Origin of the sequence: Cedecea neteri NBRC 105707 = ATCC 33855 (assembly GCF_001571265.1) — a bacterium.
Classification (GTDB): domain Bacteria; phylum Pseudomonadota; class Gammaproteobacteria; order Enterobacterales; family Enterobacteriaceae; genus Cedecea; species Cedecea neteri.
Genome location: NZ_BCTL01000040.1, coordinates 1 through 56,827 on the forward strand (window position 1 = coordinate 1; position 56,827 = coordinate 56,827).

A 56,827-nucleotide genomic window follows, 5' to 3' on the forward strand; every position below is an offset into this window, starting at 1 on the left:
TGGCAAGCTGAGCGCCGCCATGAACTTCCAGATTGGGGCCAGCACCGGGGAAGGCATGACGGTTAACCTGGCCACACAGCTGACCGGTGTTACCGGGGCGAGCGGTATGGGAGGGATTACGGCGGCTATCACTGACCTGGAGAGTACGCCGGATGCGACTAACTCGAAGGCCCTGATGACCTCGCTGGAAGATGGTCTGAAAGCGGTGGGTGAAATGCGTTCAGGGCTGGGCGCCAACATCAATCGTCTGGGCCACACGGCGGCGAACCTGGCAAACATGAAAGACAACACCGAGCTGGCGCTGGGTAACATTCAGGATGCGGACTTCGCGAGCGAAGCCTCTTCCATGACGCGTAACCAGATGCTGGCGCAGACCAGTATGTCGATGCTGAAGCAGTCCAACAGCATGTCCGGCATGGTGATGTCCCTGCTGGGCTAAGACACCGCGCGCTGAGACGACAAAAACACCGCTTTCGGGCGGTGTTTTTGTATCTGAAGGCCGCACACGGGTTTCCCCTTGAGCGGAAATCCTTTTTCCTCATATCAATCAATGCATTGATTTTATTAATTTAAAATGTTGGCACGTTACTTGCTAAGTAATGCCATATCACGTCTGGTTAGCCCTACGTGCCCGTATTTCTGGAGATAAAAAATGTCTGATTTGACCAGCCTGGATCCTCAAACGCTTGCCACGCAGCTTGCAGGGTATGACATTGCCGCTATGCAGACGGCGTTGAAAAAACAGACCAGCTCTCTGGCGGCTCAAAAAGCGGCATTGACGGCACTTCGCACGGCGTTGAGCGACTTTCGAAGCGCGTTAACCGGATTGAATAAAACCGACAGCGGGATGCTGCAAAACGTGGCCACGACGAATGTTGAAGGCGTGGCGAACGTGACGGCAGGAAGCGGGGCGCAAAAAGGCTCCTACAACCTGTTTGTTGAGCAATTGGCCTCCGCACACCAAATTGCGTTCGATGATATGACCGACGAGTCGATCAAGAACGCGACCGGTACGATGACCATCACCATTAACGGCAAGTCGATGGACGTTGAGATGGATGGCCTGGAGTCGATGTCTGACCTGACCAAAAAGATCAATAGCAATACCGATAAAGACGCGCCGGGCGTGACGGCGTCGCTGATTCGTACCGACGGCAAAGTCAGCCTGATGCTGAGCAGCGATGAGAGTGGGGCAGACAATATCGTTGAGCTGGATACCAGCCAGATGGACGGGGCCAGCGCGCAAAAATTCGCCGTATCAGAGACGATTTCCACGGCGCAAAATGCGAAATTCAGGCTCGGTGAAAACACCAAAACCTATGAAAGCAGCTCAAATACGCTCGATAAACTTATCGATGGCGTCACCATTGAGCTGACGAAGGCGCAAAAAGACGGCGATGACCCGCTGCGCATTAATATCGGCGTAGACAATACCGCAACCAAAGAGCAGATGCAGAGCTTTGTGGATGCGTTTAATTCGCTGAAAACCGAACTCGGCAAGCTCACCAACAGCGGCAGCGACGGGAAAGATCGCGGCGCCTTTGCCGGTGATGCCGGTATTGCCTCGCTGGAAAGGGATCTGAACAACCTGCTGCGCCAGACCTTTGGCGACAAAAATATGACTGACTACGGTATTACCGCCAGCCGGGACGGCACGTTAACTATCGATAGCACCAAGCTTGACAAGGCATTGCAGGACGATCCCCACGGCCTGAACGACCTGTTCAACGGCAATAACGGGTTGATGAAAAGCATGGATAAGTCGCTGGACAAATACCTCAATACCTCTAACGGTCTACTAAAAGGGCGCCAGGAAACGCTGGACCGCCAGCAAACGGAAATCGACACCAAAACGGACAAGATTCAGACGCGATTTGACACCTCATATAACCGTTATCTGAAACAGTTCACCCAGCTGCAATCCATTATGACGCAGATGAATAACACCATGAGTATGTTTGGCCTGGCCTAAGGGAGAGTCAGTTATGTATGGAAATGAACCGGAGGCCCTCGGCCAGTATCAGCAGTCCGATCTGGCCATTCAGGCCGCGGCGGCGAGCCCGCATCAGCTGGTACTGATGTTGTTTAACGGCCTGATGGATGAGTTGGTTCGTGCCAAGAGCCATATTGCCGCTCGCCGCTACGAGCGCAAGGTACAGAGCATTAATAAGTGTATCGATATTCTTAACGCGCTCACCAGCGCGCTGGATTATGACAAAGGGGGCGATTTAGCGCTAAGCCTTGCCAACCTTTATGACTATTGCGTGTACCGCCTGTATGACGCGAGCCATAAACTTTCCGTTGAGTATGTTGATGAGGTGGAAAAGATCCTCGGCAACCTGCAGGACGGCTGGCAAAAAATGGGCCAGCAGCATGAATGATATTCAGGTCATTCACTTTTTGACGCGCGCGCTGGACGTGGCGGCAGAAAACGAAAATTGGGCTCAGGTGCAGGAAGTGGACAAGCAAATTGCTTCACTGCTCACCTCTCTGGCAGGTAATCCCCTTAGTGATGAGAAACGCGTGGCTCTGGAGGCACTGCGGCGTATGCACCGCAAAGTGAATGACAAGTGCCGCCTGAAAAGCGAAGAGCTGGAGCGAAAAATGGCGCTACAGCGGCGTAATCAGGAAGGCATTGCGGCCTATGCGGCCTTTATGGATGAAGGGGATATTCGATGATGACGATGGCCTCTTCACCCCTGGGGTTGCTGAATACCTCAGGGTCTTTGCCGGACTTACAGAATATCGTCGCGCCGCAGAGCATCACGACTGCCGCCCCGGAGTTACAGCTCGCGGCATCCGCCCTGCAACCCTTTACGCTTTCGATGCTGAGCGTGATGCCAACCGGGTCAAATGATGACGCGGGGCTGGACGCCGTCGGGCCGACTCTCCTCGGACCAGAAGAAGACGGAGGCACAGAGGTAAATGCCGAAGCGCCAGTGATGCTTCTTCAGCAAATTCTGGATGGCCTGTTGGCGAGCTACACCCCATCTTTCACGCCGGCAGCTCCAGTCGCCAACACGATCGTTGACGCGGGCAGGCTGGTTCCGGGAGGTGAGGTTCTGATTTCGCCCGCAGGCTTGCCCGGCGTGAGTTTGCCAGCTCATGGGCAACCCCCAGCGTTGGCTGATGCCGGGGCGTTACTGCCTGTGCAGCAGATGACGGCAAAAGAGGGGGAATTTACAGCGTCTTTAACCGGGATGAATGCCGGTGAAAACAGGGTGATTTCAACCGTGCAGCCTGAGAGTGTTGGGCCTGAAACCAAATCGTTCCCGGCAACCCTCAAGCTGGATCCTGAATCTTCCCGCTGGACTCAACAGCTGCAATCCGCGCTTGGCGAGCGTTTACAGGTACAGGTTAAGGATCAGATCCAGCACGCCACTATTCGCCTCGACCCGCCGGAGATGGGCAAGATAGACATTGCCGTGCAGATCGAAAATGGCCGTGTGCAGGTCACCATTAATGCAAGCCAGGGGGAGGTTTACCGCGCGCTTCAACAGGTCAGTAACGACTTACGTCAGAGCCTGACCGAGCAGAATTTTGTGCAGGTAAATGTCCAGGTTTCCTCTCAGAACGGACAACGCGATGGCCAGCAGCAATCGGCGCCGCAGAAGCAGCCCGAGGATGTTATGGCTGCCGTGAGCATTGAGACGGACGCGAGCGTGCGTCGTGAAGATGCCTCCGTTCTACTGACCGTTTAAACACAGAAGATTATGACAATAAAAACTTTTTCTCTGGGGCTGTTAATTGCCCTTATTGCGGCCGCATTAGCGGCGGTATTGACAATAGTGGGTACTCACATGCTGAGCAAGGATGAGGGGGACAGCGGCATGCTGACCTCGCTGTTCAGTGCCTCGGGTGAGCAGCGCGTTGAGTTTGTCGAAATAAAAAATGTCGTTATCACCCTACAAAGCACCAGCAGTAAAGAGCGTTATCTGCTGCTTGAGCTGGCCCTGGCGACGAGTGACCCTCATAGCGTGCAGATGATTAATGACATGTCCCCGGCGGTACGTGGCGCCACGGTAAGTCTGCTCTCCGGCAAGCAGTACGACGCGGTGCGTGCTATGAGCGTTTCTGAGCTGAAGGCAGAGCTAATGAAGGCCTACCGTGAGCGCTTCAGGACCCTCAACAGCACCGTACCGTTTCAGGATGTGATCATCAGCAAGCTGGTCTTTCAGTAAGTCACCACGGCGGTACAGGAAATGATGGATTTTATTGCTGACGATACGCTGACGCCTGCGGAAGAGTCACGTTATGTGAATGCTTACTTACCGCTGGTGCATCGGGTTGTGAAGCAGCTTTCTTATCAGGCAAGCAGCGTCATGGACAAAGAAGACATGGAGCAGATAGCCCTGATGGGGTTGCTCAGTTCTTTGCGTCGTTATGGTCATCCTGATGAGCAATTTGGGGCTTATGCCGTGCACCGTATTCGGGGGGCCGTGCTGGATGAGTTACGCCAGCTTGACTGGCGTCCACGTCGCCTACGACAAAAGACCCATAAATTGAATGATGCCATCCGCGAGGTTGCCCGCGAACTTGGCCGCCCGCCTAACTTTTCTGACCTTGCCGGGCGGCTGGATATCACCGCCGAAGAGTATCAGGAATATTTGCTGCTGGACTGCGCGAAGTCGATGGACAGCCTGGATGAGTTGCTCAGCAGTGAAACGCATTCAGTGCCATTGAATGGCAGAAATTTAGAAGAAGAAGTGATGGTGAGCCGCACGCTAAAAACCGCGCTGGCAAGCCTTGATGAACGTGAGCAAATGATTTTGACGCTTTATTACCAGCATGAAATGAGCCTGAAAGAGATAGCCCTGGTGCTGGGGCTGACGGAGGCACGAATCTGTCAGCTGAATAAAAAAATAGCGCAAAAAATTGAGCAGTTTTTTTAGCCGTTTTTGAGAAGTGGAAACTCATGCAGAAATTATTAGGTTTAGTGATTATTTTCGCCTGTGTTGTCGGCGGTTTTCTTATGTCCGGTGGACGGTTGGCATCGTTTTGGCAGCCTGGTGAAATCATTATCATTTTAGGCGCCGGTTTTGGGGCATTAGTACTGGCCAATCCCAAACCAGTACTGGCCGAAATGTATCGTCAGTTCCGCGGCGTGATGCGTAAAAATGAGCATACCGATGAATACCAGCGCCAACTGCTGATGCTGTTGTTTGAGCTGCTGGAGCTGGTGCAGGACGGCGGCCTGAAGGTGCTGGACGAGTATATTGAAGTGCCGGAAAGCAGCCCGCTGTTTCAAAAATACCCGCTGATCCTTAGCGATAAAGCGCTGATTACCTTTATCTCGGATAACTTCCGCCTGATGGCGATGGGTAAAATTAACGAACACGAGCTTGAAGGCATTCTCGAACAGGAGTTGGTGGCGATGGAGTCAGATTTACTGCTGCCATCCCGCTCGCTACAGCGTATCGCCGAGGCTATGCCTGGTTTCGGTATTTGTGCCGCGGTGCTCGGGATTATCATCACCATGCAGTCCATTGATGGTTCCATTGCCGTGATCGGCGTGAAAGTGGCGGCCGCGCTGGTGGGTACTTTTCTTGGCGTCTTCTTCTGTTACTGCTTGATGGACCCGATGGCAAACGCCATGGAACAGCGAACCAAAAAGCTGATGGCGGTGCTCGAGTGCGTGCGAACCGTGTTGGTGAATCACGTTGCCGGTAAGCCCACGCTGCTGGCGGTTGATGCTGGACGCAAAATGCTGCCGATGGACTCCAAGCCGACCTTTGCCACGCTCGACGGCTGGGTAAACCAGATGACGGGTGAAGCGTAATGCGCGGCACAGCAAAGGGGCATACCACCATTATCAAACGCTCCTCGCGTAAAGGCCACGACGCGGTTCATGGCGGGGCGTGGAAGGTTGCGTTTGCCGACTTTACGCTCGCCATGATGGCGCTGTTTATGGTGCTTTGGATTATGGGGGCAGTCACCGAAGAAGAGCGTAAAGAGATTGTCTCGTTGCTTAACAGCGACTCGCTGTTTGACGGTCTGTCCGCGGTGCCAGTGACCCAGCCAAACGGCTCCGGGGGTAGCGTGACCATCCTGGCTGGGAAACCAAAGTCGGATGATGCCGGGCGTGATATTCAGCAGGATGTCGCTGCGCTGCAGGCGTTGACCAACACGGCAAACCAGGGGGAAAGTCTGGCAGACGTGAATCGCCGCTCAGAGCAGGAAATCGAAGATTTGGCCCGAGTGATCATGAAGATCACTTCTGCCTATGACGCGCAGTCTAATCTGCAAATCGAAATTGTGCCGCAGGGGCTGCGTATTCTGGTGCAGGATGACCAAAAACGAGAAATGTTCCAGCGCAGCAGCGCTATTCTGACGCCCTTTTTTAACCGTCTGTTGACGGAGTTTGCTACGGCGCTGAACTCCATCGATAACAAAATCATTATTACCGGGCACACCGATTCCACGCGCTTTCGCGATCAGGAGCTTTACAACAACTGGAACCTGTCCGGTGAGCGTGCCATGCAGGCGCGTAAAGCGCTGACGAAGGGCGGGCTGGATAACGGGAAGGTACTTCAGGTTAGCGGGATGGCTGACCAGATGTTGCTCGATCCTGAACATCCGCTCAGTTCGGCTAACCGCCGCATTGAAATTATGGTTTTGACCCATTCCGCAAGCGCTTCGCTGTATCAGTTCTTTGGTCAGCACGGCGAAAAAGTGCTTAAGCCGCTGTCCGAGAGCGTCGCGCAACAGTCGCCCCCGACTCGCTAAATTTTCAGGTATTTGATTTGCTGATTTCTATTTCCACCTCAATTGTCTCCACTTTGCCGCCTGCGTCCGAACTCTCCCGGCGTATGGCGGGATTTTTTTTTCTGCTGCTATTCGTTCTGTTTTCGTCACAGGCCTGGGCTTTACCCGCTAAAAAGTCTAAAGCAGGTGTCAAGCGCACGCAGGTCGCGCAGCTGCAGAGCAAAGAAGCCCGTGAACGGATGAAAAATCGCGCAAGACTGCTCGCCAGCGCCAGGCAGCGTCTTGCCGGTGTCCCGCCCACGCCTGAACAGAAAAAACGCCAGACTGCTGAAAAATTGGCCGTTCGAGCCATGAACCGTGAGCAGTTGGCCATGCACACTCGCTGGCGTCCTGGGATGATAGGGGGATCAGAAAGTTTGTGGCCGTTGGCGACCGAAGCGCTTATGGCTGAGATGGTAAACCCCCGCGTTGAAGCTACTCTTCACAAAGTCATAGCGCGGCTTAAGCAGCAGTTGGGCAAGCCCTATGTCTGGGGCGGACAAACGCCGGAACAAGGCTTCGACTGCAGCGGGTTAATCTACTACGCCTATAATAAGCTGCTCAGCCAAAAGCTCCCGCGTACCGCCAACGGTATGTTCCAGGATCGGCGATTAAAGCGAATCAGTCAGCACCAGCTTCAGCGCGGCGATCTGGTATTTTTTAGTATCAAAAGCCAGGATCGCGCCGATCACGTCGGGGTTTATTTAGGGGAAGGACAGTTTATCGAGGCGCCCAGAACCGGGCTGAACATCCGGATCAGCCAGTTGACGGATAATTACTGGCAGGATCATTATCTTGGCGCGAAACGTATTTTGACCGAGGAGGCGATTCTGTAAGGTAATCCCTCACCTTAGCCCTCTCCCAAAGGAGAGGGAATAACCCGCGCTCGTCATCCTATGTTTTCTCCCTTGCCCCTTCGGGGAAAGAGACCGCAGCAGCGAATCGAATTAACGGTGAAGCTCACCGGCGGCTTCAGGCTGGTAGTGCAAAGCCAGCACTTCAAGATGAGTCTGGCTGCCGTTTGGCAACGTCCAGTTGATACTATCGCCAACCCGCAGGCCCAGCAGCGCGGCTCCCACCGGGGCCATAACGGACAGCTGGCTGTCGCTGTCGGTCAGGTTTGCCGGGTAGACCAGCGTGCGAACGTGGACTTCCTGGGTGCTTAAATCGCGGAATTCTACGCGGCTGTTCATGGACACCACATCCGGCGGCATCTTCTCCGGGCTGCACATCTGCGCGCGATCCAGTTCGGCGTTGAGCGCCTCTGCCACCGGGGCTTTGGCGTACTGCGGCTGTTCCAGCAGGCGGTCAAGGCGTTCGGCGTCTAGTTCGTTAATGATGATGGCAGGTCTGGACATAGTTCTCTCCGTGTAAAAAAGCAGGGCACTCATGTGCTGAAATCGTACAAAGAAAAACCCCCACCGAAACCGGCGAGGGTTGTTCACGTAGGATCGATGATACTGAGCTTAGCCCGGAGTTGAAAGCGAGATAAGTCACATTTTGACTTCCCCTGAGCCGCTTACAGAATCACGCTCCCCAGCGCCGCCAGCAGGAAGGCGATGGTGCCGATCAGCGTTTCCATCACCGTCCAGGTTTTCAGCGTCGTTTTTTCATCCATTTCCAGGAAACGCCCCACCAGCCAGAAGCCTGAGTCATTCACGTGGGACAGTACGGTTGCCCCGCCAGCTATAGCGATGACGATAAAGCACAGATCAAACTGGCTCAGACCGGTGGTAGCTTCGACCATTGGCGATACCAGCGCGGCGGTGGTCGTCAGGGCGACGGTTGCAGACCCCTGAGCGACACGAAGCGCGGTCGAGATAACAAAGGCGGCAACGATAACCGGCATGCCGGTGTCTGAGAGCACGCCGGCCAGCGCATCGCCGATGCCGCTCGCACGCAGTACGCCGCCGAACATGCCGCCCGCGCCGGTCACGAGGATAATGCCGCAAATCGGACCCAGCGCGCCGTCACAAACCTTTTCAAGGTGCTGGCGGCTGTGCTTGCCGCTGAAGACCATCAGGGCAAAAAAGACGGTGATGAGGAGGGCAATAGGCGTTTTGCCCAGCATGCGTAAGAAGTTCACCAGCGTATTGTCGGCGCTGACCCAGCCGAGAACCGTGGCGGTATTTAGGCCGGTATCGAGGAAAATCAGCACCAGCGGCAGCAGTAGAATCGTCATGACCATAGCGAACGAAGGGGGTTGGTGATTCTCATCCACTTCGACCTTACCGAGGAAAGAGCTCGGCAGAGGGATGTCGAATTTTTTTCCGGCATACAGCCCGAAGAGATAAGCCCCGATGTACCAGGTCGGGATGGCGATAATCAGCCCCACCACAACCAGCAGGCCGATGTTGGCACCCAGCAGTTCGCTGGCGGCAACCGGGCCTGGATGTGGCGGCAGAAGCGCATGCATCACCGCGAAAGCACCGGCTGCAGGGAGGGCATATTTCAGGGTTGAACCGCCGAATTGCTTTGCCACGCTGAAAATAATCGGCAGCATGACCACCAGGCCTGCGTCGAAGAAGATTGGGAAACCGAACAGCAGGGACGCGACGCCGAGTGCGAAGGGCGCCCGGTGCGAACCGAACGTGCCCACCAGGGTGTCCGCCAGCACCTTCGCCCCGCCGGAAATCTCCAGCAGGCGGCCGATCATAGCCCCAAGCCCAACCAGTAAGGCGACTCCCGCCAGCGTACTGCCGAAGCCGCCCAGAATCGTTGGCACAATTTTATCGAAGGGCACGCCGGTGACGAGCGCGACAATAACGCTGACCAGGGTCAGCGCCAGGAAAGCATGTACGCGAAAGCGCATGATCAAAACGAGCAGGAGCACGACGGAACAGGCGGCAATACCCAACAGGCTTCCTGCGCCTAAACTTGTTGTTATTTCAGTCATTTTATTTCCCCAGTGGCAAATTCTAAGATGAATACACCGAAAGATTATTATTGGGTGATGTTGATACCGGTAACATGATATCGGTAACATTGGGGCGGCTGTAAACGAACTCTGTCATGTTCGTTTACATTTTGGGATGAAGTTCAAACAATCAAAATAATCAGCGCGAAAAGTGAACGCGGGAATTGTTTGGCCAGAAAAAATCTGACACGCACCGGTATCAGGTTTGGCTCGCAGGCAAAGGATGTAGGGGGAGCATTTTCCCGAGAGGATATTCAGTTGTCGGGCAGAAAGTAGAACGACTGTGTTTTTATTATGTTTTTCTGGCAGTAATACTTTGTGGGTAATCTATTTCAACGGGGCGGAAAATTCTTGTGTTTATTTTCACGCTAGCTAAAATCCACGCCCGTTGAATATCAGTAGGAAATGCAGTTTCTTTGTGTTTTTTAATCTATTTCATTGATATTTTGGTATTAATTTCATCATGGATGGTTCTATGTTTAAAGCGGTTTTTTTCTCTACGGCGTTACTGCTAACCGGCTGTACGGCCTCAGATTTTATCAGTGCGACGGGTGAAATTTTAAATGCCAAAGACTCGCATGATAAAAATATGAGAAATGAAAAAATTAAGGCTGCTAATAAAGCCGCAGGTTATTAATTCAGGCTGTCAGTTCGGTAATATCGTTGCAGAAGAGATGTATTTTCGAATTATCGAACGAGCGGGCCGCCGATTTATTCGCTGGCCCGCCTGATTTTAACGAACATTGTGATCCGCTATCGGTAGCAGCAGCTCTTTGAGGATCTCGTAGCGCTGCTGCGGCGATAGCCAGATAAATCCCAGCAGTTTTTGCTGGCTGCCTTCACGCTCGAACTGTACCTTCAACTGCAATAAATACCGTTTTGTTCTGTTCATGGTGACCTCCAGTTTCCTTACCTGAAGGCTATAACCAAAAAACCGGAACAAATAGTGATGCGATTAATTTTTGACTTCAGTATTTATTTCATCAGTAGCCAACGGCGTCCAGGCGGAAGCTCTTCCCACAGTTTCCTGGATGTTTTTGCGGGGCAAAGGACGCCGTTTGCAGCGGTTGGTTAATCCTATCTGCCAGCAGGGAGATCTGCATCTCCGTGAGGTAGCTGGGGTTGCCGTCGCAGGTGAGTTTGATGGCGTCCACTGCGTCGCTGCCCCAGGTTTGCTTCACGGCTTTGTTAAACGCTTTACGTGTCACAACCTGGCCGTAGTTCTGGGCCAGGAACTGGCCAAAGGCGCTCTGCTTCACTTCCCCGTTAAGCCGTACCATCGTGCCGAAGTAATCGTCTGGGTTAAAACCAAAGCAAACGCCATGTTTGGCGTACTCGTAGCGTTCCAGGCAGGATTGCCCCCCTGCGCCGGGCATCACGCCCGCCAGCTTTGAGGCCATTTCAACGGAAAGCCCGGTGTCCGGTGCGGCGCATTTGTTTGAGGCTCTCGCTTCGGCCATATTCGGCACCGGGCGAGTGGCGCAGCCGTAGCGCATCCAGCGTTTTTCATCGACGCCGCGGGAGGAGACGGATTTCGGCAAACCTGGCCAGAGGCCGTGGACGGTCAGAAAGGCGCTTTTATCCGCCTGTTCCTGTTGATTTTTGCACTCAGCGGGTTCGTTGCGATTGCGGTCGTGCATGCTCTGACAGAAACCGGTTTGCCAGGATAACGCTAGCACGTAGCGATCAAAATCCCCGTACTGGCTGGGCTGTAGGGCGTCGGCAAACGCTACAGGGCTGAGGAAAAGCGGGGTGCAAAGCAGTAAATATCGCGGTGTGAAATTCATCGTTATTCTCTTATCTGTCCTGGAGGCGGGCTTATTATAGGCATAAAAAAAGCGCCTGATGCAGGCGCTTGAAACGTTGATGACTGCCTGTTAGTGAACGATCGCGGCTGCAGGAACCAGTATTTCCGTGGCGATTATCACCACGATAAGGCCGACGGCTACCGGAACAGAGGTACGCTTAACGACTTCGAATGGGGATATTTTTGCCATCCCCGCGACGGCTACCACCACCCCGGAAACCGGGGAAATGGTGCGCCCAAGGTTGGAGGCCTGCAGCATCGGAATTGTCAGGTAAGCCGGGTTAATACCCGAGGAGTGCGCCAGTTTCGGGATCATTTCGACGAAGGCATAGAACGGTGCGTTGCCGGAGCCGGTGGTCATGGCCGCCAGCATGGTCAGCACCACCAGCACCAGCATCAAAATAATGCTCGCCGAGCCAAACGAGGTGGCAATGGAGATCAGGCTTTGAATAAAGCCGATGGTGCTCAGCCCCTGGGCAAAGACACCGGCGGCAACCAGCAGCATCACCACGTTGGCGAACGCGTCCGCCATGCCTCGGTAGCACACTTCCATCCCGGAGAAAACGTGCTGGGTATTGAAGCTGCGGAAAAACTCAATCAGGGCGGCAATCAGGATACATATCACCAGGATGGTAATGATATGCAGCTGCGGGCCCCATTTACCGTCAAAAATCAGCACGCCAACGATCGGCGTGAACGGCAGAATGGCGTAGAAAGAGGGCGCGGTGGTCTGAATTTCAGTCACGTCCAGCATTTCGTGGTTGATGTGCTCTTTTTTATCGAGATAGCGCTGCCAGAAGAAGTGCGCAATCGCCATGCTGATGATGGCGGCAATGGAGATAGGAATCGTTGTTTTAAAGGCAAAATCGACCAGCGACATTTCTGAGGCCTGCGCCGCCAGCACCACGTCCCCGGAGGTTGGGGCCAGAATAATGGCCGCCGGAGAGGCACAGATGGCCGCCGCAGCGCCACGACTGATGCCGACGTTGACCATGACCGGGAACAGCGTTGCCATTAACAGTACGCCAAGGCCGGTTGCGGACGAGACCGCTAGCGACATCAGGCAGGCAACGAAGTAGGCGGCAATCATCAGTAAATAAGGGGAATTGATGAACTTCAGGGGCTTAGACGCCAGTTTGACCACCACATCATTGGCGCCGATGTGGGTCATGTAGGCGGCAAAACCGCAGAGCATCATGATCATCATGCCGAGGTCGCCGCCGCGGCTCATCAGCAGGATTTTGACGTATTCAAAAATGTCCGTGGCGGTGTAGCCGGTACTTTCTGCGCTGGCGGGCAATACTTTATGCCCCATCAGCGCGCTGACGATAAGTAATAATAACCCGCCGACGAACAGCACGCCGGTGGCTGAGTAGCCTTTGATGATGTAGCGGGCAACGCCCACAATCACCACTACCCCAATAATAAGTTCCAGAATGGTAAGCATGATATCCCCTGATGCGTTAAGGCGCTCTTCGGCGTCCTTACGCTGGCGCTAAAAGTGGTTTTCTCTCAGAAAATTAAAATAGTGATTTTTTACAGTCGGCTGTAAAGGGCTAAGAATTTGCCTCAGAACCCGTTTGGAGTTTCTGATGAGCATCAATTTTCGTTGCAACGGATCAACTTTAGGCAAAGCTTTTGTTAGCTGCATTACGTTTTCGACGTGGCTGATAAAAAATAAGGCATAAAAATTGTGCGGATTTTGGCGGTAAAAACAACGATTTGTTATGTAAAAACAATGATTGATTTACCTAGTTGTTAACGAGTGGATTTTTCGTAAAGCAGTTAAAAAAAACTTTTAAACGCGACAGGCTGCCGCCTATACTGCCGATCTCTCTTATGTCGGGGTTTTTATGCTGCACACCTCCCTCTGGTCGACAAGCCGCTGGCGCTTTATCAGGAAGCATCTTTTGATGCTGCTGTTGGCGTTGGGCTGGTTTTTTGTCAACAGTCAGGTGGCGATAGCCTCTTACGATTGCCCGGTTGATATGACCGCTGGCCCAATGGCAGCCCCGCATAGCGACACCATGCAGATGTCTGACAAGGCGATGCAGGCGAAACTCAGTAACCCGCTGTGTGAAAAACACTGCGTGCCTGACGTTATGCAAAAAGACAACGGGCACAGCTCGCTGCTGGCGTTACCGGTTGCAGATACCCTCGCGCTGGTCGCTCCTCAGTGTTCAGAGACCGTTGAATCCGCCCCTTATGTTACCCCTCCCGCAACAGGACCGCCGGCAACCATTCGTTTTTGCCGCTTTAGAGAATAACTCCAGCACCGTCAATGCATTGGGGCTTTGCCCATTCCCTTTTTGACTGTGTTTTGGAGATAAATCATGTTTAACGCTATTCGTTCTGCTGCGGCCTGTGCGCTGCTTGTTGTTGCCACTTTTCCTGCTTTTTCCGCTGAAACTTCCCACGATATGTCCTCTATGAAGGGGATGTCTGACATGCCTGGTATGGCGATGTCTTCTGAGGCTTCGCCTTCTGCTCAGGTTTATAAAACCGAGGGCGTAGTGAAGAAAATCACCGCTGATACCGTGTCTATTGCCCATCACCCCGTCGCCGGGCTTGGCTGGCCAGCCATGACGATGACGTTCGCTTTGCCGAAGGACGGTTCACTGCCTGCGTTAGCGGTGGGAGAGAAGATTGCTTTCTCATTCGCCCAGCATGCAGCCGGGTACCAGTTGGTTTCCGCCACCCCGCTTAAATAACCGAGGTTGCCATGAAACGACACACCCTGAGCCTCTGGCTCAGCGGGGTGCTGTTGACTGCGTCTGTCTCCGCCGCTCAGGCGGCGGAGCTCAGCCTGCAACAGACTCTGCTGGCCGCCGAGCACTATTCTGCGGCGTTGTCCGCCAACCGGAACCAGAGCGATGCCCTAAACGCGATGGCCGACTCCGCCCGGCAGTTGCCCGATCCAAAGCTGAAGTTTGGCATCGAAAACGTGCCGGTGCAGGGCAGTAACAACCATCGTTTTAGCCGTGATGGCATGACCATGCAGCGCATCGGCATCATGCAGGACTACGTCAGCGAGGAAAAACGCGACCGTAAGGCGGATACCATTCTTGCTCAATCGGCCAGCAGCCAGGCGAAAGCTGAGGTGATTCGCGCCAATCTGCAACGTGATACCGCCCAGGCATGGCTGGATCTCGCCCTGTCTGAGCGGGTGCTTACCGCTGCCCGCAAGCTGGTAAACGAAACCGAGCGGCAGATTGGCGTTCAGAAAGCGACCGTGGCCAGCGGCAGCTCGCCCGCCTCCGGCGTAGTGGATATCCGCATGACGCTGCTCACCATGCAGGACAAAGTCACGCTTGCCGAGCGTGATGTCACGTTGGCCCAGACGCGACTGCTGCAACTGACCGGCCAGACGGTAGATAGCGTGGTGGGTTCATTGCCCCGCTACCAGCGGTTACCGGCCGATCCAGCCGTGCTTGAAGAAGGTGTGATGCAGCACCCGGAAGTGGTTGAGGCTGCCCGCGAAGCCGATGTGGCTCGCGCAAAGTCGGCGCAGTCTGCCGTGGCCGCTAAACCTGATGTTGGCATTGAAGTTTATTACGGCCGCCGTGCTGAGGGTTATGACGATATGGCGGGCGTAATGTTTACCGTCGATCTTCCGCTATTTAAGCCTCAGCGCCAGGACAAAGACTACTCTGCGGATGTTTCCCGGGCGATGGAAGCGAACGATCAGTTAGCGCTCGCTCGCCGGGAGCGTATCGCGCTGGTTCACTCGTTGGTGGCGAATTATCAGGCTGCACAAAGCGTCTGGCAGCGCCAGCAGGAGCAGGCTTTACCGCTTCAGCGCCAGCGTCTGTCGCTGCTGGAATCGCAGTACCGCGCCGGGCAGTCCTCTCTGACTGAACTGTTGGCCGCTCGGCGGGATCTTCTGGACACCGAACTGACCGCCAGCAGCGCGGAAAAAGCCGTGGCCACCAACTGGGCGGCGATCCGCTACCTTACGCCTCAGGATGTTAACTGATGAAAAAAACACTCACTTTTTCCCTGCTGGCGGTGGCGGTTGTTGCCGCGCTGGCCGCGGGATATTACGCCGGGAAGCAGCAAACCTCTCAGCAACATACCGACACTCAGTCCCAACAGGAAAGCGGCCGCAAAGTGCTTTATTGGTACGATCCTATGGTGCCGGGCCAGCGGTTCGATAAGCCGGGGAAATCGCCTTTTATGGATATGGCACTGGTTCCGCGCTATGCCGATGAAGTGGCCAACGATGGCGGCGTGACGGTCAGCAGCCGCCAGCAGCAAAACCTGGGCATTAAGACGGCCGCCGTTGAGCGTAAGGCCCTGAGCGTACCGTTTGCCGCTTTTGCCACCGTAACGCTGGACGAACGCAGCGTCCAGATCATTCCGGCCAGCGCTAACGGCATTGTGGAAACGCTGTACGTCAAAGCCCCGCAGCAGTATGTGAAAGCCGGAGAACCGCTGGCACAGCTTTGGTTCCCGGAATGGACCGCCGCGCAACAGGAGTTTCTGGCGGTACGCAAGCTGGGTGACAGCGCTTTAACCGCCGCGGCGAGAGAGCGGCTGCAGCTGCAGTTTATGCCTGCGGAAGTGATTCGCCAGGTTGAACGCAGCGGCAAGCCGCAAACCCGTGTGACCGTTCGCGCAAAGCTTGCCGGGTATGTGAATAAACTGGAAGCACGGGAAGGACAGCAGGTGACCGCGAATGCCCCGCTGTTCGAAGTGGCAAGCCTTGATTCCGTCTGGATTGTGGTGGATTACCCGCAGTCGCAGGCTCAGGCATTGCAGCCGGGAAGCCAGATTGTGGCCACCGCCGACAGCTGGCCTGGGGAGGTGTTTCGCGGGCGGGTAAGCGAACTGCTGCCGAACCTCGAAACCACCACCCGCACGCTGAAGGCGCGCATTGTGCTGGATAATCCGCAAATGAAGCTCAAGCCCGGCATGTACCTTAGCGTGCATCTGGCAAATCAGCAGCCTCGCGCTGCCGTTCTCGCCGTGCCGGAGGAGTCGCTGATTGAAACCGGGAGCCAAAGTCGCGTGCTGGTGGCCGAAGAGGGTGGCCATTTCCGCCCGGTGAACGTGGTACCTGGCATCAGCGACAAAGGCTGGGTGGAAATTCTTTCCGGGCTGAATGAGGGTGAGAAAGTGGTCACTTCCGGCCAGTTCCTTATTGACTCAGAGGCGAGCCTGCGCAGCGCTTTGCCTGAACAGGAAGGGCAGCCTAAAGCTCAGTCAACGGCAAAAACCTACGATGGCGAAGGCGTGGTCAAAGCGGTCAGCGCGGAGGCCATTACTATTGCTCATCACCCCATCCCCGCCCTGAACTGGGGGGCGATGGTGATGCCGTTTGCGCTTAAATCGCCGACTAACCTGAAACCCGGGGATTCGGTGATGTTCAGCTTTACGATGGATGACGAACAGGGGGCCGTGATTACCCACCTGATGCCGACGGCGGAGGCACACAAATGATTGCCGCCGTTATTCGCTGGTCGCTTAAAAATCGTCTACTGGTGGTGCTGGCCGCCATCATTATGGCGGCGTGGGGGCTTTGGTCGCTGCAGAGAGCGCCGCTGGATGCGCTGCCGGATCTCTCCGACGTGCAGGTGATTGTGCGGGTCAGCTATCCGGGTAAAGCGCCGCAAATCGTTGAGGACCAGGTCACGTATCCGCTGACCACCACCATGCTGTCCGTCCCGGGCGCTAAAACGGTGCGTGGTTTCTCTATGTTTGGCGATTCCTATGTCTACATTCTGTTCGACGACGGGACCGATCCATACTGGGCGCGTTCCAGGGTGCTCGAATACCTGAGCCAGGTACAATCTCAGCTACCGCCAGAAGCCAAAGCCTCGCTGGGGCCGGATGCTACCGGAGTTGGCTGGGTATATGAATATGCGCTGGTGGACAGAACCGGGAAGCATAGCCTGGCCGATCTGCGGGCTCTTCAGGACTGGACGCTGAAGTTTGAGCTGAAAACCGTGCCTAATGTCTCCGAAGTGGCAAGCGTCGGCGGCATGGTGCGTCAGTATCAGATTGTGCTCGATCCGGAGCGCATGAAAGCGCTGAATATTACCCATGAGCAGATCATTAACGCGGTAAAAAGCGCCAATCAGGAAGGCGGCGGCTCGGTGCTTGAAATGGGAGAGGCCGAGTATATGGTTCGCACCTCCGGCTATCTCAAAAATCTGGATGACTTCAAACAGGTTGTGATCGCCAGCCGCGAGGGCGTGCCGGTGCTGCTTTCTGATGTGGCTTCCGTGAGGCTTGGGCCGGAAATTCGTCGGGGCGTGGCGGAGTTTAACGGCGAGGGTGAAGTTGCCGGCGGCATTATCGTGATGCGCTATGGTAAAAATGCGCTTGAAACCATCAATGCGGTAAAAGAAAAGCTGGCGCAGCTGCAGAAGAGCCTGCCCGCTGGCGTTGAAATTGTGCCGGTTTACGACCGCTCACATCTGATTGAAAACGCGATAGAAACGCTCTCCCATAAGCTGCTGGAAGAGTTTATCGTTGTGGCCATTATTTGTTCGTTGTTCTTGTTCCACTTCCGCTCTGCACTGGTGGCGATAATTACCTTGCCGCTGGGGATTTTGGGCGCGTTTATCGTCATGCATTACCAGGGAGTGAATGCCAATATCATGTCGCTGGGCGGGATTGCGATTGCCATTGGCGCGATGGTCGATGCGGCGATAGTGATGATTGAAAACATGCACAAAGTCCTCGAGCAGTGGCGGCACGAACATCCAGGAGAGCAGCCGCGCGGCGAGGATTACTGGCAAATATCCCAGCAGGCCGCCGTCGAAGTGGGGCCGGCGCTGTTCTGTAGCCTGCTGATCATTACCCTGTCGTTTATCCCTGTGTTCTCTCTTGAGGCGCAGGAGGGGAGGATGTTTTCTCCGCTGGCTTTTACCAAGACCTATTCTATGGCGGTGGCGGCAGGGCTGGGGATAACGCTGGTGCCGGTACTGATGGGCTGGTTTATTCGCGGCAAAATCCCCGATGAAAAAGCCAATCCGATTAACCGTTGGCTGATTGCGGCCTATGAACCGGTTTTGGAAAAGGTGCTCGACCGGCCGAAGACAACGCTTGCGATAGCCGGCGTGCTGCTGGTGGCCACGCTTTGGCCGCTGAGCAAACTGGGCAGTGAGTTTATGCCACCGCTGGATGAGGGGGATTTACTGTATATGCCTTCCACGCTGCCGGGGATTTCGACGCGCGAGGCTGGGCGATTGCTGCAGCAGACCGATCGTCTGATTAAGACTGTTCCGGAAGTTGAAACCGTTTTTGGTAAAGCCGGACGTGCCGAAACGGCCACCGATCCTGCGCCGTTAACCATGATTGAAACTACCATTCGCTTTAAGCCGCGTGACCAGTGGCGTCCTGGAATGACGATGGACAAGCTGGTGAATGAGCTGGACAACGTGGTGAAGGTGCCGGGCATTGCCAACGTGTGGGTGCCGCCTATTCGTAACCGCCTGGACATGCTGGCTACCGGGATCAAAAGTCCGGTCGGAATAAAGGTGAACGGCAATAATATTGCTGCCATCGAGTCAGTCGCGGAACAGATTGAGCGCGTGGTGAAGCAGGTGCCCGGCGTCACGTCGGCGCTGGCCGAACGTTTGGGCGGCGGGCGCTATGTGGACATCGACATCGATCGTCGCAAAGCGGCGCGCTATGGTGTTTCTGTTAAGGAACTTCAGTCGCTGGTGGCCACGGTTATTGGGGGTGAAAACATCGGTGAAACCATTGAGGGGCGTGAGCGTTTCCCTATAAACGTACGCTACCCACGTGAACTGCGCGATAACCTGCAAAAACTGCGTGATTTACCGGTTATCACCGCTAACGGCAGCCAACTGGCGCTTTCTGAACTGGCTAATATCTCCATCACGGAAGGGCCGCCAATGCTGAAGAGTGAAAATGCGCGTCTTTCAAACTGGATTTATGTCGACCTGCGGGGCCGTGATTTGAAGTCCGCAGTGGAGGATATGCAGCGTGCGGTGGCCGAGCAGGTGAAATTGCCTGAAGGTGTTTCTCTTTCATGGTCAGGGCAGTTTGAATACCTGGAACGTGCGACGGCGAAATTAAAAATCGTCTTGCCTTTTACCTTGTTAATCATATTTGTACTGTTATATGTCACCTTCTCGAGAGTGAAAGATGCGCTATTAATTATGGGGACTTTACCGTTCTCATTAATTGGCGGCGTATGGTTACTCTACCTGTTGGGATATAACCTGTCGGTGGCCGGAGCCGTTGGCTTTATTGCCCTGGCGGGGGTTGCTGCCGAATTTGGCGTGATCATGGTGCTTTATTTAAACCAGGCACTGGCTAAGCATCAGAAAACTGACAGCGTGCAGGATGGCGGTATGCTGCGGCGCGCTATTCATGAAGGGGCGGTGTTGCGCGTCAGGCCGAAGGTGATGACGGTGGCCACCATTATGGCGGGTTTACTGCCGATTATGTGGGGCAACGGGACCGGATCGGAGGTGATGCGACGTATTGCCGCACCGATGATTGGAGGGATGGTGACGGCACCATTGTTGTCGATGCTGGTTATCCCTGCGGTATATATGCTGATTAAAAAACGGAAATAACTTTGTCAGCCGGAGCGTATATAGTTATGCGCTTCGGCTTACAACCTTATTCATAATTGTCTGATGGCTGTTTGAGAATTTAGCGTGTAGAGCAGCGAATGCTGGACAATTTTCTTTACAACTCATGTGCTGATTTAGCTTTCATTGAGATATAATTCAGTAAGGTACCTGTCGAATTTTAATATGGTAATAACGACGTGACTTACACGAATAAACTGTTCTCAACTTTGATTTTTGTTTGCACGCTAGGGTTGAGCGCTTCTGCCGCTGCTGCGGAAGGCGGCGTCTTCAGCAACGCATGGGAAACATTCTCCGGCCAGGTTTCTAAAACCTGGAACGAGCCAGAACATTATGACCTCTACGTGCCGGCGATTACCTGGCACGCCCGCTTTGCCTATGACAAAGAAAAAACGGATCGCTATAACGAGCGGCCGTGGGGCGCCGGTTTTGGCCAGTCCCGCTGGGATGAAAACGGCAACTGGAACGGTATCTATTTGATGGCGTTCAAGGATTCTTTTAACAAATGGGAACCTATCGGCGGTTATGGTTGGGAGAAAACCTGGCGGCCGCTGAGCGATGATAATTTCCATTTAGGTCTGGGGTACACCGTCGGCGTCACTGCCCGCGATAACTGGAAATATATTCCTATCCCGGTTGTGCTGCCGCTGGCATCTATTGGTTACGGCCCGGCAACCTTCCAGATGACCTACATTCCGGGAACCTATAATAACGGTAACGTCTACTTTGCGTGGATGCGGTTCCAGTTCTGATTTTGTCCACCTGAAGTCGGTGAAAACTGAGGGTTTTTATACCCCTTTAAAAACAAGGTGTAATGCGCAAGCTAGTAAAAAGTTAGCGACTTTTATCACTTTTTAGCAATTCTGGACTGGACAAAAGCCACCACAATTGTTGTACTGATGCCCGACACAGCATTTGTGTCGTTTTTTCATGTAAAGGTAATTTTGATGTCTAAGATTAAAGGTAACGTTAAGTGGTTTAATGAATCCAAAGGCTTCGGCTTCATTACTCCGGAAGATGGCAGCAAAGACGTGTTCGTACACTTCTCTGCAATCCAGAGCAATGGTTTCAAAACCCTGGCTGAAGGCCAGCGCGTTGAGTTTGAAATCACTAACGGTGCCAAAGGCCCTTCTGCTGCAAACGTAATGCCTATCTAAGTCATTACCAGTAGAATATAAAAACCCGCCAAGGCGGGTTTTTTTTTGCCTGCGACTTTTCAGGCAAACAGATACGTTTTCAAAAACAACCCAACGATAACGACGCTTATCAGCACGCTCGCCCAGCCGGTTATTTGCTCTTTCATTGCCCACTCCCCCAAAGATATGGCTGGGATAGTGGCAGAGAAAAATTAAGCTAACATTAACGCCCTAGGGGTTATTGGGTCACGAAAAGGGAAACCAGCCAAAATGCGAGCGCGGTCATTATAAACGAGCCCGCCAGGTTGAGCAGGACGTTCATGCCGGCCCACATCAATCGCCCATCCTGCAGCAGCAAAACCACTTCCGCAGAGAACGTCGAAAACGTTGTCAGGCCGCCGCAGAAACCAGTGGTGATCAGCAGCTTCCACATCGGGTCGACGTTGCTGAAACGGCTGAACAGCGCCAGCCCAAGGCCGATGATAAACGCCCCGGTCAGGTTGGCGATTAGCGTTCCGATGGGGATCCCCATATGCAGGGGATTGAGCTTCATACTGAGAAACCAGCGTGCTACGCTGCCCATCCCGCCGCCGATAAAGACGGCGAATAGCATCTGAATCACGATTAATCCTTATTAAACATCAGCAATGGGAAAAGTGTAGCGTTCAGGTCGGGAGATTTATACCCAATATGCTGTAATTAATCCTTTGAGCGGCGAGGTGGAATATGAAGGTGGCGGTCGGGCAGTTTGTGGTGGGATCAGTCTGGCAGGAAAATGCGGCAACCTGCGTACGGTTGATGGCGCAGGCGGCGGGGAAGGGCGCCGATTTGCTGGTATTGCCGGAGGCCGTCCTGGCAAGGGATGATAATGACCCGGATATGTCGGTGAAGTCAGCGCAGCCGCTTGACGGTGGCTATGTAGAACAGCTGCGGGCTGAAAGCCGGAAGAACGGCATGACAACGGTGTTAACGCTGCATGTGCCTACCGGCGACGGACGGGCGGCAAATACCTTGCTGGCCATTCGTGGCGGTGAGATTGTGGCAAGCTATCAAAAAATTCATTTGTATGACGCTTTCAGCGTGCAGGAGTCCCGGCTGGTGGATGCCGGAGCAAGCCTGGCCCCCTTGATTAAGGTGGCCGGCATGAACGTTGGGCTAATGACCTGCTACGACCTTCGTTTTCCTGACATGGCGCTGAGCCTGGCGCTTAGCGGAGCAGAGGTTCTGGTTCTGCCAGCGGCATGGCTAAAAGGCCCGCATAAAGAGGCTCATTGGGCGACTCTGCTGGCTGCCCGAGCGCTGGATTCGACTTGTTACGTGGTGGCCTCCGGAGAGTGCGGTAATAAAAATATTGGCCAAAGCAGAATTGTCGATCCGTTGGGCGTGACCGTTGCCGCCGCGGCCGAAGTGCCTGAACTGATTTTTGCCGAGGTAAACGCAGAGCGAGTCGCGGCAGTCAGACAAATGCTGCCGGTATTGCTTAATCGCCGGTTTGCGGCTCCGCAAATGCTATGATGTTTTTTTAAGCAAACCTTGATTCACCTTGTTACAGATTGCTATTGTGTCGCGCGGGCAAATGTCCGTTAATGCAATCAGGTCTTTTATTCGCCGTTGTCACGGCACGCATCACAAAAGAAGGTAGGTATGGGAGAGATTAGTATCACTAAGCTGCTGGTTGTCGGCGCGCTGATCGTATTGCTGTTTGGTACCAAGAAGCTGCGCACGCTGGGCGGCGATCTCGGTTCTGCCATCAAAGGCTTTAAGAAAGCGATGGCTGAAGACGACAGTGGCAAAAAGCCCGATACCGAAGCTGAAGCCTCTGCAGAACAGCGCATCGTTCATAAAGACTGAATGACGACTGCAAAATAAAAACCGGCTCATAATGGCCGGTTTTTTTATGGATGTCAGTTTAAACGTAACAATGTGTAACTACTGTTACTTCACTTCCATGCCTTTTGCCTGCAGGTCGGCGTGGTAGGAGGAGCGGACAAACGGGCCACAGGCGGCGTGGGTGAAGCCCATCGCCAGCGCTTCCGCTTTCATCTCTTCAAACTCATCAGGGCTAACGTAACGCTGCACCGGTAAGTGGTGACGGCTTGGCTGCAGATACTGGCCCAGCGTCAGCATGGTCACCCCGTGGCGGCGCAGGTCGCGCATCACTTCAATGATTTCTTCGTTGGTTTCACCCAGACCTACCATCAGGCCGGACTTGGTTGGGATATGCGGATGCGCTTCTTTGAAACGCTCAAGCAGCTTCAGTGACCAGTTGTAGTCTGCGCCAGGACGGACGTTGCGGTAGACGCGCGGCACGTTTTCCAGGTTGTGGTTGAACACGTCTGGTGGCGTCGCGGTCAGGATATCCAGTGCGCGATCCATACGGCCACGGAAATCCGGAACCAGCGTTTCGATTTTGATGGTTGGGTTTTTTTCGCGGATAGCACGAATACAGTCTGCGAAGTGCTGAGCACCGCCGTCGCGCAGATCGTCGCGGTCTACGGAGGTGATAACCACGTAGCGCAGGCCCATGTCGGCAATAGTCTGTGCCAGTTTTTCAGGCTCGTTAGCGTCTGGCGCAACCGGGCGGCCATGTGCGACGTCACAGAATGGGCAACGGCGCGTACAAATGGCGCCCAGAATCATAAAGGTCGCGGTGCCGTGGTTAAAACATTCAGCGAGGTTAGGGCAGGACGCTTCTTCGCAAACGGAATGCAGACCATTTTTGCGCATCGCCGCTTTAATGCCCTGGATACGGGTTGAGTCAGACGGAAGTTTGATTTTCATCCATTCTGGCTTTCTCAACAGCTCCTGGCGCTCTGTCACCACGTTTTTAACCGGGATCAGAGCCATTTTATCGGCGTCGCGGTATTTAACGCCGCGTTCCATCACAATGGGTTTGCTCATAGGGTGCGTATTCCAGTTGCGGATAATGAAGTCAGGCTAATTCAAGCTAAGTTAGGATCTATCAACTATTTTTGAATTAATGGCCGGGAGTATATCATCACGGCCAGGGAGAATCAGTATACCCCAACATGAAATGGAGAAAGAATTGTAAATGGGTTGTTGTTTTGTGCTAAATGCGAGGTTAACGGGCATGGTGTTCACCTCTGAAACGTCCGGTAAGAGGTGAAAACCACTGGGAATCAGGCAAACTCGGTGCTTATGGCTTTGATTATCTCCTGCAAAACCGTATCCCGAATGCTTAGCTTGTTAAAATGCATGCTGGTTTCCATTGTTTTATCGGCAAACAGATCACAGTCAACGGCCTGCAGGCGCCACGTCTCTTTAAACATTTCGTACAGCCGCCAGGGCATGAAGCCCAGCAAATCGCTGCTGCCTAACAGCGAGGATAGGGTGACGTAGTTATAGCTGCTAAATGCTATCTGCCTGTTGGGAAGCCGCTCGCTGATCTCCTGGCGCAGGTCGCGCAGCAGGTCATCCTGCATGATCAGGAAGGTGTGCTCCATGTTTTGCAGATCTTCTCGAGTTAGTCGCTGTTCAAGACAGGGGTGACCTTCCCGGCAGACCACGGCGATACTTTCCTGATACAGCGGTACGCTGGTGATTGTTCGCGCATAGTGGCGGCTGGTGTCGATAATAAGGTCGGTCTGAAACTGGCTTAGCTGAGACTCGCCGTCATTAATTGGCACGTTGCGAATAAGCAGATTCGGGTTAACTTTGCGGATCGCAGAATAGACTTTAGGGATAACTAAAGCCCCAATAGACGGCTGAGTGGCAATGGTGATGGTGCGTTGCTGATCGTTGCTGCTGTTAAAATCCAGCGCGCCAAGAATCGATTCCAGTCCCTGGCTGATATATTCGTGCAGATGTGCCGCATACGCCGTCGGCGTGACGCCCTGGCCTTTGCGGATGAATAAAGGATCGGGAAAAATATAGCGCAACTTTTGGATAGACTGGCTGATGGCCGAGGGCGTGAGGTTAAGCACTCTGGCTGCATTGACGATGCCTTTATGAATGTAGACAGCCTCAAAAATGGTCAGCAAGTTTAAATCTATGTTGCGTAACGTCTTGAATACGGGATAGTTGTTTTCACCATCGCGATCCACGATTTTTTTCTCAGACAGTGGGTTTTGCCCCATGTCAGGTCTCCGTTAAAAAAATAAAGAATATTATATTTATAGATACAAATAGAGCATTTGGGGGAATTAGCGTAGTTATTTTGCCAACCCAAGCACGAATAAGAAAAATTAAGCGGCAGAAAAGGTTTCTGGGCTGTCATATTATTTAAATAATGACGTTTCTGAATTATCCAACTAGTGATTATAACTGACGGGCTATCGGGATTTTACAGAGGGTAATATCAGGCCAGAAGAGGAAACTTGCTGGCCAGTCGATTAATCAGCGGACTGATATTCGTAAGGCGGGTGGTTTAGCAGGGCGATAAAGTTTTCTACCAGTCGGGGTTGGATATCTGCCACGGTGATATCGTCGATAAAATGACTGACCTGTGTCATCTCCAGCCCGGCATAGCCGCAGGGGTTAATACGCAGGAATGGGGATAAATCCATATTGATGTTCAGCGCTAAACCGTGGAACGAACATCCCTTGCGAATGCGAAGCCCCAGAGAGCAAATTTTACGTCCGTCGACATACACGCCCGGCGCATCGGCACGCGGGTAGGCTTCTATATCATATTCTGCCAGCGTGTTAACCACGGTTTGTTCCAGGATGGTCACCAGCTCCCGCACGCCCAGCTTGCGTCGTTTTAAGTTCAGCAGTAGATACATAACCTGCTGGCCAGGGCCGTGAAAGGTCACCTGGCCGCCGCGATCGCTTTGCACCACCGGAATATCGCCCGGCATCAGGACGTGCTCGGCTTTACCGGCCTGGCCCTGGGTGAAAACCTGAGGGTGCTCGACCAGCCAAATCTCGTCGGCCGTAGCGTCGTCACGGGTGTCGGTAAAGTCATGCATCGCCTGCGAGACAGGTTCATAAGGCTGCAGGCCAAGGGTGCGAATCAGAATAGTGTCTTGAGACAAAACAGCGTCTCCGGGAGAAAATGGTGGTGGGAAGTATATCATACTCAAAACCCGGCCTGAGCCGGGTTATCGGATTACAGCACCATACGAACGATTTCGATGTTGCCTAATTCTTCGTACAGAGTTTCAACCTGCTCAATGTGCGTTGCATTGATAGTAATGGAAACGGAGTGGTAGTTTCCTTTGCTGCTTGGTTTAACCTGCGGCGTGTAGTCACCAGGGGCATGGCGCTGCACTACCTCAACGACCAGATCAACCAGCTCCGGTTTCGCCAGGCCCATTACTTTGTAAGTAAAAGAGGTTGGGAATTCGAGCAGTTCGTTCAGTTTGGTTTTCATGGTAGCTCCAGCGTTACGGCAATAAAAATGATAACTCCCGCCGACGGGCGGGAGTAGAGATTACGGGTGAACCCATCGTGGTAAAGCGTCTGAAAACCGGTCTTACAGGAACAAAGAATCGGGTTCTCTGGTGTGCCCCAAACGGTCGAAAACCACGTTTTTCGGCCGTTTGTCATCAATAATAACTCCCGCCGACGGGCGGGAGTTGCTTTGATGCTAAGTATATGGGGTCAACTTCGACACTTTCAAGTGTTCAATAATTAACCGAACCAGTGGTGGAACATCAGTTTGATGTAATCAATGATTCGGCTGAAGAAATTCCCTTCCGGCATCTCTTGCAGCACAACCAGCGGACGCTGCTCGATAGTTTTGCCGTCAAGCTGGAAGTTAATGGTGCCAACAACCTGATTTTTCTGCAGCGGGGCGTGCAGCTCGGAGGTGGTCAGCACGTAGCTGGCTTTCAGGTCTTTCATACGGCCGCGGGGAATGGTCAGATAAACGTCTTTATCCACGCCCAGAGATGCACGGTCGTTATCGCCAAACCAGGCCGGTTCGGAAGCGAACTCTTTGCCAGCTTTCAGCGGAGAAACAGTTTCAAAGAAGCGGAAACCCCAGGTCAGCAGCTTTTTGCTTTCTGTTTCACGGCCTTTGTAGGTGTGCCCGCCGAGTACCGCAGAAATCAGACGCATCTGGCCTTCGGTAGCGGAAGCCACGAGGTTATAGCCTGCTGCATCGGTGTGGCCGGTTTTAATGCCGTCAACGTTGAGGCTGGTATCCCACAGCAGACCGTTACGGTTGGTCTGACGGATATTGTTGAAGGTGAACTCTTTTTCTTTGTAGATAGAGTATTCGTTCGGCACATCGCGGATCAATGCCTGGCCTATCAGCGCCATATCGCGTGCAGAACTGTACTGGCCTTCGGCGTCCAGGCCGTGCACGGTCTGGAAGTGGGTGTTTTTCAGGCCCAGGGCGGAAACGTAGCCATTCATCAGGCTCACGAAGGCATCCTGGCTGCCGGCGACGAAGTCGGCCATTGCCACACAGGCGTCGTTACCTGACTGCAGGTTGATACCGCGAACCAGTTTGTTGACCGGCACCTGCATACCAGGCTGAAGGAACATCAGCGAGGAGCCTTTAAACACCGGGTTGCCGGTGGCCCAGGCATCTTTGCCGATGGTGACCATCGCATTGTCGTCGAATTTGCCGGCTTTCATCGCCTGGCCAATGACGTAGCTGGTCATCATCTTGGTGAGGCTGGCCGGGTCGCGACGTGCGTCGGCATTTGATTCGGCCAGCACTTTCCCTGAGTTGTAGTCAATCAGGATATACGCTTCTGCATCAATCTGCGGGACGCCCGGGATCATAGTTTTAATATTGAGGTCGTCAGCTTGAGCAGAGGCCACAGCCGCAAGGGCGAAAGCCGAGGTGAGCGCCAGGCGCTTAACAAAACGTGCAGAAAGAGCTGTATTCATGATGGAACTACGACGTCCGTGATGGAATTAAAAAAAGTGCCTTACTATAGCAAAAGCATTTTTGACTGGCATCTGACTTTGCGCGTGAGTTTGTTAATGGTCTTTACACAAATTTACGGGCAAGAAACAGGCCAGTCAAAGCTTTACATAGCGGGAGCGTTGGTCACAAATGACTGCTGTTGCGCTTCTGACATCAGGCGCTGCTGCAGGGCTGTGGCTTCATTGCGGCTGCTGAACGGGCCAAGCTGAACGCGATACACGGCGCCGTTATGAGAAACAGCTCCCGGCACGCCAAACTGTTGACTGAGCTTCTGCTGCCACTGGCTGGCGCGTGCCCCATCGCTCACTGCACCGACCTGAACAACATAACGGCCACTGCTGGCTGGTGCGCTTGCTGCACTACGCTGAACGTGGCCCTGCGTTGAACCCGGAGCGGTGACCGGTGCAGAAACGGCTGGAGCCTGCTGCTCAACGATCGGAGCTGGCTGAGGAGCTACTGGCGGAGTTGGCGTCGCCGCTGGTGTCGCTGTTGCTGCAACAGGCTGCTGCGTAGCTGCCGCGGTTGCCGGGGCATCCGGTGTTTCTATCACGCCTGCCGCAAGTGGCGTAGGAGCACCGAGAAAACCGCTGCCCTGAACAGGTGCGCCTGTGGTATCTGCACTTTGCAGCGTCGAGTTGCTGATGGCGCGCACATCACCCTGTGGAGCTACAGGCTGAGCAGGGGAGGAGGCGCTCCCCATGCCGCCGCTAAGGTCAGGACGAGCCGGCAGCGCATAGGTCTGCTTGGCGATAGTCGTGCATGCCGTACCCGGGCCGGACATTGTGCCGTCCTGAGCAACAATGATTGGGTCGATACGGACTTTTGTATTGTTTGATGTGTTCAGCCTGTCTGCCGCCGCGCGCGATAGCGAGATCGCTCGATCGTTACCGTAAGGGCCGCGATCGTTGATGCGGACTACAATCATGCGGCCATTCGCGAGGTTCGTGATCCGCGCATAGCTTGGAATAGGCAGCGTCGGATGGGCTGCGGTCAACGCATTAGGATCAAACGCTTCACCTGACGCGGTCAGGTTGCTGCCTGGCTCGGCATCGTAAATAGCCGCGAAGCCTGCCTGGCTGAAGTTGGCCGGATTCTGAACAATTTTGTAGGTTTTGCCGTTGTTCTGGTAATCCTGGTTAACTGACGGATTTAGCGGTTCATAGCGTGGCTCAGCGCCGCTGATTTCGACGACTGGACCGTTGCACACGGCCGGCTGTGGTGCCTGATTAACCGGCTGCTGATTCTCATCATTTGACGAACATGCTGCCAGTAACGCCGCTGCGATGCAGACGCCAGCCCACCGTTTTTGCTTACCCATTGCGCACCTCATCCAGTTACACGCTTTTTGATAACATTTTTCTGTGAGTATGTATCGACATGACGATACCAAACCCGGCCATCAGCACGATTAGCGCTGACCCCCCGTAGCTGACCAGCGGCAGCGGCACGCCGACCACCGGTAAGATACCACTAACCATGCCAATATTTACAAATACATAGACGAACAGGATCAGCATCAGCCCGCCAGCCATTACCCGGCCAAAGGTGGTCTGCGCGCGTGCGGCAATAAACAGGCCGCGCATGATCAGCAGCAGATAGAGCGCCAGCAGCACCAGAATGCCGACTAAGCCCAGTTCCTCCGCTAGCACCGCGAAGATAAAGTCGGTATGGCGTTCTGGCAAGAATTCCAGCTGCGACTGTGTGCCGTGCAGCCAGCCTTTGCCGCGGAGGCCTCCGGAGCCGATGGCGATTTTGGACTGAATTATATGATAGCCCGCGCCGAGCGGATCGCTTTCTGGATCTAACAGCATCATCACGCGCGCGCGCTGATAGTCATGCATCAGGAAGAACCACAGGATCGGCACGAAGGCGGCCACCAACAGAACGGCAACCAGAATAAGGCGCCAGCTCATGCCGGAAAGGAACAGCACAAACAGGCCCGATGCGGCGACCAGAATAGATGTCCCCAGGTCAGGCTGGGCGGCAACCAGCAGGGTCGGCATGAAGATCAGTACCAGCGCAATGCCGGTATTTTTTAGCGTGGGCGGGCAAACGTCGCGGTTAATAAAGCGAGCAACCATAAGCGGGACGGCAATCTTGGCGATTTCCGAAGGCTGGAAACGCACGAAACCCAGATCGAGCCAGCGCTGCGCCCCTTTTGAAATGGCCCCGAAGGCATCAACCGCAACCAGCAAAATAATACAGAAAATATAGAGATAGGGCGCCCAGCCTTCGTAGACACGAGGCGGAATTTGCGCCATGACGACCATAATTACCAGCCCCATGAGGATCTGACCGATTTTACGCTCCATCATGCCCATATCCTGCCCGCTGGCACTCCACACCACCAGGGCGCTGAACACCAGCAGTGCGAGGATTGTCACCAGGAAGGTCGGGTCGAGATGAACCTTATCCCAAATCGTTTTTTTATTAGGATTGTCAGTCATGCTTATTGATCCTCTGCGGCCGAGGCGGCCGGTGCTTCAGACGGCAGTACCGTGTTGTTATCCCCCAACATGACGTGGTCGAGGATCTGGCGCATGATAGTCCCGACGGCCGGACCCGCGCCGCCGTTCTCCAGAATCATGGTCACGGCGTACTGTGGGTTGTCATACGGCGCAAAGGCCGTCATCAGCTTGTGGTCACGTAGACGTTCAGCAATTTTATGCGCGTTATACGTTTCGTTGGCTTTCAGACCAAAGACCTGTGCAGTACCGGATTTCGCCGCCACTTTGTAAGGTGCATTGGCGAAGTATTTGTGTGCGGTACCGTTAGGCCGGTTAGCTACGCCATACATCCCGTCTTTGGCGATTTCCCAATAGCCAGAGTGGATATCGCCCACCGGTGCTTCAGTCGGCTGCTGCCAGGGAACCTGTTTGCCGTTTTCGGTGGTGCTCATCAGCAGATGCGGCACACGAACAATGCCGTCGTTTATCAGGATCATCATCGCCTTGCTCATTTGGATCGGCGTGGCTGTCCAGTAACCCTGGCCGATACCGACCGGAATGGTGTCACCTTGATACCAGGGTTTTTTAAAGCGCTTCAGCTTCCACTCGCGCGTCGGCATGTTGCCCGCACGCTCTTCTGAAAGGTCGATCCCCGTCAGGTGGCCATAGCCGAATTTGCTCATCCATTCGCCAATGCGGTCGATCCCCATGTCGTAGGCAACCTGGTAGAAGAAGGTATCGGCAGATTCTTCCAGCGATTTGGTCACGTTGAGGCGGCCGTGGCCCCATTTTTTCCAGTCGCGGTAACGTTTTTCCGAGCCTGGCAGTTGCCACCAGCCCGGGTCAAACAGAGAAGTGTTACGTGTAATAACGCCCGCGCTTAGCGCCGAAACAGCCATATAAGGCTTCACGGTAGAGGCTGGAGGATACACGCCCTGAGTTGCGCGGTTAATCAGCGGGGTATTCGGGTCGTTAAGCAGGCCCGAGTAGTCCTTGCTGGAGATGCCGTCGACGAACAGGTTCGGGTTGTAGCTTGGCATCGACACCAGCGCCAGAATGCCGCCGGAGCGCGGGTCTGTGACCACCACCGCAGCACGGCTGCCCGCCAGCAGGGTTTCGATATACGTTTGAAGCTTCAGGTCCAGCGTCAGGTAAATATCGTGCCCGGCCTGAGGCGGCACTTCTTTAAGCTGGCGTATGACGCGGCCACGGTTATTAACCTCAACCTCTTCGTAGCCCGTTTGCCCGTGCAGAACATCTTCGTAATAACGTTCGATGCCGAGCTTACCGATGTCGTGGGTCGAGGCGTAGTTGGCCAGCTTGCCTTCTTTATCCAGGCGCTCAACGTCTTTATCGTTGATTTTTGAGACATAGCCAATCACGTGAGTCAGCGCGGAGCCATAAGGATAGAAGCGGCGTTTGTAGCCTTTCACTTCCACACCGGGGAAGCGGTACTGGTTTACCGCAAAGCGGGCAACCTGAACTTCCGTCAGGTTAGTTTTGACCGCAATGGAGGTGAAGCGGTGCGAGCGGGCACGCTCTTTCTTGAAATTCGCGATATCGTCATCGGTCAGGTCAACCACCGGGCGCAGCGCTTCTAGCGTTTCCTGAACGTTATCGACTTTTTCCGGCATCATCTCGATTTGATAGATGGTGCGGTTTAGCGCCAGCGGAGTGCCGTTACGATCGTAAATAATGCCGCGACTGGGCGGAATGGGTACCAGCTTAATGCGGTTTTCGTTGGACCGCGTCTGATAGTCGTTAAAGCGAACGATCTGCAGATTATAAAGGTTGGCGATCAGCACGCCGGTAAGCAGCAAAATGCCGATAAAAGCGACCAGCGCCCGGCGCACAAAGAGCGCAGACTCAGCAGTGTAGTCGCGAAAAGAATTCTGTAATTTCATTCGCTGCTTAGTATTACCCGCTCAGGTTTACTCACGATGGTAAGGGTGGTTGGTGGTAATGCTCCACGCCCGATAGAGACTTTCCGCCACCAGTACCCTGACTAGCGGATGGGGCATGGTTAGCGTGGAGAGCGACCAGCTTTGCTCGGCCGCGGCCTTGCAGGCTGGTGCTAATCCCTCGGGGCCGCCGATTAACAGGCTGACATCGCGGCCATCCTGCTTCCAGCGTTCCAGCTGTGTGGCAAGCTGCGGGGTATCCCACGGTTGACCGGGAATATCCAGCGTCACGATTCGGTTACCTTTGCCCGCGGCGGCCAGCATCATTTCGCCCTCTTTTTCGAGGATACGTTTGATATCGGCATTTTTGCCGCGTTTTCCAGCCGGAATTTCTACCAGCTCAAAAGGCATGTCTTTCGGGAAACGACGCAGGTACTCGGTAAAGCCGGTCTGCACCCAGTCAGGCATTTTGGTTCCAACGGCCACCAGTTGCAGCTTCACCCGTTAGCTCCAGAGTTTTTCCAGTTCGTACAGCTGGCGGCTCTCTTCCTGCATGACGTGAACGATAATTTCGCCCAGATCGACCACAACCCAGTCAGAAGCGTTAATGCCTTTCACGCCCATTGGCGACAGGCCAACTTCACGAGAGGACTGAACAACGTGCTCGGCAATAGACATGACGTGGCGGTTAGACGTCCCGGTGCAGATGACCATGCAGTCGGTGATGCTGGATTTGCCTTTAACATCAATCGCGATGATGTCCTGGCCTTTGAGGTCGTCGATTTTATCGACAATGAAATCCTGAAGTGCTTTACCCTGCAAGTGTTCCCCCTGAGAGAATGAGAGTGTTTGGTGTGGCCCGTAAATAACCCTATACCAACAGGGCAGGCGGCTTTGGCTGAAAAATTGGCCGTCCAGCGCGAAGCGCGGGCTATCATCCCATTGCGCGCCGGAGTTTGCATTGCCATTTTTGTAAAACTATTTCAGAAAAGCCGGATTACGGGCAGGAAATTATGGCAGCGGAGCATAACAGCCTGAGGAGTGGTGTCAATGGCTGCAGCTTCCAGTAAAACATAATAGCGTAAAGCTGGGCGTTTCACTGCCGTTCTCCCGCATGCTTCACATCCTGCAGGGGGGCTCAGCGGTACAACCCTTGCTGGAGAATAAACGTTAGCACATTCGGGGGCAGTAGATCGTCACAGGGCTGATTGCTCTCAAGCCGATGGCGAATCGTTGTCGCGGAGATGTCGTAGAGCGGCGTTGGGGCAAGAAAGACTTTGCCGGCCGGCTGCTGGTGGAGCATTTCGACCGAATCCGTTACGTTTTGTGCGAGCCATGCCTGCTGCTCGGGCGTTTCCAGGGTTAGCGGATAGCCGGGCCGCTGGGTGACCAGCAGATGGCACAGCGTAAGTAGCGTTTCCCAACGGTGCCAACGGTGCAAACTGAGCAATGAATCCTGACCAATAATAAAAGCCAACGGCTGTTTGGGCCCCAGTTCGGCGCGAAGCTGCTCCAGCGTTTCCACAGTCCAGGACGGTGTCGAGCGGCTCAGTTCGCGGTCATCCAGAGTGAAAAGCGGGTGGTCTGCAATTGCAAGCTCAATCATCTCTTTGCGTTGCGCGCTGCTCGCTTCCGGCTGTGGGCGATGCGGAGGCACATTGTTGGGCATGATAGTGACGCTTTTTAGCTTCACCAGCCTCGCAAGGGCTTCAACGGATTTCAGATGACCGTAATGGATAGGATCAAAGGTGCCGCCATACAGCGCCAGAAGAGATGAATCAGGCATCAATAAAGATTTCCGGTAAAGCTTTATGGCAGATAAGCAGAGAAAGGCCTTCAAGCTCGTCCCAGACCGACCGCCCGTAGTCCTGTTTCAACGTCAGTTCGATGCGAGTCAGTAAACGAACGGCCTGATAAAGCTGCTCTGAAGAAACACGATTGAGCGCTTCAGTGACCAACTGGCGGCGGTTTTGCCACACGCGTTGCTGATCGAACAGCGTCCGTAAGGGCGTCGTTGCCGACTGGCGTTTGAGATTGACCAGTTGCAGAAGTTCACGCTGCAGGGTTCGCAGTAGAATGACCGGTTCGCTGGCTTCCAGGCGAAGCTGCTGCAATATATGCAGTGCTCGCTTGCTCTTACCAGCAAGCAGTGCGTCCACCCAATGAAAAGGCGTAAAGTGGGCGGCATCGTTCACGGCTTGCTCAACGCGTGGCAGCGTTAATTTACCGTCAGTCCAGATGAGCGACAGCCTTTCCAGCGCCTGAGAAAGCGCCAGCAGATTACCCTCATAGCAGTAGCAGAGCAGCTGATTGGCGGCATCGTCCAGCACCAGATTCATCTGTTTTGCACGCTGATACACCCAGCGGGGCAGATTAGCCTGTTCAGGCGTTTGGCAGGTTACCAGCACAGAGCGATTGGCCAGTTGAGTAAACCAGGCAGCATTTTCCTGCGCTTTCGTCAGTTTATTACCGCGAACCAGCAGCAAAATGTCGTCGTGGAGCAGGCTCACCAGCGTTTCTAGCTGAGCGTTAATGGCGGCATTTGGGCCGTTTTCCGGCAGCAGTAGGAGTAGCGTCTGGCGGCTGGCAAAAAGACTGAGCGCCTGGCAAATCGAAAACAGAGCCTGCCAGTCGGTGGAGGCTTCTAGCTGAACGGTGTGATGTTCTTCAAAGCCGTTTTGCTGGGCGTGTTTACGCACCGCATCCTGGCTTTCCTGTAATAAGAGAGGATCGTTACCTAACAGCAGATACGCCGCGCGCAGCCCTTCATTGAGCTGCGCGTGGAGTTGTTCCGGATACACTCGGATCATTTGCTAACAGAGGTTGCCGGCAGAGTGGTGGATACCCGGCCAGCAGGAGCCGGGGCGACCGTTTTTTGTGCACTAATCGGTTTTGCCTCATCCTTTGTTGCTTCAAGATCTGCGGCGTGAACGGCCAGCAGTTTGCGGATCAGCTGTTGGGCAACGTTGGTGTACATCTCTTTGATAATCAAATCCTGCTCGGCATCTTTCGCCAGCGCAGTCAGTGGGTTATCAAAGAACGAACGGTAGGTCTTCGCGCTGATCGGATAAATGTCGTGACCCGGAATCAGGACCTGGGCATTAACAACCATCACCATCTGGTATTCCGCGGTCTGACCGTTCTGGAACACAGAAGCCGTGTCCTGACCAAGGCTGTAGGCACCCACGCGCAGGGACGGTATATCCTTGCGTACGCCTGTGCCGGTATCGTCCACAATCGTGACGCCGTTTAAGCGCAGTTGCTTACGGATTTCACGCGTTAGCGGACCGTTAGGATCGCCAGAGTTGAGGATCAGCGTCTTCAACTCTGAAGGGACCTGCGTGTTGCCACGCAGGTGAAAACCACAGCCGGCGGTGACAAGCACCGCCAGGGTTACTAACAGGGTGACAAAGGGATGTCGCACGCTTCCTCCTGCGCTTAGCCCACAACCAGGTTGAGCAGTTTACCCGGAACGTAAATCACTTTACGTACGGTTACACCCTCAAGATATTTCGCGACCAGATGTTCCTGACCGGCGCGCTCGCGCACTTGTTCTTCAGTGGCATCGGCAGGTACGGTGACTTTACCACGTACTTTACCGTTAACCTGAACCACGACCAGGCGAGAGTCTTCGACCATTGCCTGCTCGTCAGCCTGTGGCCACGGTGCGTTATCCACATCACCTTCACCACCCAGTGACTGCCACATGTCGAAGCAAACGTGCGGGGTGAACGGATACAGCATGCGCACAACGGCCAGCAGTGCTTCGTTCAGCAGAGCACGATCCTGCTCGCCGTCCTGCGGTGCTTTAGCCAGTTTGTTCATCAGCTCCATAATGGCAGCGATGGCGGTGTTAAAGGTCTGACGGCGGCCGATATCGTCGGTCACTTTAGCAATCGTTTTATGTACGTCGCGGCGCAGGGCTTTCTGATCTTCGCTCAGCGCGGCGATGTCCAGCGCTGGTACAGCGCCACGGTTGGTGTGTTCGTAGACCAGTTTCCAGACGCGCTTCAGGAAGCGGTTGGCACCTTCAACGCCGGATTCCTGCCATTCAAGCGTCATATCCGCTGGTGAAGCAAACATCATAAACAGACGAACGGTATCCGCGCCGTAGCGTTCAACCATGACCTGCGGGTCGATGCCGTTGTTTTTCGACTTCGACATTTTGCTCATGCCAGCATAGACCAGTTCACGGCCTTCTGCGTCACGGGCTTTGATGATGCGGCCTTTCTCGTCGCGCTCAACGATAGCGTCTACCGGGGAAACCCAGTTACGCTCGCCGTTAACGCCGGTGTAATAGAAGGCATCCGCCAGCACCATGCCCTGACAAAGCAGCTGTTTGGCAGGTTCATCGGAAGTCACCATGCCCGCGTCGCGCATCAGCTTGTGGAAGAAGCGGAAGTAGAGCAGGTGCATGATGGCGTGTTCAATCCCGCCAATGTAGATATCCACCGGCAGCCAATAGTTGGCGGCTTTGGAATCCAGCATGCCTTTGTCGTACTGCGGGCAAGTATAACGTGCGTAGTACCAGGAGGACTCCATAAAGGTGTCGAAGGTGTCGGTTTCACGCAGCGCAGGCATGCCGTTAACGGTGGTTTTCGCCCACTCAGGATCGGCTTTAATTGGGCTGGTGATGCCGTCCATCACCACGTCTTCCGGCAGAATAACCGGCAGCTGATCTTCCGGGGTTGGCATCACGGTGCCGTCTTCCAGAGTGACCATTGGGATTGGTGCGCCCCAGTAACGCTGGCGGGAAACGCCCCAGTCGCGCAGACGGAAGTTCACTTTACGCTCGCCTACGCCTTTGGCTGCCAGCTTATCGGCAATGGCGTTGAACGCCTGCTGGAAGTCCAGACCGTCAAACTCGCCGGAGTTAAACAGTGCGCCTTTCTCGGTCATTGCGGAGGCGGAAAGGTCCGGCTCGCTGCCGTCGGCATTCAGAATAACAGGCTTGATTGACAAACCGTATTTAGTGGCGAATTCCCAGTCGCGCTGATCGTGGCCAGGAACGGCCATCACGGCACCGGTGCCGTATTCCATTAGCACGAAGTTGGCCACCCAAACCGGAACGCTTTCGCCGGTCAGCGGATGAATGGCGTTAATGCCGGTTGCAACGCCTTTCTTCTCCATGGTCGCCATGTCGGCTTCGGCCACTTTGGTGTTACGGCATTCTTCAATGAACTCGGCAAGCGCTGGGTTATTTACCGCAGCCTGCTGAGCCAGAGGATGGCCGGCGGCAACGGCCAGGTAAGTCACACCCATGAAGGTATCAGGGCGAGTAGTATAAACGGTCAGCTTCTCGGCGCTGTTTTCTACATCGAAGGTAATTTCTACGCCTTCGGAGCGGCCAATCCAGTTGCGCTGCATGGTTTTAACCTGATCCGGCCAGTGATCCAGCGTATCCAGGTCGTTCAGCAGTTCGTCAGCATAGGCGGTGATTTTGATGAACCACTGTGGGATCTCTTTGCGTTCAACTTTGGTGTCACAACGCCAGCAGCAGCCGTCGATAACCTGCTCGTTTGCCAGTACGGTCTGATCGTTCGGGCACCAGTTCACCGCGGAGGTTTTTTTGTAAACCAGGCCTTTGTTGTACAGCTGAGTGAAGAACTGCTGTTCCCAGCGGTAGTACTCAGGCGTACAGGTAGCCAGTTCACGGCTCCAGTCGTAGCCGAAGCCCAGCGTCTTCAGCTGGTTCTTCATGTAATTGATGTTGTCGTAGGTCCACGGGGCTGGCGCGGTGTTGTTTTTTACCGCAGCGCCTTCAGCCGGCAGGCCGAACGCATCCCAGCCGATCGGCTGCAGGACGTTTTTACCCAGCATACGCTGGTAACGCGCGATAACGTCGCCGATGGTGTAGTTACGGACGTGGCCCATATGTAGTCGGCCGGAAGGATAGGGCAGCATGGAGAGGCAGTAGTATTTCTCTTTGCCTTCGTCTTCGGTCACTTCAAAAGTACGGTTCTCTTGCCAGTGTTGCTGGACGTTAGATTCTATCTCTTCCGGGCGGTATTGCTCTTGCATGGCAGCCAGTAGTCCTGTTAATGAAAGACGGCTACGAAACGTAGCCTTTAATGAATTCGAGTTTAGATCGCCATAGCATAGCCGATTCGACAGCGGCAAAACAGCCTTTCGACGCCCTCAGTGGGCATTTCACCGTTCTGTAACGCTTGCAGTTTTTTACCCAGGGTGTGGCTAATCTAACAAAGCATAGGCGGATTAACGTCTATTATTAGAATCAGTTACCACGCCGCGAATGCGGCAATCCTTCAAGGAGGCAGGCTAACGATGAACAAGGTTGCTCAATTTTATCGGGAACTGGTTGAATCGCTGAGCGAACGGCTACGCAAGGGGGAGCGCGATATCGATGCGCTGGTTGCAAGTGCGCGTAAGCAGATGAATGACACCGGAGAGCTGACCCGAACGGAAATAGAAGAGGTAACGCGTGCGGTACGCCGTGACCTTGAAGAGTTTGCTCGTAGCTACGGGGAAAGTCAGGAAGAGTTTACCGACAGCGTTTTTATGCGGGTGATTAAAGAGAGTTTATGGCAAGAACTGGCGGACATTACCGACAAAACTCAGCTTGAGTGGCGGGAAGTATTTAAAGATCTCAGCCATCACGGGGTGTATCACAGTGGTGAAGTCGTTGGGTTAGGTAATCTGGTGTGTGAAAACTGCCATCACCATATTGCGATTTACACGCCCGATGTGCTGCCAGTTTGCCCGAAATGTGGTCATAACCAGTTTCATCGACGTCCGTTTGAACCTTAAAAAAAAGCCTTCCGTAGGGAAGGCTTTTTGCTGTGGCGCGTTACGCTTAGTGCAGAATCTTCGCCAGGAAGTCTTTGGCGCGCTCGGACTGCGGGTTATTGAAGAAGTCGTCTTTGTTTGAATCTTCGACAATTTTCCCTTCATCCATAAAGATGACGCGGTTAGCCACTTTGCGGGCAAAGCCCATTTCGTGAGTTACCACCATCATGGTCATGCCTTCATTGGCCAGTTCAACCATTACGTCCAGGACTTCGTTGATCATCTCCGGGTCGAGCGCTGAGGTCGGTTCATCAAACAGCATCGCAATAGGATCCATGCACAGGGCACGGGCAATCGCGACACGCTGCTGCTGGCCGCCGGAAAGCTGTGCCGGATATTTATCGGCATGGGCGGCGAGCCCTACGCGCTCGAGTAATTTTAACCCTTTCGCACGGGAAGCCGCTTTATCGCGCTTCAGCACTTTGACCTGGGCAAGCGTCAGGTTTTCGATAATTGACAGGTGAGGGAATAGCTCAAAGTGTTGGAACACCATGCCAACGTGGGAGCGGAGCTGCGCCAGATTGGTTTTTTTATCGTTCACCTGGGTGCCGTTTACCAGGATCTCGCCTTTTTGTACGGGCTCAAGACCGTTGACGGTTTTAATCAGCGTGGATTTGCCGGAGCCAGAAGGCCCGCAAACAACCACAACTTCGCCTTTCTTCACTTCGGTGGAGCACTCGGTCAGCACCTGAAAGTGACCATACCATTTAGAAACATTTTTCAGGGTAATCATTACACAGTCCTTTTCTTCAAGTAGCTGACCAACAGCGATGCACTGAGGCTAATCACAAAATAGACCAGGCCGGCAAACAGGATCATCTCGACCTGTGTACCGTCACGCTCGCCGATGGTGGAGGCGGTGCGGAAGAAGTCTGCCAGGCTTAAAACGTATACCAACGAGGTATCCTGGAATAAAACGATGCCCTGGGTTAACAGCAGGGGCACCATCGCGCGGAAGGCCTGCGGCAGAATAATAAGTTTCATCGACTGCCACTGGGTCATGCCGAGCGCCAGGGCGGCATTTGACTGCCCTCTGGAAATACTCTGAATGCCGGCGCGAATGATTTCTGAGTAGTAGGCGGCTTCAAACATAGAGAAGGCAACCATCGCGGAAATCAGGCGAATATCGGTCTTCGGCGACAGGCCAAGTACCGATTGCAGGAAACCCGGCACGACGAGGTAGAACCACAACAGCACCATCACCAGCGGCACGGAACGGAAAACGTTCACGTAGGCGGTAGCAAACCACGCAATCGGCTTGAAGCTCGACAGACGCATGACTGCCAGCAGCGTGCCCCAGACAATACCAATTACCACTGCGGTAACGGTGATTTTGAGCGTAATGACCAGCCCCTGCATTAAGTAAGGCAGGGCCGGTAAAATAGAACTCCAGTCAAGATCGAGCATTATTTGCCCCCCATATTGCCAGGCAGGCGAATTTTACGTTCAACTACGTACATCACGCCCATGATAACGGCGTTGATCAGGACATAGGCAAGGGTAATCGCCGTAAAGGATTCATAGGCGTGCGCCGAGTAATCCAGCAGTTTGCCTGCCTGTGCAGCCATATCCACCAGACCAATGGTTGAAGCGATGGCCGAGTTTTTTACCAGGTTCATCATTTCGGATGTCATTGGTGGCACGATGACGCGATAGGCGTTAGGCAGCAGCACGTAGCGATAGGCCTGCGGCAGAGTGAGTCCCATTGCAAGGGCAGCATTCTTCTGCCCACGAGGCAGAGATTGGATTGCGGCACGCACCTGTTCGCAGACGCGGGCAGCGGTAAACAGCCCCAGGCAAATCATTGACGAGAGGAAGAACTGGATGTTGGGATCCAGCTCGGACTTAAACCACATGCCGAGGTTTTCCGGCAGCAGTTCAGGCACGACCAGATACCAGGTAAAGAATTGGACTATCAGGGGAACATTGCGAAAGAGTTCAACGTATAGCGTACCGAGCCCGGACAGGAATTTGTTAGGGACCGTACGCAAAATACCAAACAGAGACCCTACCAGAAAAGCAATGATCCATGCGGTAATTGACAGGGCGACGGTGACCTGGAAGCCATTCCAAATCCAGCCCAGATAGGTTGTGTTGCCGAACGGGGCGGGCTGTAAAAAGATTCCCCAGTTCCAGTCTATAGACATAACTTACTCCGAGATAAAAAAAAGAGGGTAGCGCAGGCTACCCTCGAAGATTGATGAGAAGCCGGTGCCTTGAAGCAGATCTTTGCCTGCGTTTTTCGGCACCTTCACGCTGGTGGGGGAACGACCCACCAACGCATAGTCTGTCCTGGCTTCAGTTCGTCAATCGGGAGGGCGGATTTTTCCGGCCCCTGTGTTTCTAATTAGTTGAGAGCTTTGTCGTTTGGTTCCTTGAACAGCGCTTTCATTTCGTCAGAAAGATCGAAGTTCATGTTGAGGTTCTTCGGAGGAATTGGCTGTTTAAACCACTTATCAAACCATTTCGCGGCTTCACCGGAGGTCTGTGCCTGCGCGATGGTGGTATCCATCAGCTTTTTAAACTCTGGGTCATCTTTACGCAGCATACAGCCGTAGGCTTCCTGGGACTGCGGCTTGCCGACGATCTCCCAGTTATCCGGCTGTTTAGCTTTCGCACGTTCACCGGCCAGCAGGGCATCATCCATCATAAAGGCAACGGCACGGCCGCTTTCCAGGGTACGGAAAGAGTCACCGTGGTCTTTAGCGCTGATAATACGCATGCCCATTTTCTGCTCGTCGTTCAGTTTGTTGAGCAGGATTTCGGAGGTGGTGCCGGAGGTCACAACAACGGTTTTCCCTTTCAGGTCAGGGAAGTCTTTAATCGGGCCACCTTTTTTCACCAGCAAACGGGTGCCGACCACGAAGATTGTGTCGGAGAAAGCGGCTTGTTTTTGACGTTCCACGTTGTTGGTGGTTGAGCCACACTCAAAATCGAAGGTGCCGTTTTGCAGCAGCGGGATACGGTTCTGAGAGGTGATTGGAATCAGTTTCACCTGCAGGTCAGGCTTGTTCAGCTGCTTCTTAACCGCTTCTACGATAGCGTTTGAGTAGTCCTGAGAGTAGCCAACCACTTTCTGTTGGTTGTCATAGTAAGAGAAAGGTACAGATGATTCACGGTGGCCGACCACGATAACGCCGTTGGCTTTGATCTTATCCAGCGTTGACTGCTGAGGTTTTGCGTCTTCCGCATGAACCAGTGTTGCGCTCATGCCCATCACCAGCATTGCCGTGGCCAGTTTACGTAATTGCATATCCAACTCCTTAATCTTAGTGCCAGAGGAGGCACCGGTATCCGATGTGAGTGTTGTGTTTTGTTGTTTTTTCATGCTGCTAAAAGCGTCATGCAATGCTCTTTTGTTAGCATCTAACCTAGCTGAATGTAAAGAAAATGCTAATAAGATGTTTATTTTTGCGAAGCGCGCCGCACCGTTTAAAGGCAAAGATATGCCGATGCACTATAACGGTGCTTGCGATGTCGCTTTTTGGTGCATGCATTTTTCACTGCCCGATACAGCCAGGCCACAGGGCGTCTTTGCGCCAGCTATTTGATTTCAACTGCTAATATCTAGCAAAGCTTGTGCCAGAAATGAAAAAGGCCAGCAAATTAGCCGGCCTTTATGAGCGAGAAGGGGAGATTACTTTTTGCTGCGGCTGCGCAGGCCCATAACCAGAGCGGTGAAGCCGAATAACGCGGTAATCACCCACAGCGGCCAGAAGCCGAAACGTGCATAAGGCGTTAAACCAGTGGTTGGCGTGACTTTCGCTTCCAGCACTTCGCGAGTGAACTGCGGGATGATATTAGTGATATCACCTTCGGCGTTGACCACCGCAGTTACGCCGTTGTTGGTGCTGCGTAGCAGAGGCCGCCCCAATTCGAGCGAACGCATACGCGCCATCTGCAGATGCTGCCACGGGCCGATAGATTTACCGAACCAGGCATCGTTGGAGATAGTCAGCAGGAAGTCAGTATCCGGCCGGAAATTGTCCCGTACTTGTTCACCCAGAATGATTTCGTAGCAGATCGCCGCCGTCAGCTTAACGCCGTTAGAGAGCAGCTGTGGCTGAACATAGGGCCCACGGCTGAACGACGACATGGGCAGATCGAAGAACGGTGCCAGTGGACGTAGAATCGATTCAAGCGGCACAAACTCACCGAATGGCACAAGGTGGTTTTTGTTGTAGCGATTACTGCTGGTGTAGCTGTAAGGACTACCTTCACCAAGCGTGATAATGGTGTTGTAGGTGTCGTACCGGTTTTGCTTGTTAAGGCGCGCATCGACGATACCGGTAATTAATGAGCTGTGTTTTGCCCGCAGCAGGTCATCCATCATGGTCAGGAACTGCTGCTGATTAATTTCCAGATCGGAGATAGCCGACTCTGGCCAGATGATAAGCTTAGCTTTGCCCATCTCCGGCTCTGTTTTATCCAGATAAATTTTCAGCGTGTCCAGCAGCTGGCTTTCATTCCACTTCAAAGACTGGGGAATGTTGCCTTGTACCATCGCCACGTCAACGGAACGCTCTGCCTGCGGCTGGAACCACTGAATACTACGCAGCGGCCAGGGCAAAAGCAGTAAAGCCGCAGAAACCACGGCAGGAACCCATTTCCGTGCCTGCAGGGCGTACACCAGAAGGCCACTGATAATCATCAGCAGGAAGGTAATCGTGTCGACCCCAAAAATCGGCGCGATTCCTTTTAATGGGCCATCTATCTGGCTGTAGCCAAACTGCAACCACGGGAAACCGGTCAACACCCAGCCGCGAAGGAACTCGGTAATTTGCCAGACGACCGGAGCGGCAATAGCCACTCGCCACCACGTCGTTTTTGGCCATAGCTTGCTGAGAACTCCGGCGAACAAACCCGTGTAGAGAGACAAATAAGCGGCCAGCAGGATGACCAGGAACACATTCACCGGGCCCGGCATGCCGCCAAACTGCGCAATACTTACGTAGACCCAGTTAACACCGCTGCCGAACAGCCCCAGCCCCCAGAAGAAGCCAATTGCGGCGCTTTGCACCGGGCGACGGTTTAGCGTTAGCCCCTGTAAACCAGCCAGCGAGACAATGGCTGCGGGCCAAAAATCATAAGGGGAAAAAGCCAGCGTTCCGCAGGCCCCAAAGAAAAGCGCCAGCAGCAGGCGAATGCGCTGGCGTTGAAGAAGTTGAGCTATAGCCATAGCTGAGTTATTCGTCCAGTTTAGGTTGCGGCGAGTCGTCCGGAATTCTGACATGAACCTGAATAATACGACGGCTATCGGCCATGGCGACTTTGAACTGGTAACCATCTATTTCAATGGTTTCGCCACGAGCAGGCAGATGCCCAAACGCTTGCATCACCAGGCCACCGATGGTGTCGACTTCTTCATCGCTAAAGTGCGTGTCGAAGGTGTCGTTGAAGTCTTCAATAGAGGCGAGGGCGCGTACCGTCCACGTATGGCGGCTCAGCTGGCGGAAATCGCCGTCTTCTTCGTCGTCGTACTCGTCTTCGATTTCCCCGACAATCAGTTCAAGAATATCTTCGATAGTCACGAGGCCTGAAACACCGCCAAATTCATCAATGACAATCGCCATATGATAGCGTTGCTGACGAAACTCTTTCAGCATGCGGTCAACCCGCTTGCTTTCAGGCACGACAACCACCTGACGTAACACTTTTTCCATGCTGAAAGGCTCAGAGTCGCTGCGCATAAACGGCAGCAGATCCTTTGCCATCAGAATCCCTTCGATGTGATCTTTGTCTTCGCTGATAACCGGGAAGCGGGAGTGAGCTGAATCGATAATGACATCGAGGCACTCATCCAGCGTCTGGTTGTGTTTGAGCGTCACCATCTGTGAACGTGGGATCATGATGTCGCGGACACGTTGGTCGGCAATATCCATCACCCCTTCGAGCATGTCGCGGGTGTCCTGGTCTATCAGAGAGTTTTGCTCAGAATCACGAATAAGCGTCAGCAGATCGTCACGGTTTTTCGGTTCACCGTGAAACAGCTGGTTGAGAATGAGGGAGAAGAATCCCTTTTTGGCTTCCGGCGTGTCACTATTCTGTGAATTGTCGTCGCTCATGGCGTTAGGTTTTAGGCCTCATATAAATCAAATACTAACAGGCAGCCTGATGGTGCGCTGCCTGCGCGTGGCGGCGGCAAAGGGAAAGCCCTGAGCCGACTACTCTTTCTCGGCAATGTACGGATCGGCATACCCAAGAGCAAGCATTATCTCTGTTTCCAGCGCTTCCATCTCTTCAGCCTCATCGTCTTCGATGTGGTCGTAACCAAGCAGATGCAGGCTACCGTGTACAACCATATGTGCCCAGTGGGCTTCCAGCGGCTTCTCTTGTTCTTTGGCTTCCTGCTCAACCACCTGACGGCAGATGATCAGGTCACCTAGCAGGGGAAGCTCGATCCCTGGTGGTGCTTCAAACGGAAAAGAGAGCACATTAGTCGGCTTATCTTTACCGCGATAGGTCAGGTTCAGGTCGTGACTTTCGGCTTCATCTACCAGACGAACGGTGACCTCTGACTCTGGCTGAAACTGAGGAATAACCGCATCCAGCCAGCGCTGAATTTGTGTTTCATCCGGCAAGCCGCTTTCTGCTTCGCAGGCAACCTGTAAATCTAAAATAACCTGACTCATTTGCTCTCCTGAGCGCTGGCCTGAAGGGCAAGGGCTTCACGTTTACGCTCGGCGGCAAGTTCGTCTTTGCGTTTTTGATCGGCGGTTTCCCAGGCCTCATAGGCGTTAACGATGCGGGCCACAACCGGGTGACGCACCACGTCTTCACTATTAAGGAAGTTAAAGCTGATTTCATCCACCTCGGACAACACGTCGATAGCATGACGTAAACCGGACTTCAGGTTGCGCGGCAGGTCTATCTGCGTCACGTCGCCGGTGATCACCGCTTTGGAGTTGAAGCCAATGCGGGTCAGGAACATTTTCATCTGCTCGGTGGTGGTGTTCTGGCTTTCATCGAGAATGACAAAGGCATCGTTCAGCGTACGGCCGCGCATGTAGGCAAGCGGCGCCACTTCGATAACGTTGCGCTCAATCAGCTTTTCAACTTTCTCGAAACCCAGCATTTCAAACAGCGCGTCGTAAAGCGGGCGCAGGTACGGGTCAACTTTCTGGCTCAAATCCCCAGGCAGGAAGCCCAGCTTCTCACCCGCTTCAACGGCAGGGCGGGTCAGCAGAATACGGCGAATCTCCTGGCGCTCCAGCGCATCAACGGCGGCGGCTACGGCGAGGTAGGTTTTCCCTGTCCCCGCAGGCCCAATGCCGAAGGTAATGTCATGGTCGAGAATGTTCGCGATGTACTGCGCCTGGTTAGGTGTACGTGGTTTGATAACCCCACGCTTGGTCTTAATATTGATGGCCTTGCCGTAATCCGGTACGCTGTCTGCCGTTTGCTCCAGCACCCGGCTTTCTTTGATAGCCAGATGAATTTGTTCCGGGTCGATATCCTGGCTTTGGCCGCGCATTGGTGCGGTGTCTACGTACAGATGGCGCAGAATATCCGCAGCGGCGTTAACGGAAAGCTCACGACCGGTGAGCCTGAAGTGATTGTCACGGCGGTTGATTTCAATCCCCAGTCGGCGCTCCAGCTGTTTGATGTTGTCATCAAAAGGGCCGCACAGACTAAGCAGACGGGCGTTATCCGCCGGTTCCAGCGTTAATTCACGTGTTTCGATATTCAAACTTATCCTCTGGGTCACTCGGGGCCAGTTAGAGTAAAACGGTCTCTCGTAGCCGAAAACACAGTCCCGGCTACAGGGAAATTATTTATCCCGCAGCGTGATGGCGCAAGCGTCACAATTGATATTTGGGTGATGTCTTCCGAATGCAAGTGCAAACAATGAGACAGCCTGCCGGGACGTGGAATTAGCGTTCCGACAAGCTGTGGAGAGGATTAAGGCTGGTAAGTCCCTACTCCAATTTCATTCTCTTTGCGGGTACGAGCAATGACGGATGCTGGGGTTTCAGCAATACGCAGGCCCATTTCGCTTTCAGTGCGCACCAGCTTCGCCCGCAGGGAGTTAGTCAGGACTTCGGTGATTTCGACATCCACGAATTTCCCTACCATATCCGGTGTTCCTTCGAAGTTAACCACGCGGTTATTCTCGGTGCGGCCGGACAGCTGCATAATGCTTTTACGCGAAGTTCCCTCCACCAGAATGCGCTGCACCGTGCCCAGCATTTTACGGCTCCATTCCATTACCTGCTGGTTAATACGATCCTGCAGGATATAAAGGCGCTGCTTTTTCTCTTCTTCCGGCACGTCGTCAACCATATCGGCCGCCGGAGTCCCCGGACGAGCAGAGAAGATAAAGCTAAAGCTGGTGTCAAAGTTGACGTCAGCAATCAGCTTCATGGTTTGCTCAAAGTCCTGGCTGGTTTCGCCCGGGAAGCCGACGATAAAGTCTGAGCTGATCTGGATGTCCGGGCGCGCAGCGCGCAGTTTGCGAATAGTGGATTTATACTCCAGCGCGGTATGCGTTCGGCCCATCATGTTCAGCACGCGGTCGGCGCCGCTTTGAATAGGCAGGTGCAGGAAGCTCACCAGCTCCGGCGTGTCGCGGTACACTTCGATGATGTCATCGGTAAATTCGATTGGGTGGCTGGTGGTGAAGCGGATACGGTCGATGCCGTCAATCGCCGCAACCAGACGCAAGAGTTCGGCAAACGAGCAGATGCCGCCGTCGTAAGCCGCGCCACGGTATGCGTTAACGTTCTGGCCAAGTAAGTTGACTTCACGCACGCCCTGTTCCGCCAGTTGGGCGATTTCAAACAGAATATCGTCACTTGGGCGGCTGACTTCTTCCCCACGCGTGTACGGGACTACGCAATAGGTGCAATATTTGTTGCAGCCTTCCATGATGGAGACGTAAGCGGTCGGACCTTCTGCTTTAGGTTCAGGCAGACGATCAAATTTTTCGATTTCCGGGAAGCTGACATCCACCACCGGGCTGCGTGTGCCACGAACCTGGTTGATCATCTCCGGCAGGCGATGCAGGGTTTGCGGACCAAAAACGATGTCTACATAGTGTGCCCGTTGGCGGATTTTTTTCCCTTCCTGAGAGGCAACGCAGCCGCCGACGCCAATGATCACGTCCGGACGTTTGGCTTTAATATGCTTCCAGCGCCCCAGCAGGTGAAACACCTTTTCCTGTGCTTTTTCGCGAATAGAACAAGTGTTTAGCAGCAGAACGTCCGCTTCATTCGCGTTATCGGTCAGCGTAAAGCCGTGGGTGCTGTCCAGCAGGTCGGCCATCTTGGATGAATCGTATTCGTTCATCTGGCAGCCCCAGGTTTTTATATGGAGTTTTTTTGTCATCGACTTGCCATTGCTCAAGGTGAAGTCAGGAATTAAGCCGGATAGTGTAATGCTTTGCTATGGATGTGACCAGCCTGGGAAAAGCCAGTAGAATTAGCAAAGATGAATGAAGGAAAGAGACTTATGGCAAATCAACCAATTGAAGTAGCCGTTGTTGGCGGTGGCATGGTCGGTGCGGCGGCCGCGCTGGGGCTGGCGCAGCACGGTTTTCGTGTGGCGGTGATTGAACATCATGCACCTGAGGCTTTTGTTCCTGGCAGCCAGCCGGATGTCCGCATTTCTGCCATCAGCAGCGCATCGGTTGGGCTGCTCAAGTCTCTTGGCGTGTGGGACAAGGTTTTAGCGATGCGGGCTCATCCCTATCGCCGCCTGGAAACCTGGGAGTGGGAGAGCGCGCACGTCAGTTTTGATGCTGCGGAGCTGAGTCTGCCCGAGCTAGGTTTCATGGTGGAGAATAGCGTGCTGCAGCGCGTACTTTGGGAAGCGCTGGAAGCGCACCCGCAGGTCACTTTGCGTTGCCCGGCCAGGCTGCGGCAAATCCATCGCCAACCAGCAGGCTGGACGCTCGAGTTTGAAGAAGGTGCTTCACTTGATACTGAAATGGTGATTGGCGCGGACGGCGCGAATTCTCAGGTCAGAAAATGGGCCGGTATTGGCGTGCATGCCTGGCAGTATCGTCAATCCTGCATGCTAGTTACCGTTAAATGCGAGCTTGAGCCGGGGGACAGCACCTGGCAGCACTTCACGCCAACAGGGCCGCATGCTTTCCTGCCGTTGTTCGATAACTGGGCCTCTCTGGTTTGGTATGACACGCCGGCACGCATTCGTCAGCTGCAGGGAATGAACATGCCACAGCTGCAAAAAGCGATTACGGCCACTTTCCCTGAGCGGCTTGGGACGGTCACGCCGTTGGCCTGTGGCGCATTTCCTCTGACTCGTCGACACGCTTTGAAGTACGTCCAGCCAGGGCTGGCCCTGATAGGGGATGCGGCACATACGATTCACCCTTTGGCCGGGCAGGGCGTAAACCTGGGTTATCGCGATGTGGATGCTTTGCTTGATGTGATAATTAATGCTCGTAGCCACGCCGAGGACTGGAAGAGTTCGGCGATCCTGAAACGCTACCAGGCGCGTCGTCAGGCGGACAACTTCCTGATGCAGAGCGGAATGGATCTGTTCTATGCCGGATTCAGTAATAATCTGGGGCCGCTGCGCGTGGTGCGAAATATTGGGCTGATGGCGGCGGAAAGAGCCGGTGGCCTGAAGCGTAAAGCGCTGAAATACGCCCTCGGATTATAGTGAAGATGCGCAGGGCGGTTTACCGCTCTGCTGATTCTGGCTAAATACCAGATAGCAAAAAGCCCGCTTGCGCGGGCTTTTCATTGTGTGGCTGGGGTACGAGGATTCGAACCTCGGAATGCTGGTATCAGAAACCAGAGCCTTACCGCTTGGCGATACCCCAACAGGGTGCGCTCACAGAGTGAACGACTTTTTAAATTGGCTGGGGTACGAGGATTCGAACCTCGGAATGCTGGTATCAGAAACCAGAGCCTTACCGCTTGGCGATACCCCAACAATTTTTTTGGATTTATCGAACTTAATCAATAATTCCTTTGTATGGTGGCTACGACGGGATTCGAACCTGTGACCCCATCATTATGAGTGATGTGCTCTAACCAGCTGAGCTACGTAGCCGAACTTTATCATATTTTTCGATGGCTGGGGTACCTGGATTCGAACCAGGGAATGCCGGTATCAAAAACCGGTGCCTTACCGCTTGGCGATACCCCAATGACCGTCGCGGTAAACCGCATGTCTCGAAAAATAATGGCTGGGGTACCTGGATTCGAACCAGGGAATGCCGGTATCAAAAACCGGTGCCTTACCGCTTGGCGATACCCCATCCGTGCAACGCGAGAGATAAATGGTGCGGGAGGCGAGACTTGAACTCGCACACCTTGCGGCGCCAGAACCTAAATCTGGTGCGTCTACCAATTTCGCCACTCCCGCATAAAAAAGATGGTGGCTACGACGGGATTCGAACCTGTGACCCCATCATTATGAGTGATGTGCTCTAACCAGCTGAGCTACGTAGCCATCTTTTTACGCGCTACCTTATCGGCGTTGCGGGGCGCATTATGCTGAGTTGACTCTACAGCGTCAACTAGTTTTTTCCCGAAAACCGGCTCAGAATGCTCGTTTGAATGACTTGCGAACAGCTTGCTTGAAATATCGACAATAACGCACGTTTTTGTTTTTAATTCCGGTTAAAAACAGGGATAAAGCCCCGGCAGGAATACAGAAACGACAACGGGCCATAAGGCCCGTTGTTTTAAGCTAAATCAGGATTAATAGGCGGCCTGGTGCACGCCAACCGCACGTCCTGATGGATCGTTCATGGTTTTGAATGACTCATCCCATTCGATCGCTTTTGCGGAAGAACAGGCTACAGACGGGCCGCCAGGTACGCATTCTGCTGCGCTCTGCAGCGGGAACAGCTCTTCGAAGATTTCACGGTATAAATACGCCTCTTTCGAGCCCGGCGTGTTGTACGGGAAGCGGTAGGCTGCGGTGGCCAACTGCTGGTCGCTGATCTGCTCGGCGGCCACTTCCTTCAGCGTATCAATCCAGCTGTAGCCTACGCCGTCAGAGAACTGTTCTTTCTGGCGCCACGCCACGCTTGCCGGCAGGTAGGATTCGAAGCACTCACGCAGGACATGCTTCTCCATTTTGCCGTTGCCGCACATTTTATCCTGTGGGTTGATGCGCATTGCCACATCGAGGAATTTTTTATCCAGGAACGGCACGCGGGCTTCAACGCCCCAGGCGGACATTGCCTTGTTGGCGCGGGCACAGTCAAACATGTGCAGCGCCTGTAATTTGCGCACGGTTTCTTCATGCAGTTCTTTGGCGTCTGGCGCTTTGTGGAAGTACAGATAACCGCCGAATACCTCATCAGAACCTTCCCCGGACAACACCATTTTGATGCCCATCGCTTTGATTTTACGCGACATCAGGTACATCGGTGTCGAAGCGCGGATCGTTGTCACATCGTAAGTTTCGATGTGATAGATAACATCGCGGATCGCATCCAGGCCTTCTTGTACGGTGAAGTGGATCTCGTGGTGAACCGTGCCCAGGTGGTTAGCGACTTCCTGCGCGGCTTTCAGATCAGGAGAACCTTCCAGACCCACAGCGAAGGAGTGCAGCTGTGGCCACCAGGCTTCGCTGCGCTCTTCATCTTCTACGCGGCGCGCGGCGAATTTCTTGGTGATAGCGGAAATAACGGAAGAGTCCAGCCCGCCCGACAGCAGCACACCGTAAGGCACGTCGGACATCAGGTGGCTCTTCACGGAATCTTCCAGTGCCTGACGAAGCGCGTTTTTGTCCGTTACGTTGTCTTTTACTTCTTCATAGCTAAACCAGTCGCGCTGGTAGTAACTGCGGATTTCGCCGTCTTTACTCCACAGGTAACTTCCCGCCGGGAATTCTTTGATGGTGCGGCAAACGGGTACCAGGGCTTTCATTTCTGAAGCGACATACAGGTTGCCGTGTTCATCGTGGCCCATATATAGCGGGATAATACCAATGTGGTCACGGCCAATCAGGTAAGCGTCTTGTTCGCTGTCATAAAGTGCGAAAGCGAACATCCCCTGCAGATCGTCAAGGAAGTCCGGGCCTTTTTCCTGATAGAGCGCGAGGATGACTTCACAGTCTGAACCGGTCTGGAAGGTATAGCGGTCACCGTATTCGGCGCGCAGAGCCTGGTGGTTGTAGATTTCACCGTTAACAGCCAGAGCGTGAGTTTTTTGCGTGTTGTAAAGCGGCTGAGCCCCTGCGTTGACGTCAACAATGGACAAACGTTCGTGAACAAGAATAGCTTTATCGCTGGCGTAAACACCTGACCAGTCCGGGCCACGGTGGCGCATCAGGCGTGATAATTCCAGCGCTTTTTTGCGCAATTCAACTGCATCGGTTTTGATATCCAGAACGCCAAAGATAGAACACATATAACTTCTCCGTACACTTGCCTGAGCGATTTGAGTTGTGGTGCTGCGTTGCCGATTTTTTGCTTTTACTGCGGCTTTGCTGCGTTGCTTAGTAATGAAAATGCTCAATCGCTGAAGGGAATGCAAGGGTTTTAGCGTTCAGCTAATAAATAGTGCAGTGAGGATTGCTGATTTATGAAAAATGCTGATGTTTTTGGCATGAAAATTAACGGATCGTCAATTTTTAACAATTTGCACTGAAGTTTGATTCGCCTGGGCGGCAATTTTTTGTCGATAAATAAAAAATGCCGGCTGGATGCCGGCATTCTGAATTAGAAGATATCGATTTCCGCCACCGAGGGATAAATCCAGCTCGGCCGGAACGGCATATCGTCAACGTTGTTCAGGCTGGAGACGCCGGAGAGAACAAGGATGGTTTCAAGCCCGGCCTGGAAGCCCGCGAGAATATCCGTCCGCAGGTTATCGCCGACGATAACGGTTTGCTCGGAATGCGCCTGCATTTTGTTAAGCGCCGCGCGAATAATCCACGGGCTTGGTTTGCCGACATAAAACGGCTCGCGTCCGGAAATTTTCTCAATACCGGCACAAAGCGCGCCGCAGGCCGGGCTAAAGCCGTGGCCGTGGCTGTCAGGGTTGGTGGCAATAAAACGCGCCCCGTTCGCTACGAAGTACGCGGCTTTGTGCATCATCTCCCAGTTAAAGGAGCGGGTTTCACCGACGATGACAAAGTCAGGATTGATGTCGGTAATAGTAAATCCAGCTTTATAGAGCTCGTGAATCAGCGCGCCTTCACCGACGACGTAGGCTTTTTTACCTTCCTGGCGACGGAGGAAATCGGCCGTGGCCATGGCGGAGGTGTAAAACACGCTCTCCGGTACGTCGATGCCCGCGGAGGCAAAGCGGTTGGCAAGATCCTGGCTGGTCTGGGAAGGGTAGTTGGTCAGCAGCACCAGCGGCATTTCTTTTTCAAGAATACGTGCCAGAAATTCATTAGCGCCCGGCACGGCGACGTTGTCGTGCATCAGCACGCCGTCGATATCACAAATTACGTTCTGGATGGTGGTCATTAACAACTCTGGCTCACGGAATGAAGTCGGTAACTATAGCGTAAAATGCTGCCTGGGCAGCATTAACTTTCCAGCAGATGCTGAAGCAAGACGCCATTCAGCATTGAACGCTTAACCAGCGCAAACGCCCCAATGGCCGAACGGTCATCGAGCTTCGAACAGACGATAGGCAAGTTTTTACGGAAGGCATTCAATACCTGCGTATTAATGCAGCCTTCGATGGCCGGCAGCAGCACTTTTTCAGCTTCTATTATCTCACCGGCAAGCACGACTTTTTGCGGATTAAACAGGTTAATGGCGATGGAAATGGCTTTCCCCAGGTGGCGGCCAACGTGTTCCAGCACCTCACAGGCCAGCGCATCGCCTTTATTAGCCGCTTTGCAAATGGCCTGAATACTACAATCTTCCAGCGTCAGACGACTGTTGTAGCCTTGTTCCAGCAAATGGCGGACGCGTTTTTCAATGGCGGCATTCGCGGCGATGGTTTCCAGACAACCAAAGTTACCGCAGTGGCAGCGCTCGCCTAATGGATCTACCTGGATGTGGCCAATCTCACCGACGTTGCCGTTGCGGCCGATAAAAATCCGCCCGTTTGACAGGATGCCCGCCCCGGTGCCGCGGTGAACGCGCACCAAAATAGAGTCTTCGCAGTCGTGGGTTGCACCGAAATAGTGCTCGGCCAGCGCCAGGCTGCGAATATCATGGCCGACAAAACAGGTCACCTTGAAGCGTTTTTCCAGGCTGTCGACCAGCGCCCAGTTATTGACGGCGATGTGCGGCATATAGCGGATCACGCCGCTTTCAGGGTCAACCAGCCCGGGTAGGATGACGGAAATAGCGATCAGTTCGCGGGTTTTACGCTGCCAGGTGTCGATAAAGTGGCTGATGGCGTTGAGCAGCGCATGCTCAAGCGTTTCCTGCGTGCGTTCCGGCAGCGGATAATGCTCTTCTGCGATGGATTTCGCGCTCAGGTCGAACAGGGTAATAGTGGCGTCGTGGCGCCCGAGGCGCACGCCAATGGCATGAAAGTTACGTGTTTCGGTGATAATAGAGATAGCGCGGCGGCCGCCGGTGGAAGCCTGCTGATCGACTTCTTTTATCAGGCCGCGCTCGATAAGCTGACGAGTAATTTTTGTGACGCTGGCGGGCGCAAGCTGGCTTTGTTCGGCAATCTGGATGCGCGAGATGGGACCGTGCTGATCAATCAGGCGATAGACCGCCGCGCTATTCAGCTGTTTTACCAGGTCAACGTTACCAATTTGGGCTTGTCCGCCAGTCGTCATGCTATTTACTCAGTTACGACCTCGTTACCATTAACGATGGTCTTGATAATTTTATAGTCGCGGGTAAACACGGTCAGGTTAGCCACTTTACCGGCTTCGATTGCGCCGAGGTGCTTATCCACGCCCATCGCGCGAGCAGGGTAGAGGGTTGCCATACGCAGGACTTCATCCAGCGCGATGGCCGCGTGTTCAACCAAATTGCGAACGCCTTGAATCATGGTCAGTGCCGACCCGCTCAGCGTGCCATTCTCATCTACGCACAGACCGTCACGGTAGTATATTGTTTTACCAGCAAAAATGAACTGATCGATGTTGGCACCTGCTGGTGCGGTTGCATCGGTAACCAGGCACAGTTTATCGCCCTTCACGCGTTTTGCGGTGCGGATGTTCGCATAATCCACATGTAAACCATCGGCAATAATGCCACAGTAAACGTCTGCTTCATCAAAAATTGCGCCCGCAAGGCCCGGTTCACGGCCGGTAATATACGGCATCGCGTTGAAAAGATGAGTTGCGAAGGTGATCCCGGCGCGGAAACCAATTTTGGCTTCTTTAAGGGTCGCATTGGAGTGGCCTGCGGAAACGATGATGCCTGCCGCGACCAGTTTCTGGATCACTTCTGGCTCAACCATTTCAGGTGCGAGGGTAATTTTGGTGATCACGTCGGCATTCTGGCAGAGGAAATCAACCAGCTGCGCATCCGGCTTGCGGACGAAGCCTGGGTTGTGCGTTCCTTTCTTCACGATGTTGAGCCACGGCCCTTCAAGGTGTAAGCCCAGCGCCTGATGGCTGTATTTTGCCAGGTATTCGCGCATCACTGTCACGCCCTGCTTCATCAGTTCGTCGCTGGTGGTGATAAGCGTTGGCAGGTAGCTGGTGCAGCCTGAACGTTCGTTCGCTTTCTGCATGATTTCCAGCGTTTCAACGGAAACTGCCTCTGCGGTGTCGTTAAACTGCACGCCGCCGCAGCCGTTCAGTTGAACATCAATAAAACCGGGGGCAATGACGGCACCGCCCACATCGCGCGTTTCGATACCTGCTGGCAGTGCATCAACAGGGCAAACGCGCTCAATCAGGCCATCGGCAATGACTACCGCGTGGTCATCCAGAATTTCGTGGCCGGTGTAAATCCGACCGTGGATTAATGCATACATATCCTACCCCCGGTAATAACGTCGTGCTTTAAGACTGTAAGATCGCAAATAAAGAGGAAAAGCCGAAACACCTTCCTCTTTATGACTGACGGTAGAAAACCAATATATTGATTTTCCTGAACTACTGATGCCCTCAGCGGTGATCGTCTGAAACGCATCAGTGGTTGATCTGGCCTTAAAGGCCTTTAATGTTTTCTGCTTCCAGTTCGTTGAAATACTTCAACGTTTTCACTTTCAGCTCCATAGTGGATGGTTCATCACACACAATCACAGCTTTCGGATGCAGCTGCAGGCAGGTGATAGTCCACATATGGTTAACGTTACCTTCAACGGCCGCCTGCAGTGCCTGAGCTTTGACGCCGCCCAGCACCAGGATCATCACTTCTTCCGCATCCAGCAGGGTACCCACGCCGACGGTCAGTGCGTATTTAGGCACCTGAGTCACGTCGCCGCCGAAGAAGCGGGAGTTTGCCACGCGGGTGTCATGGGTCAGGGTTTTAATACGGGTGCGGGAAGCCAGAGAAGATGCTGGTTCATTAAATGCGATGTGCCCGTCGTTGCCCACGCCACCCATGAACAGGTGGATTTTGCCGTAGGCACGAATTTTTTCTTCGTAACGGCGGCATTCTGCATCAACATCTTCCGCGTTGCCGTTCAGCAGGTTGATGTTTTCCGCTGGGATATCAACGTGATCAAAGAAGTTACGGTGCATGAAAGTATAATAACTTTCTGGATGCTCTTTTGGCAGACCAACGTATTCATCCATGTTGAACGTAACAACGTTCTTAAAGCTAACCTGGCCTG

The 56,827-nt window shown here is 53.8% G+C and carries 57 protein-coding genes and 7 tRNA genes (1 of these 64 cut by a window edge); 23 read left to right on the forward strand and 41 right to left on the reverse strand.

The features are described from left to right. The 10 genes from CNE01S_RS16970 to CNE01S_RS17015 form a co-directional block, all read left to right on the forward strand. On the forward strand, positions 1–439 hold a 439-nt coding region (locus CNE01S_RS16970; RefSeq protein WP_255212426.1), incomplete at its 5' end, for a flagellin. Between the two features lie 213 nt (positions 440–652). Next, positions 653–1,972, forward strand: coding sequence for a flagellar filament capping protein FliD (fliD, locus tag CNE01S_RS16975; RefSeq protein WP_061277464.1), 1,320 nt, complete (start codon positions 653–655; stop codon positions 1,970–1,972). 13 nt (positions 1,973–1,985) lie between these two features. Further along, on the forward strand, positions 1,986–2,381 hold the full coding sequence (gene fliS, locus CNE01S_RS16980; RefSeq protein ID WP_061277465.1) for a flagellar export chaperone FliS: 396 nt from the start codon (positions 1,986–1,988) through the stop codon (positions 2,379–2,381). Then, complete coding sequence (gene fliT / locus CNE01S_RS16985) at positions 2,374–2,679, forward strand: flagellar protein FliT (RefSeq protein WP_061277466.1); 306 nt, start codon at positions 2,374–2,376, stop codon at positions 2,677–2,679. Before fliS ends, fliT begins: the two co-directional genes overlap by 8 nt. Beyond that, a complete protein-coding gene (locus tag CNE01S_RS16990) occupies positions 2,676–3,701 on the forward strand; it encodes a flagellar hook-length control protein FliK (protein ID WP_061277467.1) in 1,026 nt (341 codons plus the stop codon). Before fliT ends, CNE01S_RS16990 begins: the two co-directional genes overlap by 4 nt. Positions 3,702–3,713: 12 nt before the next feature. Further along, complete coding sequence (locus CNE01S_RS16995; RefSeq protein WP_061277468.1) at positions 3,714–4,181, forward strand: flagellar basal body-associated FliL family protein; 468 nt, start codon at positions 3,714–3,716, stop codon at positions 4,179–4,181. A gap of 24 nt (positions 4,182–4,205) precedes the next feature. Next, a complete protein-coding gene (locus tag CNE01S_RS17000; RefSeq protein WP_061277469.1) occupies positions 4,206–4,892 on the forward strand; it encodes a FliA/WhiG family RNA polymerase sigma factor in 687 nt (228 codons plus the stop codon). Between the two features lie 23 nt (positions 4,893–4,915). Continuing rightward, positions 4,916–5,779: a flagellar motor stator protein MotA gene (motA, locus tag CNE01S_RS17005; protein WP_061277470.1), complete on the forward strand. Its 864-nt coding sequence runs from the start codon at positions 4,916–4,918 to the stop codon at positions 5,777–5,779. Further along, a complete protein-coding gene (gene lafU, locus CNE01S_RS17010) occupies positions 5,779–6,726 on the forward strand; it encodes a putative lateral flagellar export/assembly protein LafU (protein ID WP_061277471.1) in 948 nt (315 codons plus the stop codon). The genes motA and lafU overlap by 1 nt, the downstream gene beginning before the upstream one ends. Positions 6,727–6,743: 17 nt before the next feature. Then, entirely contained in the window at positions 6,744–7,580 is an 837-nt protein-coding gene (locus tag CNE01S_RS17015) for a C40 family peptidase (protein ID WP_061277472.1), read from the forward strand. Between the two features lie 111 nt (positions 7,581–7,691). Here the strand turns inward: CNE01S_RS17015 and rnk are convergent, their stop codons facing one another. Together rnk and CNE01S_RS17025 are read right to left on the reverse strand one after the other, a co-directional pair. Then, a complete protein-coding gene (gene rnk / locus CNE01S_RS17020; protein ID WP_061277473.1) occupies positions 7,692–8,102 on the reverse strand; it encodes a nucleoside diphosphate kinase regulator in 411 nt (136 codons plus the stop codon). A 161-nt stretch (positions 8,103–8,263) separates the two neighbouring features. Beyond that, the gene (locus tag CNE01S_RS17025; protein ID WP_061277474.1) at positions 8,264–9,640 is read right to left on the reverse strand and encodes a GntP family permease; all 1,377 of its coding nucleotides are present in this window, start codon (positions 9,638–9,640) and stop codon (positions 8,264–8,266) included. A gap of 496 nt (positions 9,641–10,136) precedes the next feature. Between CNE01S_RS17025 and CNE01S_RS25495 the strand changes: the two genes are divergently transcribed. Beyond that, positions 10,137–10,298 (forward strand): hypothetical protein, encoded by a 162-nt coding sequence (locus CNE01S_RS25495; protein ID WP_169799417.1) that lies wholly within the window; start codon positions 10,137–10,139, stop codon positions 10,296–10,298. Between the two features lie 96 nt (positions 10,299–10,394). Here CNE01S_RS25495 and CNE01S_RS25340 read toward each other — a convergent pair whose 3' ends face one another. From CNE01S_RS25340 to dcuC, 3 genes are all read right to left on the reverse strand, one after another. Continuing rightward, on the reverse strand, positions 10,395–10,553 hold the full coding sequence (locus tag CNE01S_RS25340) for a hypothetical protein (RefSeq protein WP_156479835.1): 159 nt from the start codon (positions 10,551–10,553) through the stop codon (positions 10,395–10,397). A gap of 91 nt (positions 10,554–10,644) precedes the next feature. Beyond that, positions 10,645–11,448 carry a ribonuclease I gene (rna, locus tag CNE01S_RS17030; protein ID WP_061277475.1) on the reverse strand — a complete coding sequence of 268 codons (804 nt, stop codon included), beginning with the start codon at positions 11,446–11,448 and terminating at the stop codon, positions 10,645–10,647. Positions 11,449–11,538: 90 nt separating this feature from the next. Beyond that, positions 11,539–12,915: an anaerobic C4-dicarboxylate transporter DcuC gene (dcuC, locus tag CNE01S_RS17035; RefSeq protein ID WP_061277476.1), complete on the reverse strand. Its 1,377-nt coding sequence runs from the start codon at positions 12,913–12,915 to the stop codon at positions 11,539–11,541. Positions 12,916–13,321: 406 nt separating this feature from the next. Between dcuC and CNE01S_RS17040 the strand changes: the two genes are divergently transcribed. From CNE01S_RS17040 to cspE, 7 genes are all read left to right on the forward strand, one after another. Continuing rightward, entirely contained in the window at positions 13,322–13,735 is a 414-nt protein-coding gene (locus tag CNE01S_RS17040; RefSeq protein ID WP_342747902.1) for a DUF2946 domain-containing protein, read from the forward strand. A 66-nt stretch (positions 13,736–13,801) separates the two neighbouring features. After that, a complete protein-coding gene (locus CNE01S_RS17045; RefSeq protein ID WP_061277477.1) occupies positions 13,802–14,179 on the forward strand; it encodes a copper-binding protein in 378 nt (125 codons plus the stop codon). Positions 14,180–14,190: 11 nt separating this feature from the next. Further along, positions 14,191–15,444: a TolC family protein gene (locus CNE01S_RS17050; RefSeq protein WP_061277478.1), complete on the forward strand. Its 1,254-nt coding sequence runs from the start codon at positions 14,191–14,193 to the stop codon at positions 15,442–15,444. Further along, the gene (locus CNE01S_RS17055) at positions 15,444–16,910 is read left to right on the forward strand and encodes an efflux RND transporter periplasmic adaptor subunit (RefSeq protein ID WP_061277479.1); all 1,467 of its coding nucleotides are present in this window, start codon (positions 15,444–15,446) and stop codon (positions 16,908–16,910) included. The genes CNE01S_RS17050 and CNE01S_RS17055 overlap by 1 nt, the downstream gene beginning before the upstream one ends. Beyond that, positions 16,907–20,026, forward strand: a complete 3,120-nt coding sequence (locus CNE01S_RS17060; protein ID WP_061277480.1) for an efflux RND transporter permease subunit — start codon at positions 16,907–16,909, stop codon at positions 20,024–20,026. Before CNE01S_RS17055 ends, CNE01S_RS17060 begins: the two co-directional genes overlap by 4 nt. A 197-nt stretch (positions 20,027–20,223) precedes the next feature. Next, positions 20,224–20,796: a lipid IV(A) palmitoyltransferase PagP gene (gene pagP, locus CNE01S_RS17065; protein ID WP_072279167.1), complete on the forward strand. Its 573-nt coding sequence runs from the start codon at positions 20,224–20,226 to the stop codon at positions 20,794–20,796. Positions 20,797–20,991: 195 nt separating this feature from the next. Next, positions 20,992–21,201 (forward strand): transcription antiterminator/RNA stability regulator CspE, encoded by a 210-nt coding sequence (gene cspE / locus CNE01S_RS17070; RefSeq protein ID WP_004100146.1) that lies wholly within the window; start codon positions 20,992–20,994, stop codon positions 21,199–21,201. 217 nt (positions 21,202–21,418) lie between these two features. Here the strand turns inward: cspE and crcB are convergent, their stop codons facing one another. After that, a complete protein-coding gene (gene crcB, locus CNE01S_RS17075) occupies positions 21,419–21,802 on the reverse strand; it encodes a fluoride efflux transporter CrcB (RefSeq protein ID WP_061277481.1) in 384 nt (127 codons plus the stop codon). A gap of 104 nt (positions 21,803–21,906) precedes the next feature. On the opposite strand from crcB, the gene CNE01S_RS17080 reads away from it, so the two are divergent. Then, complete coding sequence (locus tag CNE01S_RS17080; protein WP_061277482.1) at positions 21,907–22,695, forward strand: deaminated glutathione amidase; 789 nt, start codon at positions 21,907–21,909, stop codon at positions 22,693–22,695. A gap of 129 nt (positions 22,696–22,824) precedes the next feature. Continuing rightward, complete coding sequence (gene tatE / locus CNE01S_RS17085) at positions 22,825–23,031, forward strand: twin-arginine translocase subunit TatE (protein ID WP_045781682.1); 207 nt, start codon at positions 22,825–22,827, stop codon at positions 23,029–23,031. Positions 23,032–23,115: 84 nt separating this feature from the next. Here tatE and lipA read toward each other — a convergent pair whose 3' ends face one another. The 14 genes from lipA to leuS all read right to left on the reverse strand — a co-directional run bounded on the left by lipA (position 23,116) and on the right by leuS (position 38,396). Further along, complete coding sequence (gene lipA / locus CNE01S_RS17090; protein ID WP_061277483.1) at positions 23,116–24,081, reverse strand: lipoyl synthase; 966 nt, start codon at positions 24,079–24,081, stop codon at positions 23,116–23,118. 239 nt (positions 24,082–24,320) lie between these two features. Beyond that, a complete protein-coding gene (locus CNE01S_RS17095; protein ID WP_061277484.1) occupies positions 24,321–25,277 on the reverse strand; it encodes a YbeF family transcriptional regulator in 957 nt (318 codons plus the stop codon). A 255-nt stretch (positions 25,278–25,532) separates the two neighbouring features. Beyond that, positions 25,533–26,177, reverse strand: a complete 645-nt coding sequence (lipB, locus tag CNE01S_RS17100) for a lipoyl(octanoyl) transferase LipB (RefSeq protein WP_061277485.1) — start codon at positions 26,175–26,177, stop codon at positions 25,533–25,535. Between the two features lie 74 nt (positions 26,178–26,251). Further along, complete coding sequence (gene ybeD / locus CNE01S_RS17105) at positions 26,252–26,515, reverse strand: DUF493 family protein YbeD (protein WP_008456041.1); 264 nt, start codon at positions 26,513–26,515, stop codon at positions 26,252–26,254. A 260-nt stretch (positions 26,516–26,775) separates the two neighbouring features. Next, a complete protein-coding gene (gene dacA, locus CNE01S_RS17110; protein ID WP_061277486.1) occupies positions 26,776–27,987 on the reverse strand; it encodes a D-alanyl-D-alanine carboxypeptidase DacA in 1,212 nt (403 codons plus the stop codon). Between the two features lie 143 nt (positions 27,988–28,130). Then, positions 28,131–29,345, reverse strand: a complete 1,215-nt coding sequence (gene rlpA, locus CNE01S_RS17115) for an endolytic peptidoglycan transglycosylase RlpA (RefSeq protein WP_061277487.1) — start codon at positions 29,343–29,345, stop codon at positions 28,131–28,133. A 16-nt stretch (positions 29,346–29,361) separates the two neighbouring features. Beyond that, positions 29,362–30,474, reverse strand: coding sequence for a peptidoglycan glycosyltransferase MrdB (gene mrdB / locus CNE01S_RS17120; protein ID WP_008456051.1), 1,113 nt, complete (start codon positions 30,472–30,474; stop codon positions 29,362–29,364). A 2-nt stretch (positions 30,475–30,476) separates the two neighbouring features. Further along, entirely contained in the window at positions 30,477–32,378 is a 1,902-nt protein-coding gene (mrdA, locus tag CNE01S_RS17125; RefSeq protein ID WP_061277488.1) for a peptidoglycan DD-transpeptidase MrdA, read from the reverse strand. A 27-nt stretch (positions 32,379–32,405) separates the two neighbouring features. Then, a complete protein-coding gene (gene rlmH, locus CNE01S_RS17130) occupies positions 32,406–32,876 on the reverse strand; it encodes a 23S rRNA (pseudouridine(1915)-N(3))-methyltransferase RlmH (protein WP_008456055.1) in 471 nt (156 codons plus the stop codon). A gap of 3 nt (positions 32,877–32,879) precedes the next feature. Beyond that, complete coding sequence (gene rsfS / locus CNE01S_RS17135) at positions 32,880–33,197, reverse strand: ribosome silencing factor (protein ID WP_038474720.1); 318 nt, start codon at positions 33,195–33,197, stop codon at positions 32,880–32,882. Between the two features lie 316 nt (positions 33,198–33,513). Further along, positions 33,514–34,161, reverse strand: coding sequence for a nicotinate-nucleotide adenylyltransferase (gene nadD, locus CNE01S_RS17140; protein WP_061277489.1), 648 nt, complete (start codon positions 34,159–34,161; stop codon positions 33,514–33,516). Further along, entirely contained in the window at positions 34,154–35,185 is a 1,032-nt protein-coding gene (holA, locus tag CNE01S_RS17145; protein WP_061277490.1) for a DNA polymerase III subunit delta, read from the reverse strand. Before holA ends, nadD begins: the two co-directional genes overlap by 8 nt. Then, positions 35,182–35,799 carry an LPS assembly lipoprotein LptE gene (gene lptE, locus CNE01S_RS17150; protein WP_061277491.1) on the reverse strand — a complete coding sequence of 206 codons (618 nt, stop codon included), beginning with the start codon at positions 35,797–35,799 and terminating at the stop codon, positions 35,182–35,184. Before lptE ends, holA begins: the two co-directional genes overlap by 4 nt. Positions 35,800–35,813: 14 nt before the next feature. Beyond that, positions 35,814–38,396, reverse strand: a complete 2,583-nt coding sequence (gene leuS / locus CNE01S_RS17155) for a leucine--tRNA ligase (protein WP_061277492.1) — start codon at positions 38,394–38,396, stop codon at positions 35,814–35,816. A gap of 264 nt (positions 38,397–38,660) precedes the next feature. On the opposite strand from leuS, the gene CNE01S_RS17160 reads away from it, so the two are divergent. After that, the gene (locus tag CNE01S_RS17160; RefSeq protein ID WP_008456066.1) at positions 38,661–39,143 is read left to right on the forward strand and encodes a zinc ribbon-containing protein; all 483 of its coding nucleotides are present in this window, start codon (positions 38,661–38,663) and stop codon (positions 39,141–39,143) included. 46 nt (positions 39,144–39,189) lie between these two features. On the opposite strand, the gene CNE01S_RS17165 is transcribed toward CNE01S_RS17160, so the two are convergent. The 4 genes from CNE01S_RS17165 to CNE01S_RS17180 form a co-directional block, all read right to left on the reverse strand. Further along, complete coding sequence (locus CNE01S_RS17165) at positions 39,190–39,915, reverse strand: amino acid ABC transporter ATP-binding protein (RefSeq protein WP_008456069.1); 726 nt, start codon at positions 39,913–39,915, stop codon at positions 39,190–39,192. Next, positions 39,915–40,589, reverse strand: coding sequence for a glutamate/aspartate ABC transporter permease GltK (gene gltK / locus CNE01S_RS17170; protein WP_039291165.1), 675 nt, complete (start codon positions 40,587–40,589; stop codon positions 39,915–39,917). The genes CNE01S_RS17165 and gltK overlap by 1 nt, the downstream gene beginning before the upstream one ends. After that, the gene (locus tag CNE01S_RS17175; protein WP_038474698.1) at positions 40,589–41,329 is read right to left on the reverse strand and encodes an amino acid ABC transporter permease; all 741 of its coding nucleotides are present in this window, start codon (positions 41,327–41,329) and stop codon (positions 40,589–40,591) included. Before CNE01S_RS17175 ends, gltK begins: the two co-directional genes overlap by 1 nt. Before the next feature lie 200 nt (positions 41,330–41,529). Then, on the reverse strand, positions 41,530–42,435 hold the full coding sequence (locus tag CNE01S_RS17180; RefSeq protein ID WP_061277493.1) for an amino acid ABC transporter substrate-binding protein: 906 nt from the start codon (positions 42,433–42,435) through the stop codon (positions 41,530–41,532). A gap of 46 nt (positions 42,436–42,481) precedes the next feature. On the opposite strand from CNE01S_RS17180, the gene CNE01S_RS25345 reads away from it, so the two are divergent. Beyond that, positions 42,482–42,733: a hypothetical protein gene (locus tag CNE01S_RS25345; RefSeq protein ID WP_156108029.1), complete on the forward strand. Its 252-nt coding sequence runs from the start codon at positions 42,482–42,484 to the stop codon at positions 42,731–42,733. Between the two features lie 86 nt (positions 42,734–42,819). Here the strand turns inward: CNE01S_RS25345 and lnt are convergent, their stop codons facing one another. From lnt to miaB, 5 genes are all read right to left on the reverse strand, one after another. Then, positions 42,820–44,361: an apolipoprotein N-acyltransferase gene (gene lnt / locus CNE01S_RS17185; protein ID WP_061277494.1), complete on the reverse strand. Its 1,542-nt coding sequence runs from the start codon at positions 44,359–44,361 to the stop codon at positions 42,820–42,822. Positions 44,362–44,368: 7 nt separating this feature from the next. Beyond that, positions 44,369–45,247: a CNNM family magnesium/cobalt transport protein CorC gene (gene corC, locus CNE01S_RS17190; protein ID WP_045781697.1), complete on the reverse strand. Its 879-nt coding sequence runs from the start codon at positions 45,245–45,247 to the stop codon at positions 44,369–44,371. A 99-nt stretch (positions 45,248–45,346) separates the two neighbouring features. After that, positions 45,347–45,814, reverse strand: a complete 468-nt coding sequence (gene ybeY / locus CNE01S_RS17195) for an rRNA maturation RNase YbeY (RefSeq protein WP_061277495.1) — start codon at positions 45,812–45,814, stop codon at positions 45,347–45,349. Beyond that, positions 45,811–46,872 (reverse strand): PhoH family protein, encoded by a 1,062-nt coding sequence (locus tag CNE01S_RS17200; RefSeq protein WP_061277496.1) that lies wholly within the window; start codon positions 46,870–46,872, stop codon positions 45,811–45,813. The genes ybeY and CNE01S_RS17200 overlap by 4 nt, the downstream gene beginning before the upstream one ends. Before the next feature lie 212 nt (positions 46,873–47,084). Continuing rightward, positions 47,085–48,509, reverse strand: coding sequence for a tRNA (N6-isopentenyl adenosine(37)-C2)-methylthiotransferase MiaB (gene miaB, locus CNE01S_RS17205; RefSeq protein WP_061277497.1), 1,425 nt, complete (start codon positions 48,507–48,509; stop codon positions 47,085–47,087). Between the two features lie 123 nt (positions 48,510–48,632). On the opposite strand from miaB, the gene ubiF reads away from it, so the two are divergent. Continuing rightward, complete coding sequence (ubiF, locus tag CNE01S_RS17210) at positions 48,633–49,808, forward strand: 3-demethoxyubiquinol 3-hydroxylase (RefSeq protein WP_061277498.1); 1,176 nt, start codon at positions 48,633–48,635, stop codon at positions 49,806–49,808. A gap of 88 nt (positions 49,809–49,896) precedes the next feature. Here ubiF and CNE01S_RS17215 read toward each other — a convergent pair. From CNE01S_RS17215 to nagB, 12 genes are all read right to left on the reverse strand, one after another. Further along, a tRNA-Gln gene (locus CNE01S_RS17215) sits at positions 49,897–49,971 on the reverse strand. A gap of 36 nt (positions 49,972–50,007) precedes the next feature. Then, positions 50,008–50,082, reverse strand: a tRNA-Gln gene (locus tag CNE01S_RS17220). A 45-nt stretch (positions 50,083–50,127) separates the two neighbouring features. Beyond that, positions 50,128–50,204 (reverse strand) — tRNA-Met (locus CNE01S_RS17225). Between the two features lie 21 nt (positions 50,205–50,225). Further along, positions 50,226–50,300, reverse strand: a tRNA-Gln gene (locus CNE01S_RS17230). A gap of 37 nt (positions 50,301–50,337) precedes the next feature. Next, a tRNA-Gln gene (locus CNE01S_RS17235) sits at positions 50,338–50,412 on the reverse strand. A 22-nt stretch (positions 50,413–50,434) separates the two neighbouring features. Further along, positions 50,435–50,519, reverse strand: a tRNA-Leu gene (locus CNE01S_RS17240). 10 nt (positions 50,520–50,529) lie between these two features. Next, positions 50,530–50,606 (reverse strand) — tRNA-Met (locus tag CNE01S_RS17245). A gap of 251 nt (positions 50,607–50,857) precedes the next feature. Next, positions 50,858–52,519 (reverse strand): asparagine synthase B, encoded by a 1,662-nt coding sequence (gene asnB, locus CNE01S_RS17250; RefSeq protein WP_061277499.1) that lies wholly within the window; start codon positions 52,517–52,519, stop codon positions 50,858–50,860. 311 nt (positions 52,520–52,830) lie between these two features. After that, on the reverse strand, positions 52,831–53,586 hold the full coding sequence (locus tag CNE01S_RS17255) for an HAD-IIA family hydrolase (protein WP_008456091.1): 756 nt from the start codon (positions 53,584–53,586) through the stop codon (positions 52,831–52,833). A gap of 62 nt (positions 53,587–53,648) precedes the next feature. Then, the gene (gene nagC / locus CNE01S_RS17260; RefSeq protein WP_061277500.1) at positions 53,649–54,869 is read right to left on the reverse strand and encodes a DNA-binding transcriptional regulator NagC; all 1,221 of its coding nucleotides are present in this window, start codon (positions 54,867–54,869) and stop codon (positions 53,649–53,651) included. Between the two features lie 5 nt (positions 54,870–54,874). After that, a complete protein-coding gene (nagA, locus tag CNE01S_RS17265) occupies positions 54,875–56,023 on the reverse strand; it encodes an N-acetylglucosamine-6-phosphate deacetylase (protein WP_061277501.1) in 1,149 nt (382 codons plus the stop codon). Positions 56,024–56,198: 175 nt separating this feature from the next. Then, positions 56,199–56,827, reverse strand: the 3' portion of a protein-coding gene (gene nagB, locus CNE01S_RS17270) for a glucosamine-6-phosphate deaminase (RefSeq protein ID WP_061277502.1). 172 nt of this gene lie beyond the right edge of the window; only the last 629 of its 801 coding nucleotides appear in the window; its start codon lies off the right edge, out of view; it ends in the stop codon at positions 56,199–56,201.

Coding starts and splice junctions, on each gene's coding strand:
- CNE01S_RS17040 (WP_342747902.1), top strand. CDS start 13,322: ATGCTGCACACCTCCCTCTGGTCGACAAGCCGCTGGCGCTTTATCAGG.
- CNE01S_RS17080 (WP_061277482.1), top strand. CDS start 21,907: ATGAAGGTGGCGGTCGGGCAGTTTGTGGTGGGATCAGTCTGGCAGGAA.
- CNE01S_RS17180 (WP_061277493.1), bottom strand. CDS start 42,435: ATGCAATTACGTAAACTGGCCACGGCAATGCTGGTGATGGGCATGAGC.
- lafU (WP_061277471.1), top strand. CDS start 5,779: ATGCGCGGCACAGCAAAGGGGCATACCACCATTATCAAACGCTCCTCG.
- mrdB (WP_008456051.1), bottom strand. CDS start 30,474: ATGACTGACAATCCTAATAAAAAAACGATTTGGGATAAGGTTCATCTC.
- CNE01S_RS17045 (WP_061277477.1), top strand. CDS start 13,802: ATGTTTAACGCTATTCGTTCTGCTGCGGCCTGTGCGCTGCTTGTTGTT.
- CNE01S_RS17060 (WP_061277480.1), top strand. CDS start 16,907: ATGATTGCCGCCGTTATTCGCTGGTCGCTTAAAAATCGTCTACTGGTG.
- cspE (WP_004100146.1), top strand. CDS start 20,992: ATGTCTAAGATTAAAGGTAACGTTAAGTGGTTTAATGAATCCAAAGGC.
- ybeY (WP_061277495.1), bottom strand. CDS start 45,814: ATGAGTCAGGTTATTTTAGATTTACAGGTTGCCTGCGAAGCAGAAAGC.
- fliD (WP_061277464.1), top strand. CDS start 653: ATGTCTGATTTGACCAGCCTGGATCCTCAAACGCTTGCCACGCAGCTT.
- CNE01S_RS25495 (WP_169799417.1), top strand. CDS start 10,137: ATGTTTAAAGCGGTTTTTTTCTCTACGGCGTTACTGCTAACCGGCTGT.
- dacA (WP_061277486.1), bottom strand. CDS start 27,987: ATGAATACAGCTCTTTCTGCACGTTTTGTTAAGCGCCTGGCGCTCACC.
- CNE01S_RS25340 (WP_156479835.1), bottom strand. CDS start 10,553: ATGAACAGAACAAAACGGTATTTATTGCAGTTGAAGGTACAGTTCGAG.
- dcuC (WP_061277476.1), bottom strand. CDS start 12,915: ATGCTTACCATTCTGGAACTTATTATTGGGGTAGTGGTGATTGTGGGC.
- rlpA (WP_061277487.1), bottom strand. CDS start 29,345: ATGGGTAAGCAAAAACGGTGGGCTGGCGTCTGCATCGCAGCGGCGTTA.
- CNE01S_RS16990 (WP_061277467.1), top strand. CDS start 2,676: ATGATGACGATGGCCTCTTCACCCCTGGGGTTGCTGAATACCTCAGGG.
- nagA (WP_061277501.1), bottom strand. CDS start 56,023: ATGTATGCATTAATCCACGGTCGGATTTACACCGGCCACGAAATTCTG.
- mrdA (WP_061277488.1), bottom strand. CDS start 32,378: ATGAAATTACAGAATTCTTTTCGCGACTACACTGCTGAGTCTGCGCTC.
- miaB (WP_061277497.1), bottom strand. CDS start 48,509: ATGACAAAAAAACTCCATATAAAAACCTGGGGCTGCCAGATGAACGAA.
- fliT (WP_061277466.1), top strand. CDS start 2,374: ATGAATGATATTCAGGTCATTCACTTTTTGACGCGCGCGCTGGACGTG.
- tatE (WP_045781682.1), top strand. CDS start 22,825: ATGGGAGAGATTAGTATCACTAAGCTGCTGGTTGTCGGCGCGCTGATC.
- CNE01S_RS17095 (WP_061277484.1), bottom strand. CDS start 25,277: ATGGGGCAAAACCCACTGTCTGAGAAAAAAATCGTGGATCGCGATGGT.
- motA (WP_061277470.1), top strand. CDS start 4,916: ATGCAGAAATTATTAGGTTTAGTGATTATTTTCGCCTGTGTTGTCGGC.
- nagC (WP_061277500.1), bottom strand. CDS start 54,869: ATGACGACTGGCGGACAAGCCCAAATTGGTAACGTTGACCTGGTAAAA.
- CNE01S_RS17025 (WP_061277474.1), bottom strand. CDS start 9,640: ATGACTGAAATAACAACAAGTTTAGGCGCAGGAAGCCTGTTGGGTATT.
- CNE01S_RS17255 (WP_008456091.1), bottom strand. CDS start 53,586: ATGACCACCATCCAGAACGTAATTTGTGATATCGACGGCGTGCTGATG.
- asnB (WP_061277499.1), bottom strand. CDS start 52,519: ATGTGTTCTATCTTTGGCGTTCTGGATATCAAAACCGATGCAGTTGAA.
- CNE01S_RS16995 (WP_061277468.1), top strand. CDS start 3,714: ATGACAATAAAAACTTTTTCTCTGGGGCTGTTAATTGCCCTTATTGCG.
- gltK (WP_039291165.1), bottom strand. CDS start 40,589: ATGCTCGATCTTGACTGGAGTTCTATTTTACCGGCCCTGCCTTACTTA.
- corC (WP_045781697.1), bottom strand. CDS start 45,247: ATGAGCGACGACAATTCACAGAATAGTGACACGCCGGAAGCCAAAAAG.
- nadD (WP_061277489.1), bottom strand. CDS start 34,161: ATGCCTGATTCATCTCTTCTGGCGCTGTATGGCGGCACCTTTGATCCT.
- rna (WP_061277475.1), bottom strand. CDS start 11,448: ATGAATTTCACACCGCGATATTTACTGCTTTGCACCCCGCTTTTCCTC.
- leuS (WP_061277492.1), bottom strand. CDS start 38,396: ATGCAAGAGCAATACCGCCCGGAAGAGATAGAATCTAACGTCCAGCAA.
- CNE01S_RS17160 (WP_008456066.1), top strand. CDS start 38,661: ATGAACAAGGTTGCTCAATTTTATCGGGAACTGGTTGAATCGCTGAGC.
- CNE01S_RS17175 (WP_038474698.1), bottom strand. CDS start 41,329: ATGTCTATAGACTGGAACTGGGGAATCTTTTTACAGCCCGCCCCGTTC.
- lnt (WP_061277494.1), bottom strand. CDS start 44,361: ATGGCTATAGCTCAACTTCTTCAACGCCAGCGCATTCGCCTGCTGCTG.
- rnk (WP_061277473.1), bottom strand. CDS start 8,102: ATGTCCAGACCTGCCATCATCATTAACGAACTAGACGCCGAACGCCTT.
- CNE01S_RS17050 (WP_061277478.1), top strand. CDS start 14,191: ATGAAACGACACACCCTGAGCCTCTGGCTCAGCGGGGTGCTGTTGACT.
- lipA (WP_061277483.1), bottom strand. CDS start 24,081: ATGAGCAAACCCATTGTGATGGAACGCGGCGTTAAATACCGCGACGCC.
- CNE01S_RS17165 (WP_008456069.1), bottom strand. CDS start 39,915: ATGATTACCCTGAAAAATGTTTCTAAATGGTATGGTCACTTTCAGGTG.
- holA (WP_061277490.1), bottom strand. CDS start 35,185: ATGATCCGAGTGTATCCGGAACAACTCCACGCGCAGCTCAATGAAGGG.
- ybeD (WP_008456041.1), bottom strand. CDS start 26,515: ATGAAAACCAAACTGAACGAACTGCTCGAATTCCCAACCTCTTTTACT.
- CNE01S_RS17055 (WP_061277479.1), top strand. CDS start 15,444: ATGAAAAAAACACTCACTTTTTCCCTGCTGGCGGTGGCGGTTGTTGCC.
- ubiF (WP_061277498.1), top strand. CDS start 48,633: ATGGCAAATCAACCAATTGAAGTAGCCGTTGTTGGCGGTGGCATGGTC.
- CNE01S_RS17000 (WP_061277469.1), top strand. CDS start 4,206: ATGGATTTTATTGCTGACGATACGCTGACGCCTGCGGAAGAGTCACGT.
- fliS (WP_061277465.1), top strand. CDS start 1,986: ATGTATGGAAATGAACCGGAGGCCCTCGGCCAGTATCAGCAGTCCGAT.